Raw genomic sequence first — 54,723 nt, forward strand, 5'->3', positions numbered from 1 at the left:
TGACTTTTGGCACGCTGTTGAGTTCTCAAGGAACGGACGCTTCCTTTGTACTCACCCGAGACACTGTCTCCGGCTTTCCTCCGGGCGCTTTCCCTTCGGTCTTGCGTTTCCGACTCTATCAGACCGTTTCCGGCCCGATTCCCTGTCGGCGGGATTGTCGTCGGCTCCGGCTTTCGCCTGTCGGCCTTTCGACATTCACTACGCTAGCCCATTCCTTCACCGGCTCATAATCGAGTCGTGCGAGTCGAATTCAGGCATGCGAGCACGCCGGAGGTCGCCCCGCTGTGGGGAATCGTCGTAGTGGGTTGGCCGCTCTTCCGTTGGCAGGCGATCGCCTTGCCCGGGTCAGGCGGCTTGGAAGACATTACTCCCCGGCAGGCACCGCGTCAACTTCGGCGCCTGCGCGGCACATGAGCCCGGTACGGGCTCACCGTCGGGTCGTCGGCGATCCAGAAGCGCCAGGGGTGGACGCCGCCCTCGCCGGCGACTCCGGTGCGCGGACCGTTGCGTACCTGATCACGGGGTACGGCGGTGCCGGCCAGGATGCGCAGCGGGGTGTCCTGGGTGGCGCACGCGTCCGTGCCGTTGAGGGCGCGGTCGACGCCGAGGGCGGTGGCCAGGCGGGCCGGGCCCTTGGCCAGTTCCTTGTCGTTGCGGGCCGAGACCCGGCGGGTGCGGGCCAGTTCGGCGCCCTCGACGATCTCGCCGGCACGGAGCAGGACCCCGCTCGCCCGCCCCTCGGCACCGCAGACGATGTTCATGCAGAACCACATGCCGTAGGTGAAGTAGACGTACACGTGGCCGGGCGGGCCGAACATGACCTCGTTGCGGGGGGTGCGTCCCCGGTAGGCGTGGGAGCCCGGGTCGTTCTGGCCGTCGTACGCCTCGACCTCCGTCAGCCGCAGGGCGATCGGGCCGTCCGGCGTGGTACGCACGAGGACGCGGCCCAGCAGGTCGGGGGCCACGTCGAGGATGGGCCGGTCGAAGAAGTCCCTGGGCAGCGGCGTACGGTCGGGGCTCGTGATCATGCCGTCCGAGCGTAACGCAGGCGGGCGGTCCCCGCCGGGGTGCGGCGGGTGGAACCGGCCACCGGGGGATCGCGTTTGTAGGGATCGAGGGTTCACTCGAAAGCCTGGAGAGGGAGACACATGGCGTTCAAGAAGCTGCTCGCGAGCCTCGGGGCCGGCGGAGCGTCCGTCGAGACCGTGCTGAGCGAGGACAACGTCGTACCGGGGGGCGTCGTCCAGGGCGAGGTGCACATCCAGGGCGGCTCCGTCGACCAGCGGATCGAGGGACTGTCGGTCGGACTCCAGGCCAAGGTCGAGGTGGAGAGCGGCGACCAGGAGTACAAGCAGGACATCGAGTTCACGAAGGTGCGGCTCGGTGGCGCCTTCGAGCTGCGGGCGGGTGCCGCGCACACGGTGCCGTTCGGGCTGGAGGTGCCCTGGGAGACGCCGGTCACGATGATCGACGGGCAGGCGCTGCGCGGGATGCACATCGGGGTCACCACCGAACTGGCGATCGCGCGGGCGGTGGACTCCGGTGACCTGGACCCGGTCAACGTGCATCCGCTGCCGGCGCAGAAGGCGATCCTGGACGCGTTCATCCAGCTCGGTTTCCGTTTCAAGAACGCCGACATGGAGCGCGGTCACATCCGCGGCACCCGGCAGCGGCTGCCGTTCTACCAGGAGATCGAGTTCTACCCGCCACAGCAGTACCGGGGGCTGAACCAGGTCGAGCTGAGCTTCGTGGCCGACGGGCAGGCGATGGACGTCGTCCTGGAGATGGACAAGAAGGGCGGGCTGTTCAGCGAGGGCAGCGACACCTTCCGCTCCTTCACGGTGGGGCTGCACGACTTCCACGGCACCGACTGGGCCGGCTACCTCAACCAGTGGCTGTCCGAGGTCGGCAGCAGGCGCAACTGGTTCTAGACGATCTAGGCTCGGTCCGTACTGCACCCGTACTGCACCGACGATCAGGAGGTACCGAGGTGGCCGAGCAGAAGCGGCGCCCGCTCCCCCATGACTTCCACCCGCCCGTTCCGTCGTTCACGGTGACGAGCGAGGACGTCCGGGAGGGGGCGCCCCTCAAGGACGCCCAGGTCTACGCGGCCGGGAACACCTCGCCGCACCTGCGGTGGGAGGGTTTCCCCGCCGGGACCGAGAGTTTCGCCGTGACCTGCTACGACCCGGACGCCCCGACCGGCAGCGGATTCTGGCACTGGGTGGTGTTCGACATCCCCGCCTCGGTGACCGAGCTGCCGGCGGGTGCGGGCACCGGCGCCTTCCCGGGGCTGCCCGAGGGCGCCGTCCACGCGCGCAACGACTACGGCAGCCGCGACTTCGGCGGCGCCGCGCCGCCCGCCGGGGACGGTCCGCACCGGTACGTGTTCACGGTGTACGCCGTGGACCGGGAGAAGCTCGGCCCGGACGCGGAGGCGACGCCCGCCTTCGTCGGGTTCAACCTGCGGTTCCACGCGATCGCGCGGGCGCAGCTCGTCGGCGAGTACGAGGTGCCGGCGGGCGGCTGAGCAACCGGGCGTTCACGGAACGTTTGCCCGCCCCTGGTCTTGGAAGTGATCAGGGGCGGGCATTTTTGTTCCCGGGGCGTGGGGGCGCCCCTTGTGGGAGCACGGATATTGCGTTGTCCATCGCGGCGTGCCCGGCCAGAGTTGACCTCAGCCCGCCACGGGGTGGGCCGGTGCACACGGAAGGTGGGCTGGTATGCGGGACACGCTGGTACTCAACGCGAGCTTCGAGCCGCTGTCGACGGTGACGCTGCGTCGTGCCGTGGTCCTGGTCCTCCAGGACAAGGCCGTCGTGGAGCAGGCCCACCCCGAACTGCGGATGCGCGGAGCCGCCGTCGACATACCGGCGCCCCGGGTGATCAGGCTCTGCCACTACGTACGGGTGCCGTTCCGAAGACGCGCCCCGTGGTCCAGGCGGGGCGTGCTGGTGCGCGACCGGCACCGGTGCGCGTACTGCGGGCGGCGGGCGACGACCGTGGACCACGTGGTGCCGCGTTCGCACGGCGGGCAGGACACCTGGCTGAATACGGTGGCCTCCTGTTCGGAGGACAACCACCGCAAGGCCAACCGGACGCCGGAGCAGGCGGGGATGCCGCTGTTGCGGACGCCGTTCGAGCCGACACCGGCGGACGCGATGCTGCTGGCGCTGGGGCAGGACGACTTCGACGCGCTGCCGGGGTGGCTGGCGCGGTCGGCCGCGTAGGTCTCCGGCTCTCGCCGCCCGTACGGACGGGGGCGCACCTCCTGGTGGAGGTGCGCCCCCGTCCGCGTGTCGTACGTGTGTGTGCCGTACGTGCGTGTGTCGTACGGAATGCGTCGTGCCGTGCGCCGGGCGGGCGGTGTCGGCGGGGTCTGCCGGTCCGGGCCGGGCCGGTCAGTCGATGGACGGCTTCTCGCGGCGCTCCTGGGCCGGTACGCCGTTGCCCCCGGTGTTCGCCGCGCCGCCACCGCCCATGGGGCCGAAGTTGCCGATGGCTCCGGAGAGGCCCTTGAGGGCGTCGCCGATCTCGCTGGGGACGATCCAGAGCTTGTTGGCGTCGCCCTCGGCGATCTTCGGAAGCATCTGGAGGTACTGGTAGGAGAGCAGCTTCTGGTCCGGGTCGCCGGCGTGGATGGACTCGAAGACGGTGCGGATGGCCTGCGCCTCGCCCTCGGCGCGCAGGGCGGCGGCCTTGGACTCGCCCTCGGCGCGCAGGATCTGGGACTGCTTCTCGCCCTCGGCGCGCAGGATCTCGGACTGCCGGACGCCCTCGGCCTGGAGGATCGCGGCGCGCTTGTCGCGGTCGGCGCGCATCTGCTTCTCCATCGAGTCCTGGATGGAGGTGGGCGGCTCGATGGCCTTCAGCTCGACGCGGTTGACGCGGATGCCCCACTTGCCGGTGGCCTCGTCGAGGACGCCGCGCAGGGCCGCGTTGATCTCCTCGCGGGAGGTGAGGGTGCGCTCCAGGTCCATGCCGCCGATGATGTTGCGCAGGGTGGTGACGGTGAGCTGCTCGATGGCCTGGATGTAGCTGGCGACCTCGTAGGTGGCGGCGCGCGCGTCGGTCACCTGGTAGTAGATGACGGTGTCGATGTTGACGACCAGGTTGTCCTGGGTGATGACGGGCTGCGGCGGGAAGGGGACGACCTGCTCGCGCAGGTCGATGCGGTTGCGGATGGTGTCGATGAACGGGACGACGATGTTGAGTCCCGCGTTGAGGGTGCGCGTGTAGCGGCCGAAGCGTTCGACGATCGCCGCGCTGGCCTGCGGGATGACCTGGATGGTCTTGATCAGGGCGATGAAGACCAACACCACCAGGATGATCAGGACGATGATGACCGGTTGCATCGGTTCCCCGTACCCTTCTCCGCCTCGGAGCCGTCGGGAGGCCGCCTGTCGGGGGCCTCCGGTTTTCAGGATCTTGCTGGTCGAGTCTGACAGACCGTCGGGTGCCGTGGGGGCCGTTTTCGGCCTGGTTGTGCCGGGCGCGCGGTCACATGACGATCGCCGTGGCTCCTTCGATCTCGACGACGTCCACTTCCTGGCCCGCCTCGTAGGTGCGTCCGCTGTCGAGGGCGCGCGCCGACCAGATCTCCCCGGCGAGCTTGATGCGTCCGCCGGAGCCGTCGACCCGCTCCAGCACGACGGCCTGTCGTCCCTTCAGGGCGTCGATTCCCGAGGCCAGTTGCGGCCGTTGTGAGCGGTGCCGGCTGGCGATGGGCCGGACGACGGCGATGAGGGCGACGGACACGACGACGAAGACGAGGACTTGGACGACGAGGCCGGCACCGAACCCTGAGGCGATGGCGGCGGCGACGGCGCCGACGGCGAACATCCCGAATTCCGGCATCGCGGTCACGACGAGCGGGATTCCGAGCGCTGCCGCGACGACGAGCCACCACACCCATGCGTCGATGTCGTTCACACGGGTCATGGTAGGTGCGGACGGGTGACAGGGACAGGGTGCGGCGGGGTGCGGGGCGGGATCAGGACATCGGGAGTCCCTGGGCCGTCCAGCGGTCGCCGACCTGCTCGACGACGAGGGGCAGGCCGAAGCAGAGGGAGAGGTTGCGGGAGGTGAGTTCGAGTTCGAGCGGTCCGGCGGCGAGCACCTTGCCCTGGCGGATCATCAGGACGTGGGTGAAGCCCGGGGCGATCTCCTCGACGTGGTGGGTGACCATGATCATCGACGGGGCGATGGGGTCGCGGGCGAGGCGGCCGAGGCGGCGGACCAGGTCCTCGCGGCCTCCGAGGTCGAGACCGGCGGCCGGCTCGTCGAGGAGGAGCAACTCGGGGTCGGTCATCAGGGCGCGGGCGATGAGGGTGCGCTTGCGCTCGCCCTCGGAGAGGGTGCCGAACCTCCGGTCGAGGTACTCGGTCATGCCGAGGCGGTCAAGGAAGGCGCGGGCGCGCTGCTCGTCGATGTCCTCGTACTCCTCCTGCCAGCCCGCGGTCATGCCGTAGGCGGCGGTGAGCACGGTCTGCAGGACCGTCTGCCTCTTGGGCAGCTTGTCGGCCATGGCGATGCCGGCCATGCCGATGCGGGGGCGCAGTTCGAAGACGTCGGTGCCGGGCTTGCCGAGGGTCTCGCCGAGGATGGTGGCGGTGCCCTCGCTCGGGTAGAGGTAGCTCGACGCGAGGTTGAGCAGGGTGGTCTTGCCGGCGCCGTTCGGTCCGAGGATGACCCAGCGCTCGCCCTCCTTCACCGACCAGGAGACCTGGTCCACCAGAGCCCGGCCCTCCCGGACCACGGATACGTCCTGAAGCTCCAGAACATCGCTCATGAGCGCAGTGTCTCCCCTTAGCAGTGTGGCCGGTCTCGGCTGTCGCTTACGCCTGTGGCTCGGGCGCCACGCCGATGGGCGCAGCCCACTAGAAATCTACGCCACCGGCCGGGGCCGCCGTTCCCTCGGTCCGCTCCTAGGGTGGGGACATGCTCTCGGAACCGCGCTCAGGCCGACTGGCCGCCTGGGGAAATGCCCTTCTTGCCGGATTTGCCGCCCCGGACGACGCCGCGATGGCCGTGGTCGGGGAGGACGCGGTACACCGCGTGGCGGGGTTGCCGGGTGAACCCGCGCCCGTGGGGCTGACGCTGGCGCTCGGCCGGCTGCGGGCGCTGGGGGTGGCCGGGCTGCGGGTGGCGCTGCCGGCGCCGGGGCATCCGCTGGGGCTGAGCGGTCCGCCGGAGTTCAACGCGCGGGCCGTGGAGGCGGGCGAGGCGGTGGTCTGCCACGGGGCGGCGCTGGGGCTGGTGCCCCAGGTGTGGGAGGCCGGACCGGAGGGGGACGTGCACGCCGAGGTGGTCTGGCACTGCCTGCCGGTACGGGAGGCTCCGCCGGCGGACGTGCCTTCGCTCGGGGAGGCGGAGCGGGAGCTGGCGGAGGCGCTGCGGGAGGCGACGGAGGCGCTGACGCGGCTGGACGTGGCCGGGTCGGGTCCGGTGGCCGCGGCGGCGGTGGAGGCGTACCGGGCGCGGGCGGAGCGCGGGGGCGAGGTGCTGGCGCCGGGGTATCCGGCGCGGGCGGTACGGGTGCTGGAGCTGGCGCGGCGGGTGGGGGCGCTGGTGGCGGTGGCGGCGGAGAACGGGCACGGGGGCGCGGTGAGCGCGTCCGCGATGGCGGCGCGGGGCGAGGCGCTGCGTCCCGTGGAGCGGACGGCGCGGCGGGCGCAGGTCGCGGCGTACAACGCGTTCGTGGAGGAGAGGGAGCGGGGGGCGCGGTGACGGCGTGGCCCTCGGGGGTGGCCCGGGGTGCTCCGGGCGGGCAGGGCCGGCGGGGGCGCCCGCGCGTCGCGGGGGTGCGGGGCGGGGGTGCGGGGCGGTGCGTGCGCCGGGGGCGCTGGGCTGGGGGCCGGGCGGGGTCACCCGCGCCGGGGCGCTGTGCGGGCGTACGACCAGCGGGACCCGGGCGGGGCGCTGTAGGGCGGGACGGAGTGCCCCCGCCGGATACCGGAATACGTACGGGGCTGGGCACAGGGGGCCGAGGCGCCCCGTCACGTGCCGCGCCCCGGTCTCCCGGAGGGGCCGGGGGGCCGGGGCGCGGAGCGCCGGTGACCTGGGTCAGCCGTTGAGGCCCAGGTTGCCGAAGGCCGGGTTCAGCAGGCCGATGACGTTGACGCTGTCGCCCACGACGTTGACCGGGACGTGCACCGGCGCCTGGACGGCGTTGCCCGAGACCACGCCCGGCGAGCCGACGGCCTTGCCCTGCGCGGCGGCACCGTCGGTGGCCGAGGCCATGCCCGCGCCGGCGGCGATCAGCCCGCCGGCCACCATCGTCACGGCCGCGGCCTTCTTCAGGTTCTTCACTTGCAGACCCTCCTAGCGATCACCGCGGCAGTCACCGCGGCACGCACTGGTCAACGGCGGGGCCCGGGGAGGGGTGCGCCGTCCGGGTGACATTCCCACGACGGTATGAATCTCAGTCCGTAGGGGAACTCCGCGGAGCGCTCCGGCGTACGCCCCTGGCTCACCCCGTCGTGCGTCATGCGTCTCACTCCGCCATGCCGTGCCGTACGGCCCACAGGGCGGCCTGGGTGCGGTCCGCCAGGTCGAGCTTCATGAGGATGTTCGAGACGTGGGTCTTCACGGTCTTCTCGGAGAGGACCAGGGAGCGGGCGATCTCCCGGTTGGACCGGCCGTCCGCGATCAGGCCCAGCACCTCGCGCTCCCGGTCCGTGAGGGAGCCCGCCCGGCCCTGGCCGGAGCCGGTCTCCTCCTGGGAGAGCAGTGCCCCGGCGACCTCGGGCTGGAGCAGGATGTGCCCGGCGTGGACGGAGCGGATGGCGCCGGCCAGCGCCTCGGGGTCGACGTCCTTGTACACGTAGCCGGCCGCGCCCGCGCGCAGGGCCGGGACGACCGTGCGGCGCTCCGTGAAGCTGGTGACGATGAGCACGCGCGCGGGGTGGTCCAGCTCGCGGAGCCGGCGCAGCGCCTCGACGCCGTCCATGCCGGGCATCCGGATGTCCATGAGGATCACGTCGGGCCGCAGCTCGCGGGCGCGCTCGACGCCTTCCGCGCCGTCGGCGGCCTCGCCGACCACCTCGATGTCGTCCTGGACCTCCAGGAAGGTGCGCAGGCCCCGGCGGACCACCTGGTGGTCGTCGACGAGCAGCACCTTGATTGCCTCAGCCACCGGGGACCTCCATCTCGATCACGGTGCCCTCGCCGGGCCCGGACTCCACGGTCAGCCCGCCGCCGACCCCGTTCGCCCGGTCCCGCATCGAGACGAGGCCCAGGTGGCGGCCGGCGTGGCGCACCGCGTGCGGGTCGAAACCGCGCCCGTCGTCGGCGACCCGCAGGACGGCTCCCGGTCCGCGCCGCCGCAGGGTCACGTCGACGCGGTCGGCCGCGGCGTGCCGCAGGGCGTTGTGCAGGGCCTCCTGGGCGACGCGCAGCAGGGCCTCCTCCTGGGCGGCCGGCAGGGCCCTGACGCCGCGGGCGTCGAAGGTCACGCGCGCGGTGTGGGCGCGGTCGAGCACCTGGATCTGGGTGCGCAGGGTGGCGACGAGCCCGTCCTCGTCCAGGGCCGCGGGGCGCAGCTCGACGACGGCGGCGCGCAGCTCGTCGACGGCTTCGGCGGCGAGGACGGCGATCTGCTGGAGCTCGCCCTTGGCGCGGGCGGGGTCGCGGTCGACGAGGGTGGCGGCGGCCTGGGCGGTCAGGCGCAGCGAGAAGAGCTTCTGGCTGACCGCGTCGTGCAGCTCGTGGGCAAGGCGGGAGCGCTCCTCGGCGATGGTCAGCTCGCGGCTGCGCTCGTAGAGGCGGGCGTTGGTGAGGGCGATCGCGGCGTGCTGGGCGAGGATGCCGAGCAGTTCCTCGTCGTCCTCGGTGAAGCCGCAGCCGCCGCCGGGCCGGGGGTGGTTCTTGTTGGCGAGGAAGAGGGCGCCGATGACCTCGTCCCCGTCGCGGATGGGCAGGCCGAGGAAGTCGGCCAGGTCGGGGTGGGCCTCGGGCCAGCCCTCGAAGCGGGGGTCCTGGCGGACGTCGGCGAGGCGCTGCGGCCGGGCCTCGCTGAGCATGGCGGCGAGGATGCCGTGCTGGCGGGGCAGAGGGCCGATGGCCTTCCACTGGGCCTCGGTGACCCCGTCGACGACGAACTGGGCGAAGCCGCCGTGGTCGTCGGGGACGCCGAGGGCGGCGTACTGGGCGTCGAGCAGTTCGCGGGCCGAGGCGACGATCGTCCCGAGGACGTCGCGCACCTCCAGGTGCCTGCTCATGGCCAGCAGCGCGGAACTCACCGCGGCGAGGCCGGACCGGGGGCCGTGACTCATGACCTCACGGTACCGGCGGGGGGTGGGCCGCGGATCGGGCCGACGGGGGCCGCCGGGCCGTGCCGCGGACCTAGGCCGTTGGTCCCGCGCCCCCTCCTCCAGCACGCGCGAAGGGGGTCCCCGCCGTCGTGAGAAGACGTCCCCGCCGTCGTAAGAGGACGTCCGCCGTCGTGAGAAGACGTCCCCGCCGTCGTGCCGTAGAGACGCCCCCGCCCTCCGTAGAGACCTTCCCCGCCCTCCGTAGAGACGTCCCCGCCCTCTATATGAGGACGCTCCTTCCCTCTATGGACCCCCTATGGGAGAGGGCCTCCAGGAGGACGCCTCCGGGCCCGGGGAGTACGCCTGCGCCGGACGCCCGTTTCCCCTCACCCATCGCATTGCTCCAGCAACCGAGGGTGAGGTCCACATGGGCGGGATGTGAGCCCGCGCATAGGGTGCACGTCACGTACGAAGGGGAGTAGGAGGACGACTCGTCCGTTTTGAGCGGGGCGGATGGTCCAATCTGTCCTGATTCGCCCTTCCCTGATCCACTACCCGGGATCGTACGTCACACCTTTGCCACGGCATTTTGCGGCCGCTAAGAATGGCTCTCGTCGCTCAGCGCCGTGGGTTCTCCCCCGCGGCGTTTGCACCGGAATCACCCCCCTGTCCCCACCGGACGAGAGCGACCTCCGCGCTAACGAAGAGGTCTATCCCGCCATGTCGAAGAACATCCTCAACCGTGTCCGTGACCGTGCCGAGCAGGTTCGCAACCGTGCCGAGACGGTGCGCAACCGGGCCGAGACGGTCGTCCGCAACCGGGCCGAGAGCCTGAGCCTGAACCTCAGCCTGAACCGCACCCAGAAGATCGCGATCGCCGGTGTGGGTACGCTCAGCGCCGCCGCCGTCGCGTTCGCCGCGGTCCCGGCGAGCGGGCAGACGAGCACGAGCGAGGCCGCTCCCACGGCGAAGGTGGCGTACAGCAAGGAGCAGATCAAGGACGTCGAGGCCGGCATCACCGGTCAGCTCGCCGGCGCGAGCCAGAAGGCCGCCTCCGTCGAGGCGAAGCAGGAGGCCGCGAAGAAGTCCGCCGCGGCCGAGAAGAAGGCGTCCGCCGAGTCCGCCGCGAAGAAGCGCGCGGCCGGTAAGAGCACGACTCGCTCCGCCCCGCGCTCGCAGGTCCAGGAGGTCGCCGGCAAGAGCTACACCAACAACCTCGACGGCTGGATTCGTGAGTCCCTGGACATCATGAAGGCCAAGGGCATACCCGGCAGCTACCACGGCCTGCACAAGAACATCATCCGCGAGTCCTCCGGCAACCCGAAGGCCATCAACGACTGGGACATCAACGCCATCAACGGCATCCCGTCCAAGGGCCTGCTCCAGGTGATCCCGCCGACGTTCGCCGCGTACCACGTCAAGGGCACCTCCATGGACATCTACGACCCGGTCGCCAACATCACCGCCGCCGCCAACTACGCGGCCGACAAGTACGGCACGATCGACAACGTCAACAGCGCGTACTGAGGACGGCGCGGACCTCTCCCCGCTGACGTACGCGACCGTGCACCGAACGCCGAAGGGCGGCACCCTCCTGACGGGGTGCCGCCCTTCGGGGCCGTTCGGCCCAGGGTCACTTCCGCATGACCTCGGGTTCGTGGCGGCGCAGGAAGCGGGCCACGAAGAAGCCGCAGACCACCCCGAGGGCGATCAGCGCGGCCATGTCCAGGCCCCAGGCGCCCGCCGAGTGGTCCCACAGCGGGTCCGTGCCGGCGCCCGGCTCGGGCGGGCTGATCTTGTTGAAGTCCAGCGTGGCACCGGCCGCGGCCACCGCCCAGCGCGAGGGCATCAGGTACGAGAACTCGTTGACGCCGACCGTGCCGTGCAGCGTGAAGAGGCATCCGGTGAACACGACCTGAATGATCGCGAACATCACCAGCAGCGGCATGGTCTTCTCGGCCGTCTTCACCAGCGACGAGATGACCAGGCCGAACATCATCGAGGTGAAGCCCAGCGCCATGATCGGCAGGCACATCTCGACCAGCGTGGCGCCGCCCAGGATCAGTCCCTCGGAGGGCAGCTCACGGCTGGAGAAGCCGATCACGCCGACCATCAGGCCCTGGAACATGGTGATCATGCCGAGCACGAACACCTTCGACATCAGGTACGCGGAGCGTGACAGGCCCGTCGCGCGCTCCCGCTCGTAGATGACCCGTTCCTTGATCAGCTCGCGGACGGAGTTGGCCGCGCCGGCGAAGCAGGCGCCGACCGCGAGGATCAGCAGGACCGTGGTGGCGGTGCCGTTCGGGACGAGGCGGCCGGTCTGCGGGTTGACCGGGTTGGGCAGCAGTCCCCGGTCGGAGTTGATCAGCAGGCTCACCGCGCCGAGCACGGCGGGCAGGATCACCATCAGGCCGAGGAAGCCCTTGTCGGAGGCGATCACCGACACGTAGCGGCGCACCAGCGTGACGAACTGCGACATCCAGCCCTGCGGCTTCGGCGGCTTCATCGCCTGCATCGGCGCCACCGTGACCGGCTGCGGCGCGACGGCGTCGACCTCGGCGGCGTACATCTGGTAGTGCTGCGAGCCCTTCCAGCGGCCCGCCCAGTCGTAGTCGCGGTAGCTCTCGAAGGCGGAGAAGACGTCGGCCCAGGTCTCGTAGCCGAAGAAGTTCAGCGCCTCCTCGGGCGGGCCGAAGTAGGCGACCGCACCGCCCGGCGCCATGACCAGCAGCTTGTTGCAGAGCGCCAGCTCGGCCACCGAGTGCGTGACGACGAGGACCGTACGGCCGTCGTCGGCCAGCTCCCGCAGCAGCTTCATGACGTCGCGGTCCATGCCCGGGTCGAGGCCGGAGGTCGGCTCGTCCAGGAAGATCAGCGACGGCTTGGTGAGCAGCTCCAGGGCGACCGAGACGCGCTTGCGCTGGCCGCCGGAGAGCGACGTGACCTTCTTGTCCTTGTGGACGTCGAGCTTCAGCTCGCGCAGCACCTCGTCGATGCGGGCGTCGCGCTCGGCGGCCGTGGTGTCGGCGGGGAAGCGCAGCTTGGCCGCGTACTTCAGGGCCTTCTTGACCGTGAGTTCCTTGTGCAGGATGTCTTCCTGCGGAACCAGGCCGATGCGCTGGCGCAGCTCGGCGAACTGCTTGTACAGGTCCCGGTTGTCGTAGAGGACCTCGCCGCGGTCGGCGGGCCGGTAGCCGGTGAGTGCCTTGAGCAGGGTCGACTTGCCGGAGCCGGAGGGGCCGATGACGCCGATCAGCGACTTCTCGGGGGCGCCGAAGGAGACGTCCCGGAGGATCTGCTTGCCGCCGTCGACCGTGACCGTCAGGTGGCGGGCGGAGAAGGACACCTCGCCGGTGTCGACGAACTCCTCCAGCCGGTCGCCGACGATGCGGAACGTCGAGTGGCCGACGCCCACGATGTCGGGCGGGCCCAGCGTCTGGGTGCCGCCCTTGGGGATCGGCTGGCCGTTGACGTAGGTGCCGTTGTGCGAACCGAGGTCGCGGATCTCCATGCGGCCGTCGGGCGTCGCGCGGAACTCGGCGTGGTTGCGGGAGACCTGGAGGTCGGAGACGACCAGGTCGTTCTCCAGGGCACGGCCGATGCGCATGACCCGGCCCAGCGACAACTGGTGGAACGTGGTCGGGCTGCGGTCGCCGTACGCCGGTGCCCCCTGCGCCGCTCCCCCGTGCCCCTGCTGGTGCGGGACGTGCGGCGCGGTCTGCTGCCGCGGCGGCTCGTGCCCCGGCTGCTGCTGCGCCGGGGGCGTCGTCTGCGGCTGCGGCGTCCAGCCGTCGGCGCCCTGACCGGCGTACGGCTGCTGCGACGCTCCGCCCTGCGGGGTGCCGACCGGGGAGTGCGCGCCGGTCAGCGTGACGCGCGGACCGTCGGTCGCGTTGCCCAGGTTCACCACCGAGCCGTCGCCCAGCTCCGTGCTCTGGACGCGCTGCCCGTGCACGAAGGTGCCGTTGGTGCTGCCGTGGTCCTCGATGACCCAGGTCCGGCCGTCGAAGCGGACCGTGGCGTGCCGCCAGGAGACTCTCGCGTCGTCGAAGACGACCTCCCCCTGCGGATCGCGTCCGAGCGCGTAAGACCGGGACGGATCGAGCGTCCAGGTCCGTCCTTGAGATTCCAGTACGAGTTCCGGCACTCCACGCCCCACTGAGTTGTCCCCCGAATTTGCCCCCGTCGCGGGGAGTCTAGGGATGTCGAACATCGGTGGGCACTATTTCAGGCTCGGCCCCCTGACCGAAAGCCGGGCCTTGCGAAAACCGTACGGATGGTACTGGCGCGGGACCCGGCGGGGGCGGAACCGGGCGGGTGCGAGGAGGGTCCCAGGCAGGTGCGAGGCAGGTCCGGAGCGGGTCCGAGGCGGGTCCGAGGCAGGTCCGGGGCAGGTCCGAGGCAGGTCCGCGAGGCGGATGCCGGGGGCGGTGTTCGACACCCGGCGACGGCTTCCCGGGGGCCGGAGAGGCACCGGACGGGGACCGGACTGGCACCGGACTGGCACCGGACTGGGACCGGACGGGCCTGAGTGGACAGGGGACGGACCCGGGCGTCCCGGGCGTCCGCGCGGCCCCGGCCGGAGCCGCCCGCTCCGTGTCCGTCAGGCGGACCTCGCAGGCGGGAGGCACCGGGTGCCGGATACGGTGGGAACACCATGAGCGCTTCGCAGACCTCTGACGTTCCCACGCTTCTCGTCAAGATCTTCGGCAAGGACCGGCCCGGCATCACGGCCGGTCTGTTCGACACCCTCGCCGCCTACTCCGTCGACGTGGTCGACATCGAGCAGGTCGTCACCCGTGGCCGTATCGTGCTGTGCGCGCTCGTGACCGAGCCGCCCCAGGGGCTGGAAGGCGACCTCCGGGCGACCGTCCACAGTTGGGCGGAGTCACTGAAGCTCCAGGCCGAGATCATCTCCGGCATCGGCGACAACCGGCCCCGCGGCCTGGGCCGCTCCCTGGTCACCGTGCTCGGACACCCGCTCACCGCCGAGGCGGCGGCAGCCATAGCGGCCCGGATCACCGGGGCCTCCGGCAACATCGACCGCATCTTCCGCCTGGCGAAGTACCCCGTCACCGCCGTCGAGTTCGCCGTCTCCGGCGTGGAGACCGAGACGCTGCGCACCGCGCTGGCCACCGAGGCCGCGGCGCTCGGCGTGGACGTCGCGGTCGTCGGCGCCGGACTCCAGCGGCGGGCCCAGCGCCTGGTCGTGATGGACGTCGACTCCACCCTGATCCAGGACGAGGTGATCGAGCTCTTCGCCGCGCACGCCGGCTGCGAGGACAAGGTCGCCGAGGTGACGGCGGCGGCGATGCGCGGGGAGCTGGACTTCGAGCAGTCCCTGCACGCGCGCGTGGCGCTCCTCGAAGGGCTGGACGCCTCCGTGGTCGAGAAGGTGCGCGGCGAGGTGCGGCTGACGCCGGGCGCCCGCACCCTGATCCGCACGCTGAAGCGACTCGGCTACCAGGTCGGGGTGGTCTCCGGCGGGTTCACGCAGGTCACCGACGACCTGAAGGAACGGCTCGGACTGGACTTCGCGCAGGCCAACACCTTGGAGATCGTCGACGGGCGGCTGACCGGCCGGGTCACCGGCGAGATCGTCGACCGCGCGGGCAAGGCCCGGCTGCTGCGCCGCTTCGCCGCCGAGGCGGGGGTCCCGCTGTCGCAGACGGTGGCGATCGGTGACGGCGCCAACGACCTGGACATGCTGAACGCGGCCGGGCTCGGCGTCGCCTTCAACGCCAAGCCGGTGGTGCGCCAGGCCGCCTACACCGCGGTGAACGTGCCCTTCCTGGACACCGTGCTCTACCTGCTGGGCATCACCCGCGAGGAGGTCGAGGCGGCGGACACCGTCGACCCCGACCAGGGCTAGGGCCGCTGGGGGCGCGGGCCCGTGCGACCGCGGACCCGTGTGACCGCGGACTGTGTGACCGGCGGGTGACCAGCCCCGCGTGACCGGCAGGGTGACCGTTCCGTGTGACCGGCCGGCCCCGTGACCGGCAGTGACCGGCCCCATGACCGGCCGGTGTGATCGCCCCGTGACCGGCCCCGTCCGCTGTGCGTACGGCCGAGGGCCCGGTGCCGGGTGGTTTCTCCCCGGGCACCGGGCCCTCGGCGCGGCTGTGGACGGCCGGTGCTCAGTCGGTCGGCGTCCAGTAGTCGGCCAGCGTGGCCACGCCGGGCTCCACGGACTTCCAGGACCCGGTGAAGGTCAGCACCGCGAACGCCGCGGTCGGGAAGCCGCGCCGGTTCATGTGCTCACGGGCCTCGTCCTCGGCGTCGCCGGCCAGGATCTCGGCGAGCCCCTGCATCCCCGGGTTGTGCCCGATCACCAGCACGTTGCGCAGGTCGTCGGGGGTCTCGTTGAGCACGGCGATCAGCTCGCCGGGGGTGGCCTCGTAGATGCGCTCCTCGTAGACCGTTTTCGGCCGCCGCGGGAACTCGTGGACGGCGAGCTTCCAGGTCTCGCGCGTGCGGTGCGCGGTGGAGCACAGGGCCTGGTCGAAGGAGATGCCGGTGTCCGCCAGCCGGCGCCCGGCCTCCGCGGCCTCCTTGCGTCCCCGTTCGGCGAGCGGCCGCTCGTGGTCGCTCATCTGGGGCCAGTCGGCTTTCGCATGCCGGAAGAGTGTGATCCTGCGGGGTTCTGCGACGCTCATGCACCCCAGCTTCGCATGAAACAGGCCATGGGGCGCAGGGAGTTGACATGCGGGTTCACCGGACCGGGGCCGGTCGCGGCGCCCGGCCCGCCCGGGGTGCGGCGGGGGTCAGCGGAGGGTGAGGTGCCGGGCCCAGTCCAGGAAGTGGGCGAGGACCGGTTCGCCGGCGGCGGCTCGGGCCTGCGACGGGTTGAGCATCATCAGCAGCAGGACGAGGAAGGTGAGCACGGGCAGGGCCAGCGCCCACCAGGGCAGCCGTGTCCCGGCGCCGCCCCGGGCGGCCTGCCGGGGCCGGGGGTACAGAGGGGCCGACATGAGTGCCTCCGGTGTCTTCGGGCGTCCTGGCGCGTGCCGCGCGTACCGCTCTTCTCGCGGTACGTATCGACGCTACGGAACGCACGGGCCCCGGCCCATCCGGTGATCCACCCACTCGACCCTGAGCCTGGCCCCCTAGGGGATGGGGGGCCAGCCCTACCCCGGACCCCGAGGGAACGATTCACCCGCAGGCAGGGCCGGAGGCGGCAGGCCGGCCGTACGGTCCCCCGGAAGGTCAGGGGGAGACGATCGTGGCGATGATGCCGATGACCACGAAGATCGCAAGGAAGCCGCCGAAGACGAGCAGCATCTTCTTCTGGCCGTTCGGGGGGTTCGGATCGAGCATGCCGCCAGTCTCCCATCTCCCCCCGCGCGACCGGTCCGGGGGGCCGCCTTCACCGTGCGATGGGCGGGCGGGCCGGGTCAGCGGGTCGCCTCGTCCTCCACCGTACGGTTGCGGCCGGCCAGGACGCCGAAGAGCATCTGCGGCACCATCAACGCGGCCATCAGCGCGAGCGGCAGGCCCCAGCCGCCGCTGTGCTGGTAGAGGACGCCCACCAGGAGCGGGCCGGGGATGGAGATCAGGTAGCCGGTGCTCTGCGCGAACGCCGAGAGCTGGGCGACGCCCGCGCCGGTCCGGGCCCGCATGCCGACCATGGTCAGGGCCAGCGGGAAGGCGCAGTTGGCGACGCCGAGGAGCAGGGCCCAGGCCCACGCGCCGGCCGCCGGGGCCAGGTACATCCCGGTGTAGCCGGCGAGTCCGCACACGCCCAGCAGCACCACGATGGGGCCCTGGTGGGGCAGGCGCGAGGCCACCCTCGGGATGACGAAGGCCAGCGGCACGCCCATCACCATGATCACGGCGAGGAGCAGTCCGGCGGTGCCGGCGGGGACCCCCGCGTCCCGGTAGACCTGCGCCATCCAGCCCATGGTGATGTAGGCGGCGGTGGCCTGGAGGCCGAAGAAGCCGGCAAGCGCCCAGGCCGTGCCGCTGCGGGCGATCCGCAGCACCGGCACCTCGGCGGCCGGCCCCTCCCCGGCCTCTGGAGCGGGACGTACGGCGGAGGGCTCGCGGGCGGAGCGCGCCGCGGAGGGCTCGGGGGCGGACTCCGGCCGGGCGGAGCCGCCGCCGCGTTCCCGGACGAAGGGCAGCCAGGGCAGGACGGCGGCCACGCCGAGGACCGCCCACACCGCGAGGCCGGGGCGCCAGCCGCCGCCCATCCAGCCGGTCAGCGGCACGGTGACCGCGGCGGCGGCCGAGGTGCCGCAGGCCAGGGCCATCGAGTACAGGCCGGTCATGGTGCCGACGCGGTCGGGGAAGTAACGCTTGACGATGACCGGCATCAGGACGTTGCTGACCGCGATGCCCATCAGCGCGAGGGCGGTGGCCGCCAGGAAACCGGCGGTGCCGCCGGCGTAGGGCCGGATCGCCAGACCGGCGGCGATGGCGGCCATGCCGAGGCAGACCACCGCGCCGGGTCCGAAGCGGCGGGCCAGCCGCGGGGCGGCGACACCGAAGACGGCGAAGCACAGCGCGGGCACGGAGGTGAGCAGTCCGGCCACGCTGCCGCTCATGCCGAGCCCGACGCGGACCTCCTCCAGGAGGGCGCCGAGGCTGGTGATGGCCGGACGCAGGTTGAGCGCGGCCAGCACGATGCCGACGATGAGCAGCCGGGTCGTCCAGCGCGTCCACGCGGGTGCGGCGCTCCCCGCCGGGCCGCTGGGCCCGTCGGGTACCCGGGCACCGGGCTCGGCCGGGGTGCCGGCGGTGGTGGAGTGCAGCGTCCGGGTTTCCTCACTGGCCATGGGACCCATCATAGAATCATGGGATGATTGGTTGTCCACTGCGCTCAGGCGCCGTCCGGACCCGTTGCGAAGATCCGTTGCGCAGACCCGTTGCGAAGAACCGTTGCGAAGGTGAGTCATGACTCTGGCCCATCCCCGTCGTGCCGCCCTGTCCGAGCAGGTCATCGCGATGCTGCGGCAGCAGATCGCCTCCGGCGAGTGGCCCGTCGGCTCCCGCATCCCGACCGAGCCGGAGCTGGTCGGGCAACTGGGTGTGGCACGGAACACGGTCCGGGAAGCGGTCCGCGCGCTCGCCCACAACGGCCTCCTGGACATCCGGCAGGGCTCCGGCACGTACGTCGCGGCCACCAGCGAACTGGCGGGCGTGATGCACCGCCGGTTCGCGGACGCCGACCCCCGGCACGTCGCCGAACTGCGCTCGACGCTGGAGTCGGCCGCCGCCCGGCTCGCCGCCCGGCGGCGCACCGAGAAGGACCTCAGGCAGCTCGACGCGCTGATGGTGAGCCGCGAGGAGGCGTGGAGGTCGGGTGACACCGAGGCGTTCGTGACGGCGGACGCGACCTTCCACCTGGCCGTGGTGGCCGCGTCCCACAACGACGTGCTGACCGCGCTGTACGCGGACCTCGGCGAGGTGATGCGGCAGTGGCTGCGGGACGACATCGGCGAGGAGATGACGCCGGAGACCCACATGGACCACACGCGGCTGGTCGAGGCGATCCGCTCGGGGGACGCGGGGACGGCGGAGACGGAGGCGGCGGGGTACCCGTTCGTGTGCCGGCCGGGGCGGGTCAGCGCGCCGGTTCGTGAGTGATCCAGGCGGATTCGACCTCCTTCCAGCAGCGTCCGGTGAGTTTGACGGTGCGGCTGGGGGCGGCCTCCGCCGGGGTGCCGTCGGTGTCGACGTCCCACCAGCGGGCGCACTCGACGTGGAGCGAGACGCGGTCCGGCACGGGGTACGGGTTGTGGCAGTAGGCGGTGACCTGGGACCCGTCGACACGGACCCGGCACTCGGCGCCGGACGGGCGCGTCGGGGCCGGGGACGTCCGGGAGCCGTCCCGCTCGGGGTGCGCGGGGGTCACGGGGTGTACGGAGGTCATGCGGTGTACGGAGGTCATGCGGTGTACGCGGGTCACGGGGGCGGCGGCGTGCACGGGGTGCGACAGGACCGCGAGGCAGACGACGGCGAGGGCCGCTGAGGCCGGGCGGTGGGGAAAGCCGCACAAGGGGACCTCCTCGGCCAGGCTGGGGAGGGGGGAAGCGCGCGGGGGGAGTCCGGACTCCAGCCTGCGCCGGGCACGCCCCGCCCGCCCGGCCGGCTGCGCCGCTCGGGTGAACGCCCAGGCCCCGCGCGGCCCGGGGGCGGCCCGGAGGCGGTCTCGTAGCGGCCCCGGACGGCCTCGGACGGCCTCGGGCGCATGGAGGGGAACGCCGAGGGCCCGCGTCCCGGTCGGACGCGGGCCCCAAAGGCGGGTCGGTCAGGCGCCGATGGCGTGCAGACCGCCGTCGACGTGGACGATCTCGCCCGTCGTCTTCGGGAACCAGTCGCTCAGCAGGGCGACGATGCCGCGGCCGGCCGGCTCCGGGTCCTTCAGGTCCCACTCCAGGGGGGAGCGGGTGTCCCAGACGGAGGCCAGCTCGCTGAAGCCCGGGATGGACTTGGCGGCCATGGAGCCGAGCGGGCCGGCGGAGACGAGGTTGCAGCGGATGTTCTGCTTGCCGAGGTCGCGGGCCATGTAGCGGCTGGTGGCCTCCAGGGCGGCCTTGGCCGGGCCCATCCAGTCGTACTGCGGCCAGGCGAACTGGGCGTCGAAGGTGAGGCCGACGACCGAGCCGCCGTTCTGCATCAGCGGCAGGCAGGCCATGGTCAGCGACTTCAGGGAGTACGCCGAGACGTGCATGGCCGTGGCGACCGACTCGAAGGGCGTGTTCAGGAAGTTGCCGCCGAGCGCGTCCTGTGGCGCGAAGCCGATGGAGTGCACGACGCCGTCGAGGCCGCCCAGCTCCTCGCCGACCACGTCGGCCAGGCGTGCGAGGTGCTCGTCGTTGGTGACGTCCAGCTCGATGACCTTGGTGGGCTTGGGCAGCTTCTTGGCGATGCGCTCGGTCAGCGTGGGCCGCGGGAAGGCGGTAAGGATGATCTCGGCGCCCTGCTCCTGGGCCAGCTTGGCCGTGTGGAAGGCGATGGAGGCCTCCGTCAGCACACCGGTGATCAGGATGCGCTTGCCTTCGAGAATTCCGCTCATGGTGATCAGTGACCCATTCCCAGTCCGCCGTCAACGGGGATGACGGCTCCAGTGATGTACGAGGCGTCGTCCGAGGCGAGGAACCGCACCGTCGCGGCGATCTCCTCCGGCTGCGCGTACCGGCCGAGCGGCACCTGCGAGACGATGCCCGCGCGCTGCTCGTCGGTGAGGACCTTGGTCATGTCGGTGTCGACGAAGCCGGGCGCGACGACGTTGAAGGTGATGTTGCGCGAGCCCAGCTCACGGGCGAGGGAGCGCGCGAAGCCGACCAGGGCGGCCTTGGAGGCGGCGTAGTTCGCCTGCCCCGCGGAGCCGAGCAGCCCGACGACCGAGGAGATGAGGACGACGCGGCCCTTCTTGGCGCGCAGCATGGCGCGGTTGGCGCGCTTGACGACGCGGAAGGTGCCGGTGAGGTTGGTGTCGACGACGGAGGTGAAGTCCTCCTCGGACATGCGCATCAGGAGCTGGTCCTTGGTGACGCCGGCGTTGGCGATCAGCACCTCGACGGGACCGTGCGCTTCCTCGATCTCCTTGTAGGCACGCTCCACCTGCTCGCTGTCGGTGATGTCGCACCTGACGGCGAGGCAGCCCAGTTCCTTGAGGACGGCCGGCGGCTCCCCCGAGCGGTACGTGATCGCAACCTTGTCGCCGGCGTCGGCGAACGCGCGGGCGATGGCGAGGCCGATGCCCCGGTTGCCTCCGGTGACGAGAACCGAGCGGCTCATCGGATCACCCTTTCCCTAGCTGGTACTCCGCCCGAGCACCCGGATGACCAGTGGCGACGACAGGCGGCTTCCTCGAAAACCTATCGGTCCCCGCCCCGTCCCGGAGAATCGGGCACCCACAGTGGCACACCGGACAGACTGTCGGGTCCCTACAGAAGGGGCCCTCGGACCGCGCACTCGGCCCATACGATTTTGCCCGGACCCGTCCGGCCGGTCACGCCCCAGCGGTCGGCGACGGCCTCGACGAGGAGGAGACCTCTTCCGCCGTCGGCCACCTCGGGGTGGCCCGCCGGTTCGGGGGGTTCCGGGTGCGCCGGGTGGGTGTCGGACACCTCGACGCGGACGACTCCCACCGTCCGGTCGTACGTGAGCCGCAACTCGAAGTCGCGCCCCGGGACGCGGCCGTGGAGAACCGCGTTGGCAGCGAGTTCGGCCACGACGAGGGTGACGGTGTCGGAGACCGGGCTGCCGTAGGGCAGGTGCCACAGGTCGAGCCGGTGAGTGGCGAGTCTGCGGGCGAGACGCGCGCCCCGGCGCGTGGCGGAGAACCGCTGGGCGAACACACTTACGGTAACGGCCTCTTGGGCCCGTGGTGCTGGCATGCGCCCAGCGTTCCGGCACGCCACCCGCCCCCGACAGGGACGACGCCCATACAAGCGCGGCTGTATCGGTGCACACTCTGGACTGGGTGGGTAACTCCCCGTGACCATGGGCGGTTCGGGCGGGGTTGGGTGAGGCGTGAGAACGCGAACACGGGAGGCACGCGGCGATGAGGGTGGACCACGGCGGAGGCGGCGGCACCAACGGCACGGAGACGGAGCTCTCCGACAGTCTCAAGACCTTCGGTGCGGTCCTCAAGGCGCTGCGCGAGGAATCACGCCTGACCCAGGAGGAGTTCGCGCTGCGGGTGCGGTACTCGGCCGCGTACGTCGCCAAGATCGAGCAGGGGAAGCGGTTCCCTCCGGCGGACCTGCCCGCACGGGCGGAGGAAGTCCTCGGACCGGTCGCGCTCAAGGTCCTCACGGCAGCGGCGAAGAGCCTGACGCGGAGGGCGGTATTGGCGTCCTGGTTTCGGCAGTGGGCTGAGATCGAGGAGGATGCGGTCTCTCTGTACGCGTACGAGTGCCGGGCGATTCCAGGGCTGCTGCAACCTGAGACATACATCCGGGCAATCTTCGACCGACGGCTGCCGCCTGCGTCCGAGGAGCAGATCGAACGTGAGGTCGCGTCTCGGCTGGACAGGCAACAGCTCGTCTCCGCCAACCAGAACACCGCGTTCAGCTTCGTCATCGAAGAGAGCGTCGTAGCCCGGCGCATGGGAGGGCGCGATGTCACGAGGCGAGTCATCGATCGTCTTCTCGAGATGAGCGCGCGGCGCAACGTCGAGATCCAGATCATGGCCACCGTCCAGGAGGATCACTGCGGCATCGATGGTCAGATGTACCTCGCGGAGACAACTGGTCATCAGTGGCTCGGCTACACCGAGGGCCAGCGGTCAAGCAGCCTGATCTCCGCTCCCGAGGATGTAAGTGTGCTGCTCCAGCGCTACGGCAAGCTCCGTTCCCAAGCCCTGGACTGTCGGGCTACCGTGATGCTGCTGGAACAGATGCGAGGAGCGCTATGACTACCGTCTACGAGCTGAGCTGGTTCAAGAGCAGCTACAGCGGCAGCGAGAACGACAACTGCGTCGAGGTCGCCGTGCGCCCCGAGGTCGTCCACGTCCGCGACTCCAAGGACAAGCGCATCCGCCCACTCGCCGTCACGCCGACCGCCTGGACGGCGTTCACGGCACTCGCGGCCGACTCGTCCCCGGACGACTGAGTCCACGTCGTAGGACGCTCACAGGCCGACCCTGAGTCGTATGGCCACCGTGGACCCGCCGAGGGAGATGCAAGGAGCGCTATGAGCACCGAACCGGCCTGGTTCAAGAGCAGCTACAGCGGAAGTGGCGGCGGCAACTGCGTCGAGGTCGCCGTGCGCCCCGAGGTCGTCCACGTCCGCGACTCCAAGGACAAGCGCATCCGCCCACTCGCCGTCACGCCGACCGCCTGGACGGCGTTCACTGCACTCGCGGGCAACTCGTCCCCGAACGACTGAGTCCACGTCGTAGGGACGCTCACGGGCGGGCACGGGGTCGGTCCCGTGCCCGCCCGTCGGTCCGCGCACGCCGGGCCGTCCGTCGCCGTCCTCGCGGCTTCCGTGAGCCCGATGGGTGAGACGTGGTTCACTGCCTTCGACGGTCGTCCCAGGCCCCCGAAGGGATCTCCCCCGTGCCGCACAGCATCGACGAAGCCTTCACGGCACTCCCCCTGCGCGCCCTCGCCGACGCCGCCCTCGCGCGGGCGCGTTCGCTCGGCGCGTCGCACGCGGACTTCCGGCTGGAGCGGGTGCGCAGCGCCTCCTGGCGGCTGAGGGACGCCAGGCCCGCCGGGTCCTCCGACAGCACCGACCTGGGATACGCGGTGCGGGTCGTGCACGAGGGCGCGTGGGGCTTCGCCGCGGGCGTGGACCTCACCCTGGACGCCGCCGCCAAGGTCGCCTCGCAGGCGGTGGCGATGGCGCGGCTCTCCGCCCGGGTCATCAAGGCGGCCGGGCCGGACGCCGCCCCCGCCACGCCGCACGGGCGGTGGGGGTACGTGGAGCTGGCCGACGAGCCGGTGCACGCCGACCGGACGTGGGTCTCCTCGTACGAGACCGATCCCTTCGACGTGCCGGGCGAGGAGAAGGCGGGGCTGCTGGCCGAGTTCAGCGGGCGGCTGCTCGCCGCGGACGGGGTGGACCACGTGGACGCCTCGCTGCTCACCGTGCGCGAGAACAAGTTCTACGCGGACACCGCGGGGACGGTGACCACGCAGCAGCGGGTCCGGCTGCATCCGGTGCTGACGGCCGTGTCGGTGGACGGGGCCGGCGGCGAGTTCGACTCGATGCGCACCCTCGCGCCCCCGGTCGGGCGGGGCTGGGAGTACCTCACCGGCACCGGCTGGGACTGGGACGCGGAGCTGGCGGAGCTGCCGGAGCTGCTGGCCGAGAAGATGCGGGCGCCGAGCGTCGAGGCCGGGCGGTACGACCTGGTCGTCGACCCGTCCAACCTGTGGCTGACCATCCACGAGTCGGTCGGCCACGCCACCGAGCTGGACCGCGCCCTCGGCTACGAGGCGGCGTACGCGGGCACCTCCTTCGCCACCTTCGACCAACTGGGCGCCCTGCGCTACGGCTCGGAGTTGATGAACGTCACCGGCGACCGCACCGCCGAACACGGACTGGCGACCGTCGGCTACGACGACGAGGGCGTCGAGGCGCAGTCCTGGGACCTGGTGCGCGACGGCACGCTCGTGGGCTACCAGCTCGACCGGCGGATCGCCCGCCTGACCGGGTTCGAGCGGTCCAACGGGTGCGCCTTCGCCGACTCCCCCGCGCACGTGCCGGTGCAGCGCATGGCCAACGTCTCGCTGCTGCCCGATCCGGGCGGGCTGTCCACCGAGGACCTGATCGGGGGCGTGGAGCGGGGCATCTACGTGGTCGGGGACCGCTCGTGGTCCATCGACATGCAGCGGTACAACTTCCAGTTCACCGGGCAGCGGTTCTTCCGGATCGAGAACGGGCGGCTGGCCGGCCAGGTGCGGGACGTGGCGTACCAGGCGAGCACCACCGACTTCTGGGGTTCCCTGGCGGCCGTCGGCGGTCCGCAGACCTATGTCCTGGGCGGCGCCTTCAACTGCGGCAAGGCCCAGCCGGGGCAGGTGGCGGCGGTGTCGCACGGCTGCCCGTCCGCCCTCTTCAAGGGCGTCACCATTCTGAACACCACGCAGGAGGCCGGCCGATGAGCGCGCGTACCGACAAGCCGCACGAGGTCGTCGAACGGGCGCTGGACCTCTCCCGGGCCGACGGGTGCGTCGTCCTCGCCGAGGAGCACTCCACCGCCAACCTGCGCTGGGCGGGCAACGCGCTCACCACCAACGGCGTCACGCGCGGGCGCACGCTCACGGTCGTCGCCACCGTCGACGGCCGGGAGGGCACCGCGTCCGGCGTGGTGTCGCGGTCCGCCGTGACCGCCGACGACCTGGAGCCGCTGGTGCGGGCCGCGGAGGAGGCCGCGCGGAGCGCCGGGCCCGCGGAGGACGCGGGTCCGCTGGTCCGGGACGTGCCGGTGTCCGCGGAGTTCACGCAGGGGCCGGCGGAGACGTCGTCGGCGGTGTTCGCGGAGTTCGCGCCGGCCCTCGGGGAGGCGTTCGCCCGCGCGCGGGCGGGCGGGCGCGAGCTGTACGGTTTCGCCCACCACGAGGTGTCCTCGACGTACCTGGGGACGTCGACGGGGCTGCGGCTGCGGCACGACCAGCCGAACGGGACGCTGGAGGTGAACGCCAAGTCGCCGGACCGGACCCGGTCGGCGTGGGCGGGCCGCGCCACCCGGGACTTCCGGGACGTCGACCCGGTCGCGCTCGACGCGGAGCTGGGCGTGCGCCTGGGCTGGGCGTCCCGGCGGGTGGAGCTGCCCGCGGGGCGCTACGAGACGCTGTTGCCGCCGACCGCCGTCGCCGACCTGCTGATCTACCAGATGTGGTCGTCCTCGGGCCGGGACGCGGCCGAGGGGCGCACCGTGTTCTCCCGGCCGGGCGGCGGCACGCGCGTGGGCGACCGGATCGCCGCCCTGCCGCTGACGCTGCGCGGCGACCCGCGGGAGCCGGGGCTGGAGAGCGCGCCCTTCGTGATCGCGCACTCCTCGGGCGGCGACCAGTCGGTCTTCGACAACGGGCTGCCGCTGGAGGCGACCGACTGGGTCCGCGACGGCGAGCTGGCCCATCTGTCGACGACCCGGCACGGGGCGGAGCTGACCGGGCTGCCGGTGCGCCCGCCGGTCGGGAACCTGGTGCTGGAGGGCGGCGACGACCGGTCGCTGGAGGAGATGGTCGCGGGGACCCGGCGCGGGCTGCTGCTGACCTGCCTGTGGTACATCCGTGAGGTGGACCCGGCGACGCTGCTGCTGACCGGGCTCACCCGGGACGGCGTCTACCTCGTCGAGGACGGCGAGGTGACGGGGGAGGTCAACAACTTCCGGTTCAACGAGTCGCCGGTGGACCTGCTGGGCCGGGCCACGGAGGCGGGGCGCACCGGCAGGACGCTGCCGCGGGAGTGGGCGGACTGGTTCACGCGGGCCGCGATGCCCCCGCTGCGGGTGCCCGACTTCAACATGAGCTCGGTCAGCCGGGGCGTATAACCTCGTAGGCACTGACCCAGGCCGTCCCCCGGACGGCCGCATGGGCACCGATTCGCAGTAGCGGCATCACCGAGGAGACGCGAGAACCGTGACGGACATCGTCGACGAGCTGAAGTGGCGCGGGCTGTTCGCCCAGTCCACCGACGAGGACGCCTTGCGCAAGGCGCTCGCGGACGGTCCCGTGACGTTCTATTGCGGTTTCGACCCGACCGCCCCCTCGTTGCACGTGGGGCACCTGGTGCAGGTGCTCACGGTGCGGCGGCTCCAGCAGGCCGGTCACCGGCCGCTGGCGCTGGTCGGCGGGGCGACGGGGCAGATCGGGGACCCGCGTCCGACGGCGGAGCGCACGCTGAACTCGCCGGAGACCGTGGCCGGCTGGGTGGAGCGGCTGCGCGGGCAGATCGAGCCGTTCCTGTCCTTCGAGGGCGAGAACGCGGCCGTGATGGTCAACAACCTCGACTGGACGCAGAACCTGTCCGCGATCGAGTTCCTGCGGGACATCGGCAAGCACTTCCGGGTCAACAAGATGCTGACCAAGGACTCCGTCGCCCGCCGGCTGGAGTCGTCCGAGGGCATCAGCTACACGGAGTTCAGCTACCAGCTCCTCCAGGCCATGGACTTCCTCCAGCTCTACCGGAGGTACGGCTGCGTGCTCCAGCAGGGCGGCAGCGACCAGTGGGGCAACCTCACGGCCGGCCTGGACCTGCTGCACCGGCTGGAGCCGGACGCCACCACGCACGCGTACGCGACGCCGCTGATGACGAAGGCGGACGGCACGAAGTTCGGCAAGACCGAGGGCGGCGCCGTCTGGCTCGACCCGGAGATGACGACGCCGTACGCCTTCTACCAGTTCTGGCTGAACGTGGACGACCGGGACATCTCGCGGTACATGCGCATCCTGTCCTTCCGGTCCCGCGCGGAGCTGGAGGAGCTGGAGAAGCAGACCGAGGAGCGTCCGCAGGCGCGGGCGGCGCAGCGGGCGCTGGCGGAGGAGCTGACCACGCTGGTGCACGGCGCGGAGCAGACGGCCGCCGTGATCGGCGCCTCGCGGGCGCTGTTCGGGCAGGGCGATCTCGCCGCGCTGGACGAGCGGACGCTGACGGCGGCCCTCTCCGAGCTGCCGCGCGCGCGGGTGGCGGAGTTCGCCCCGGTCGTGGACCTGTTCGCCGAGGTCGGCCTGGTGGCCAGCAAGTCCGCCGCGCGGCGCACCGTCAAGGAGGGCGGCGCGTACGTGAACAACGTGAAGGTGGCCGCCGAGGACGCGGTGCCCGGTCCGGATGACCTGCTGCACGGGCGGTGGCTCGTGCTGCGCCGCGGCAAGCGGAACCTGGCCGCGGTGGAGGTCGCCGCGGGCTGAGACACGCCGGAGGGGCGGTTCCGGTGCTCTCGGGCTCCGGGACCGCCCCTTCGGCGTGTCGCGTCGGTGTACCGGCGTGTCACCGCGGTCGCGTGTCCGTGCGCACGGCGTGTCGGCGGGGGCTCAGGCCCGTTCGCGGCGTCGCCTGCCGCGTACCGCCATGTAGAGCGCGTCGCCGACGGCGACGATGATGATGGCCGCCACGAGCTGGAACAGGTGCCGCCACCAGTCGATGCCGGAGGTGGCCGCCACACCGGCCGCTCGGGCGACCGCGTTGCCGACGATGGCGCCGAGCATGCCGAAGATGGTGATCAGCCACAGGGGGCTGTGCTGCTTCCCCGGAATGATCGCCTTGGCGATCAGGCCCAGCACGAAACCGACGATGATCGCCCACAACCAGCCCATGTCTGCCTCCTCATTTGGCTCACTCGGCTTGGCTCATTCGGCTCGGAGCACTACGGGAAGTCTCCGGTCGTACCGCGAACGGCGCATGCCGGGTACGGCCGGACGGGGTACGGCGCCACGGTGCCCGGCGTACGCGGGGCGGGCGGGCCGGGGCGACCCGGTCTCGTCGGCGCGGGAGGCGCGGCGTACCGTGGGGAGGGTCCGGGACCGGGACCCCGAGCGGTCGCGGACGGCAGCGGGGCGGGGAAGGACCGATGCGGGCGGTTGGTGGAATGTGATGCGGAAGCGGAATGGCGGCGGCGCCGAGGTGTTCCGGATCACCGGAGCCCGAGCGGGCCTCCAGGAGGATGTCCGCGCGCGGCAGCGCCGATATGTGATCTCCATGTCGATCAGGACGGTTTCGGTCATCCTCGCCGCGTGCCTGTGGGGTGTGGAACGGTACGTCGCGATCGTGGCCCTGGTGTTCGGCGCGGTCCTGCCGTACATCGCGGTGGTGATCGCCAACGCCGGGCGGGAGAACGCGCCGGGGCTGCCGTCGACGTTCGTGACCGCGCCCACGCGCACGATGATCACCACTCCCGAGTCCGGCGAGGACGGGGCGGAATCCGACGCGGAGGACGGGGCGAAGGCCCCCACCGCCGGGGCGGCACACGAGCCGCACGGCCGTCCGTGACGGTCCGGCCCGGCGGGGCGGGCGTCGATTCCACGCCAGCGCCGCGGGCGGCTCAGATCAATCGTGTTGTTCCGGTGCCGGGCGGCGGGGGACCCGTGACATACTTCGTAGGCGCTCCGCATCCCCCGTCGGAGCGACGGACCGACGCCGGGCAGCTCCCCCCGTGGCTGCTCGGCGTCGCCTTTTCCGCGGCCGGGTGCCGCGCCCGTTCCGGGGGCTGTGAGACGAACCCGTGAGTGACGAGACGCTTCCGATCTGTTCCGCCAAGGGCTGCCGTGCGACGGCCGTGTGGGTGCTGGCCTGGAACAACCCCAAGATCCATACGCCCGAGCGGCGCAAGACGTGGGTCGCGTGCGAGGAGCACCGCGAGCACCTGTCCCAGTTCCTCGGGATGCGCGGTTTCCTGAAGGACGTCGTGGCCTTCGAGGAGTGGCGGTCCGCCGAGGGCGCGTAACCCTCCGTGAGGCGGCCCCCGCGGCACAGGGGCCGCTGCGGGGCCCGGGGTCAGCCGCCGATCGCGGACATCGGCCGGTCGGGCTGGACGAAGGACGGGTCGTCGAGGCCCGCGCCGGCCTTCTTGCCCCACATCGCCTGCCGCCACAGCCGGGCGATCTCCTCGTCGGGCGCCTCCGAGCGCAGGGCCGCGCGCAGGTCGGTCTCCTCGCGGGCGAAGAGGCAGGTGCGCACCTGGCCGTCGGCGGTCAGGCGGGTGCGGTCGCAGGCCGAGCAGAACGGGCGGGTGACGGAGGCGATGACGCCGACGGTGTGCGGGCCGCCGTCCACGATCCAGCGCTCGGCGGGGGCCGAGCCGCGCTCCTCGGCGCCCTCGGGGGCCAGCGCGAAGCGGGTGCGCAGCGCGGCGAGGATGTCGCCGGCGGTGACCATGCCCTCGCGCTTCCAGCCGTGCTGGGCGTCGAGGGGCATCTGCTCGATGAAGCGCAGCTCGTAGCCGTGCTCGATGGCCCAGGCGAGCAGGTCGGGGGCCTCGTCGGCGTTGAGGCCGGGCATGAGGACCGTGTTGACCTTGACGGGGGTCAGTCCGGCCTCGCGGGCGGCGCGCAGCCCCTCCAGGACGTCCTTGTGCCGGTCCCGGCGGGTGAGTGCCTTGAAGACGTCGGGGCGCAGGGTGTCCAGGGAGACGTTGACCCGGTCCAGTCCGGCGTCCTTGAGGGCCCGCGCGATACGGCCGAGACCTATGCCGTTGGTGGTCAGGGAGGTCTGGGGGCGCGGTTCCAGGGCGGCGACGCGGGCGACGATGCCGGGCAGTCCGGGGCGGAGCAGGGGCTCTCCGCCGGTGAAGCGGACCTCCTCGACGCCGAGCGAGGTGACCGCTATGCCGACGAGGCGGACGATCTCGTCGTCGGTGAGCAGGTCCGGCTTGGCGAGCCACTGGAGCCCTTCCTCGGGCATGCAGTAGGTGCAGCGCAGGTTGCAGCGGTCGGTGAGCGAGACCCTCAGGTCGGTGGCCACGCGTCCGTAGGTGTCGATGAGCATGGGCCCCCTCCCTCGGCATGGGACGGCGGAGCGCTCCTTGTCTCCTCCGACATCTGTGAGCCTACGTGACCCTCGCGGGGCCGGTGGATCGGCCGTTGCCGGGGCACCGGAAGCGGCCGCGTCGTGGACACCTCCAGGGTGCCCGCGACGCGGCCGCGACGCTCGTGCGGCGGTCGGCTCAGTGCGCGCCGGTGCCGGTCAGGGAGCGGACCTCCAGCTCGGCGTACTTGGCGGCGTCGGGCTCCTCCTTGGACAGGAGGGTGCCGAGCCAGCCCATGAGGAAGCCGAACGGGATGGAGATCAGGCCCGGGTTCTTCAGCGGGAACCAGGCGAAGTCCGCGTCGGGGAACATCGCGGTGGGGTCGCCGGAGACCACGGGCGAGAAGAGCACCAGTCCGACGGCGACGACGAGGCCGCCGTAGATCGACCACAGGGCGCCCTGGGTGGTGAACCGCTTCCAGAAGAGGCTGTAGAGGATGGTCGGCAGGTTGGCCGAGGCGGCGACCGCGAAGGCCAGCGCGACCAGGCCGGCCACGTTCAGGTCGCGGGCGAGGGTGCCGAGGCCGATGGAGACGACGCCGATGAAGACGGTCGCCCAGCGGGCGGCGCGGACCTCCTCGCGGCCGGTGGCCTGCCCCTTGCGGATGACGTTGGCGTAGATGTCGTGGGCGAAGGAGGAGGACGAGGCGAGGGTGAGTCCGGCGACCACGGCGAGGATCGTGGCGAAGGCGACCGCGGAGATGGTGGCGAGCAGGATCGCGCCCCAGGCCGAGTCGACGCCGCCGATGTGCAGGGCGAGCAGGGGCGCCGCGGTGTTGCCGGACGGGTTGGACGCCTTGATCTCGTCCTGGGAGATGAGCGCGGCGGCTCCGAAACCGAGCGCGATGGTCATCAGGTAGAAGGCGCCGATGATGCCGATGGCCCAGTTCACGGACTTCCGGGCGGCCTTGGCGTTGGGCACCGTGTAGAAGCGGATCAGGATGTGCGGCAGGCCGGCGGTGCCGAGCACCAGCGCGATGCCGAGGGAGATGAAGTCCAGCTTGGTGGTGCCGGTCGCCCCGTACTGGAGGCCGGGCTCCAGGAAGGCGGCGCCCTTGCCGCTGTTCTCGGCGGCCTGGCCGAGCAGGTCGGAGACGTTGAAGTTGAACTTGAGCAGCACCAGGAAGGTGATGAGGATCGTGCCGCCGATGAGGAGGACGGCCTTGACCATCTGGACCCAGGTGGTGCCCTTCATGCCGCCGATGGAGACGTACACGATCATCAGGACGCCGACCAGGGCGACGATGAGGACCTTGCCCGCGTCGGAGGTGATGCCGAGGAGCAGGGAGACGAGGACGCCCGCGCCGGCCATCTGGGCCAGCAGGTAGAAGATCGAGACGACGATGGTGGAGGTGCCGGCGGCGGTGCGCACGGGCCGCTGGCGCATCCGGTAGGCGAGGACGTCGCCCATGGTGTAGCGGCCGGAGTTGCGCAGCGGCTCGGCCACCAGGAGCAGGGCGACGAGCCAGGCGACCAGGAAGCCGATCGAGTACAGGAAGCCGTCGTAGCCGAAGATGGCGATGGCGCCGGCGATTCCGAGGAAGGACGCGGCGGACATGTAGTCGCCGGAGACGGCGAGTCCGTTCTGCAGGGCGCTGAACTGCCGTCCGCCCGCGTAGAAGTCGGCGGCGTCCTTGGTCTGGCGGCCCGCCCAGATGGTGATGCCGAGCGTCGCAAGGACGAACAGCGCGAACAGGGTGATGATCAGCGGCCGGTGCTCGCCGGCCTCGTTCACGGCGAGGACCGTGTGCTGTGCGGTGCTCATGCGTCGCCCTCCATCCGGGACTTGATGGCCTCGGCCTTGGGGTCGAGCTGCGCGGCGGCGTGCCGCGAGTACCACCAGGCGATGAGGAAGGTCGTGACGAACTGGGCGAGGCCGAAGACGAGCGCGACGTTGATGTTGCCGAAGAGTCTGGTGCCCATGAAGCCGCCGGCGTAGTTCGACAGCAGCACGTAGAGCAGGTACCAGAGGACGAAGGCGATCGTCAGCGGGAAGGCGAAGGAGCGGAAGGAACGGCGCAGTTCACCGAAGTCCGCACTGTTCTGCACCTCGGAGAACTCCTCGGCGGAGGGAAGTCGGTGTTCCTCTTTCGAGGGGGGCGGTGCGTCGGTGGCCACGGAGTCTCCTCGTACGACGGTCATGACGGCTTGTACCTCGTTCGGAGGCCGGGGCGGCTCGTGCCCCGGCTTCCCTGTCCAACGACACGGCGCCCCTCGGGGACCGGTTCAACACCCGTCCGACTTTCCCAACTCGGTTGCGGGAAGTCATTGCTGGCCAGCGACTTCGGGAGATAGCTTCGCTCTGCACCACTTCCGTCATGTACCTGCCCGACGCCACCTGTGTCCGGGCCGGTTCTCTTTCCGGATGATGTGGAGACCCCATGGTTCATCTGCGTTCCAGACGCCGGCTTGCCCTCGCCGTGCCCGTCGCGCTCTCCCTGACCGTGTCGCTCGGCTTCCTGCCCGCGACCGCGTCGGCGGCCCCGGACGGACGGGCCGCCGCGCGGACCGCCGCGGACGCGCCGGCCCTGGCGTACGTCGTCAACACGAAGACGGACCGCGCCACGCTCACCTCCGTGCGGCGCGCGATCACCCGGGCCGGCGGCACGGTGGTCGAGACGCACGAGAAGATCGGCGTGTTCGTCGTGCACGCCTCCGACCCGGGGTTCGCCTCGGCGATGCGCTCGGTGCGCGGCGTGCAGTCGGCGGGCGCCACCCGCACCGCGCCGCTGGCCCCCGCGGGCACCACCGAGGAGGGCTCGGTGGAGATGCTCTCCGCCGAGCAGGCCGAGCGGACGGCGCGCGCCTCCGCCGCCCGGGGGGCCGGGGAGCCCCTGGAGGCGGACCAGTGGGACCTGCGCGCGATAGGCGCCGACAAGGCCGCGAAGATCAACCCGGGCAGTCCCAAGGTCACCGTCGCCGTGATCGACACCGGCGTCGACGACACCCACCCGGACCTCGCCCCGAACTTCTCCGCCCGCCAGTCCGCCAACTGCGTGGGCGGCACGGCGGACACCAGTCCGGGCGCCTGGCGCCCGTACACCTCCGGCGACTACCACGGCACGCACGTCGCCGGGGAGATAGCCGCGGCCCGCAACGGGATAGGCGTCGCCGGGGTCGCCCCCGGTGTCAAGGTCGCCGGCATCAAGGTGAGCGACCCGGACAACGGCCTCTTCTACGCGGAGAACGTCGTCTGCGCCTTCGTGTTCGCCGCCGACCACGGCGTGCAGATCACCAACAACAGCTATTACGTGGACCCGTGGATGTACAACTGCATGGACGACCCCGACCAGCGGGCGATCGTCGACGCGGTGAACCGGGCCCAGCTCTACGCCCAGCGCAAGGGCACCCTGCACTTCGCCTCGGCGGGCAACTCCAACCACGACCTGGCCTCGCGCGCCATCGTGGACGGCTCCAGCCCCAACGACACCACGCCGGTGCCGCGCACCATCGACCCGCGCACCTGCCTCGACCTGCCCACCCAGCTCCCGGGCGTCGTGACGGTGAGCGCGACGGGCGTGCAGAACCTCAAGTCGTACTACTCGTCCTACGGCAAGAACGTCATCGACGTCGCCGCGCCCGGCGGTGACCGGCTCTACCAGATTCCCGACACGCCGTCGAAGGACGGCCGCGTCCTGTCGACGATGCCGAACAACCAGTACGCCTACCTCCAGGGCACCTCGATGGCCTCGCCGCACGCCGCGGGCGTCGCCGCGCTGCTCAAGTCGAAGCACCCGCGCGCCACTCCGGCCCAGTTGCGGGCGCTGCTGAAGGCACAGGCCGTCAACCCGGGCTGCCCGGCCTCCTACGACCAGAACGGCGACGGCACGCCGGACGCCCTCTGCGAGGGCGGCAAGCGGGTCAACGGCTTCTACGGCCACGGCATCGTCGACGCGCTGCGCGCGGTGAAGTGACCGGCGCCCGCCGCGCGCCCCTCCCCCGCCCCTCGCGTGCCGCCGGTGCCACGCGCACCTTCCGCACCCTCCGTACCTTCCGGCCGCCGCACACCGGCCGTCCGAACGAACTGGAGTCATCGCCCATGACCGTGACCACCCCGCGCCACCGCCGCGCCATCGCCATCCCGGCCGGCATGGCCCTCGCCACCGCCCTGGCCTTCCTGCCCAACGTGCAGGCCGCCGCCGCGGAACCGGCCCCGACCGCCGTCACCGCGGACGCCGACGCGTACAGCTACGTCGTCAACGTCAAGTCCGGCACGGCCCCCTCGGCTCAGGTGAAGAAGGCGATAGCCAAGGCGGGCGGCACGATCGTCACGTCGTACGACCGGATCGGCGTGGTCGTCGTCCACTCCACCGCCCCGGACTTCGCCGCGTCGGTGCGCAGGACGCCCGGTGTCCACTCGGCCGGCGCCACCCGCACCGCCCCGCTGCCCTCGGCCGCCACCACCGACGTGGGCACGCCCAAGGTGCTCACCCTGGAGGAGGTCGCCGCCGCCGAGGCCGCCGTCCAGGCCGACGGCAAGGACCCGCTGGAGTCCCTCCAGTGGGACCTGCCCGCCATCAAGGCCGACAAGGCGCACCAGAAGTCGCTGGGCAGCAGCAAGGTGACGGTCGCCGTGATCGACACCGGCGTCGACGACACCCACCCCGACCTCGCGCCCAACTTCGACCGCCGCGCCTCGGTCAACTGCGTCGCGGGCAAGCCCGACACCAGCGAGGGCGCCTGGCGTCCGGGCGCCGGCGAGAGCCCGCACGGCACCCACGTGGCCGGCGAGATCGCCGCCGCCAAGAACGGCATCGGCATGACCGGGGTGGCGCCGGGTGTGAAGGTCGCCGGCATCAAGGTGTCCAACCCGGACGGCTACTTCTACGCCGAGGCCGTGGTGTGCGGCTTCATGTGGGCGGCCGACCACGGCGTCGACGTGACCAACAACAGCTACTACGTGGACCCGTGGTACTTCAACTGCACCGACGACGCCGACCAGAAGGCGCTCGTCGAGGCCGTCACCCGGGCCACCCGCTACGCGGAGAAGAAGGGCGCGGTGAACGTCGCCGCGGCCGGCAACGAGAACTACGACCTGGCCTCCAAGCGCCTCTCCGACTCGTCCTCCCCCAACGACGGCACCCCCGGCGACCGGGTGATCGACACCTCGAAGTGCTACGACATCCCGACCCAGCTCCCGGGTGTCGTCACGGTCGCCTCGACCGGCGCCAAGGGCATCAAGTCGTCCTTCTCCAACCACGGTCTGGGCGTCATCGACATCGCCGCGCCCGGCGGCGACTCGACGGCCTACCAGACGCCCGCCCCGCCGGCCACCAGCGGCCTCATCCTGGGCACCCTGCCCGGCGGCTCCTGGGGCTACATGGCGGGCACCTCCATGGCCGCGCCGCACGTCGCGGGCGTCGCCGCGCTGATCAAGTCGAAGCACCCGTACGCCCCGCCGGCCCTGGTCAAGGCCCTGCTGTACGCGCAGGCCGACCCGATGCCGTGCACCAAGCCGTACGACATCAACGGCGACGGCAAGGTGGACGCGGTGTGCCAGGGCACCAAGAACCTCAACGGGTTCTACGGCTGGGGCATGGCGGACGCGCTGGACGCCGTCACCCGCTAGGCACCCCCCGCGGGCCGGGCCGGCCGGTCGCCCGCGGGCCTGCCGGCCCGGCCCGCATAGTTCTCCCATGGAAGACATCGCGTACGTGTGGTCCGCGCTGGGCGGCGACCCGGCCCTGACGTCCCGCGTGTCGGCCGTCGAGCGCCCCGGCGCGCTCGACGCCCGGCTTCCGGTACGACGGACGGCGCGGGCCTGCGTCGCCGCCTGCGCGCTGGCCGCCGCCGAACTGGCGGCGGCACGGGCCGGCTCGGGACCGGTCCCGGCGGTACGGGTGGACGACGGGGCCGTCGCCGCCGCCTTCACCGGCGAACGGCTGCTGCGCGTCGACGGCCGGGAACCGGTGGCGTTCGCGCCGCTGTCGCGGCTGTGGCGGACGGCGGACGGATGGCTGCGCACCCACGCCAACTACCCGCACCACCGGGAGCGGTTGCTGCGCGTGCTGGAGGTGGACCCGGACCCGGACGCGGTGGCCTCCGCGCTCGCCGGACGGTCCGCGCCCGACGTCGAGGAGGCCGTGTCCGCGGCCGGCGGACTCGCGGTCGCCCTGCGCACCCCGGACCGGTGGGCGGCGTCCGCGCAGGGCGCGGCGGTGGCCCGCCTTCCTCTGGTCGAGCGCGGCACGCCGGACCCGGCCCCCGCGCCCGTCACCCCGCCGGGCTCGTCCCCGTCACTGCCGGCCGCCGGGGTACGCGTCCTGGACCTCACCCGGGTCCTCGCCGGACCGGTCGCCACCCGCACCCTCGCCCTGCTCGGCGCGGACGTGCTGCGCCTGGAACCGCCCGGCCTGCCGGAACTCGCCGACCTGCACGCCGAGACCGGCTTCGGGAAGCGGTCGGCGGTGCTGGACCTCGGCGCCGACCGGGACGTCTTCGAGGAGCTGCTCGCCTCGGCGGACGTCGTCGTCACCGGGTACCGGCCCGGCGCCCTCGACCGGTTCGGGCTCTCGCCCCGGGCACTGGCGGAGCGCCGGCCCGGTCTGGTCGTGGCGCGGCTGACGGCCTGGGGGCCGGAGGGGCCGTGGGCCGGGCGGCGCGGTTTCGACAGCCTGGTGCAGGTGGCCACCGGGATCGCCCACGTCGAGGGCGCCGCCGGGCGGCCGGGGGCGCTGCCGGCGCAGGCCCTGGACCACGGCTCGGGCTACCTGCTGGCGGCGGGTGTGCTGCGGGCGCTGACCGAGCGGATGCGCGAGGGCGGGAGCCGGACGGTGCGCGTGTCGCTGGCGCGGACGGCGGCCTGGCTGCTGGGCGGCGACCCGGCGGGCGGCACGGAGGGCAGTACCGAGGACGGGGGCGCGCGCCGGTCCGAGGGCGGCGCGTACACCGGGCCGGAGCGGTGGCTCGCCGAGCGGGACAGCCGGCTCGGGCGGCTGCGGTACGCCCTGCCCGCGGTCTCCTTCACGGGCGGCCCGACGGACTGGCCCCGGCCACCGGGCCCGGCGGGGGCGGACACGGCGGGGTGGGGGTAGGGGGTTGTCGGGGGCGGTGGCGGGTGTCGGGGGCGTGGGGGGCCTCGGTGGGGGGTGTCGGGGTCGTGGGGGGCGGCCTCGGTGGGGCCGTCAGGGTCGTAAGGCGGCGCGGCCTCGGTGGTCGCGGTGGGTGGGGCGTAACGGGGTAGCGGGCGGGGCCGGACGGGCTCATGTGGCGGGCGGGGGCCGGGACATGGGCAGGGACGGCGGCCGGAAACCGTCGCCATGGGCGGAATGATGGACCGCCCCGTGTTTTCCTGGGCTTGCCCGGTTCTGGGAGAGCTGGTGAAGATCTCGGGGTGACCTTGACAAGACCCACGTCCCCGTCGGCCCGCTCCGCTCGCCATGCCCGGCCCTCCTCCTCCGGCGCCGGCCGGGCCGTCGCGCTCCTCGTCCTCGTGGCGCTCGGCGCGCTCATACCCGTGCTCGGTCCCGCCCCCGCGCTGAGCGGCACCGGGGAGTCCACCGCCCCCGGCACCGGGGGCATAGCCCTGCTGCGGACGGTGCTCTTCGCCGCGCTGGCCGTACCCGTCGGCGAACTGTTCATCGACCGCATGGCCCGCGTCCTGCCGGGCGCTCCGCCGGACCGGCCCCGGAGTTGGTCCGTCCCCGCGGCGGCGGCCGGCCTCGTCGCCGCGCTGGGCCTCGCCTCCGTCGTCGCCACCGGCAACCTGGTCCCGGGCGGCATCGCCGAGATCGACGTGGGCGGCCTCTACGCCTCCCGCGACGGCCGGCTCGCGCTGCTGGAGATCAACGCGTTCCTCGCGGCCGGGCTCTGCGCCCTCTCCGGCCGGCCCCGCACCCAGGTCTGGCCGCTGGCCGTCGTGGTGGTCGCCGAGGCGCTGCGCGCGCACCCCACCACCGAGCAGACGCCGCTGATCGGCTCCGGCCTGACCGTCGTCCACCTGGTCTGCGCCTCGCTGTGGGTCGGCGGACTGGTCCACGCCCTGCGGACGATGCGGCGGTGGCGCGACTCGCCGGCCGGCGCCGCGCTGCTCGGCCGCTACGCGCGCGTGGCGGCGGTGCTGCTCGCCGGTGTCACGGCGACGGGCCTGTGCAGTTCGCTGCGCCGGATGCCCGCCGGCACGATCCTGGAGCAGTTGACGGAGACGGCCTACGGGCGCGTGCTGCTCGCCAAGGTGATCCTCATGGTGGCGGTCGCCGCGCTCGCCCTGTGGGCCCGGGTCCGGCTGAGCCGCGCCGAGGACCCCCTGACCGCCTCCTCCCCCGCCCGCGCCGAGGTCGTCCTCCTGGGTCTGGTGGTGGCCGTATCAGGGCTCCTGACGGCGCTTCCGCTGCCGATCCGGTGGTGACGGGGGCCGGTACGGCGCCGGTCCGCCCGATGCCGTGCGGGGGCGCGTCCCGGCCGGCACGCCCCAGCCCGGCGGCGCCGCGCCGCCGGTGACACGCCGTGGGCGACGCTCCCGTGCCGCACGGCACCGCCCCGGCGTGTCCCCCGACACGCCGAGCACCCCCGCACCGGACCCCACGGCGGCACGTGAACGGCACGGGCGTGCCGGCCCCGTCGCCCCGTCGCCCGGGAGCCGTCAAGGGCGCTTGCCGCGTCCTCGCACACCCGCCGCCCCTCCCCCGCGCCCGAACGGCCGGACGGACCGGGTCACAACGCCGGTGCCCAGGCGGGAAACTGACGGGGCGGCGCGGCGGACCGCTGCCGGAGGGGACCTGCGGGGCCCGCCTGCCGGAGAGGGCCCGTATCCTCATTGACCATGCTCGAAGACCGTACGACCGCAGCCTCCTCGGCCACGCCGTGGCCGGCCGCGTATCCGCAGGGGTACGCGGTCGTCGACGTGGAGACCACCGGCCTGGCCCGCGACGACCGCATCATCTCGGCCGCCGTCTACCGGCTGGACGCGCGCGGTGAGGTCGAGGACCACTGGTACACGCTGGTCAACCCCCAGCGCGACCCCGGCCCGGTGTGGATACACGGGCTCACCAGTGACGTGCTCGGCGACGCGCCCCTCTTCGGGGACGTCGCCGGGGAGTTCGCGGAGCGGCTCGACGGCCGGGTCCTGGTCGCGCACAACGCGGTCTTCGACTGGCAGATGATCGCCCGGGAGTACGCCCGCGCCCGCAGCGAGCCGCCCGTGCGCCAGCGGCTGTGCACCATCGCGCTCTCCAAGGAGCTGGGCCTGCCGCTGCCCAACCACAAGCTGGAGTCGCTCGCCGCCCACTTCGGCGTCGTCCAGCAGCGCGCGCACCACGCCCTCGACGACGCCCGGGTGCTGGCGGAGGCGTTCCGGCCGAGCCTGCTGGCCGCGGCGGTGAGCGGGGTACGGCTGCCGCTGCACGAGTGCCGGCCGCTGACGGAGTGGTCGGACCGGCCCTCCCCGCGCATCGGCCGGCAGGGCGGCTACGGCGGGTCCGCGCAGAGCGGCTGGCGCCCCTCACGCAAGCGGCCGGCCTGCCCGTACCCCAACCCGGGCCGGTACGAACCAGGCAAACCTCTCAAGCAGGGCATGCGGGTGGCCTTTTCGGGTGACACGTCCGTCGAGCGGGAGCTGCTGGAGGACCGGGCGGTGGACGCCGGGCTGCACATCGCCACCAGCCTCTCCCGGCTGACCAGCCTCCTCGTCACCAACGACCCGGACTCGGGCACGTCCAAGACGGTCAAGGCCCGGCAGTTCGGCACCCCGGTGGTGGACGAGGCCGCCTTCGGACAGCTCCTGGCCGACGTCGAGCCCGCCGGCGGGTAGCCGTACGGACGGGTGATTCCCGGCGACCCGCCCCGCGACCGCTCGCCCGCGCCGGGGCGACGGCGCACCCTGTCACCCATGGCGACATGTGAGGTCTGCGGAAACACCTACGGAATGACCTTCGAGGTCCACGCCCAGGGATCGGTGCACGTCTTCGACTGCTTCTCCTGCGCGATCCACCGGATGGCCCCGGTCTGCGAGCACTGCCGGGTGCAGATCATCGGCCAGGGCGTCGAGGCCGACGGCCACTTCTACTGCGGCGCCCACTGCGCCCGCGCCGAGGGGAGGGTGGGCATCGTCGACAGGGTGTGACCCGTGCGCGGGGCCGGCCGGGCGGACTTCCCCCGGCCCCGCCGCCGGACCCTCCGCGAAGGAGGGGGACGCCCGCGTTGTACCGTTCGTGGCGTGTACCGCTTCCTGTTGTCCCGCCAGTGGGTGATCCTCACCCTCGTGGCGCTCGCGCTCATCCCGACGATGATCGAGCTGGGCTTCTGGCAGCTACACCGCCACGAGCACAAGGTCACGCTGAACGAGGCGATCGCGCGGTCCCTGGCGGCGGAGCCCGTCCCGGCGGAGTCCCTGACCTCGCCGGGGGCGAAGATCCCGGCCGAGCACCGCTACCGCCGCGTGACGGCGACGGGCCGCTTCGACACCGCCGACGAGGTGGTCGTGCGGCGCCGCACCAACGCGGACGACAAGATCGGCTACCACGTCCTCACCCCCTTCGTCCTGGACGACGGCAAGGTGCTCGTGGTCAACCGGGGCTGGGTCCCGGCGGACGGCCCGAGCCAGTTCGCGTTCCCCGAGGTCCCCGCGCCGCCCGAGGGCGAGATCACCGTCACCGGCCGGCTGATGCCCGACGAGACCACCGCGTCCAGCGGCATCAAGAACGTCGACGGCCTGCCGGACCGCCAGGTCATGCTGATCAACAGCGCCCACGAGGCCGAGCGCCTCGGCAGGCAGGTCCTCGGCGGCTACGTCGAACTCACCTCGCCCGAGCCCGAGGGCCGCACCCCGCAGCAGATCACCGCCCCGAACCACGGCGACATCGGCCCCCACATGGCGTACGCCATCCAGTGGTGGCTGTTCTGCGCGGGCGTCCCGGTCGGCTGGGTCGTCCTGGTCCGCCGCGAGGTCCGGGACCGCTCGGCCGCCGCCGCCCGGGAGACCTCCGGCGCGGCGCCCGAGACGGCCGGGGTCTGACCCCGCCGGCCCGGCCGCCCAGCGGCCCCGCTCTCCCGTACCGCCCTCGCCCCAGCCGGGCGCGAGGAGGCAGGATAGGGCCATGGATCTTGGACTGAAGGACCGGGTGTACGTCGTCACGGGGGCCACCCGCGGCCTGGGCAACGCCGTCGCGCGCGAGCTGGTCGCCGACGGGGCGAAGGTGGTCATGACGGGGCGGGACGAGGAGAGCGCCGCGCGGGCGGCGTCCGCCCTGGGTCCGGGGGCCGTCGGCGTGGCCGCGGACAACGCCGACCCCGCCACCGCCGAACGGCTGATCACGGCCGCGCGGGAGCGCTTCGGGCGTTTCGACGGCGTACTGATCAGCGTGGGCGGGCCGCCGCCCGGGTTCGTCGCCGACACCACGGACGAGCAGTGGCAGACGGCGTTCGAGTCGGTGTTCCTCGGCGCGGTGCGGCTGGCCCGCACGGCGGCGGCCGGGCTGGAGGACGGCGGCGTCATCGGCTTCGTGCTCTCCGGTTCGGTGTACGAGCCCCTCCCCGGCCTGACCATCTCCAACGGGCTCCGGCCGGGGCTCGCGGGCTTCGCCAAGTCCCTCGCCGACGAGCTGGGCCCGCGCGGCATCCGGGTCGTGGGCGTGCTCCCGGGCCGCATCGACACCGACCGGGTACGCGAGCTGGACGCCCTGTCCGCCGATCCGGAGGCGACCAGGGCGGCGGCCGAGTCCCGCATCCCGCTGCGCCGCTACGGCGCCCCGGAGGAGTTCGGCCGCACGGCGGCGTTCCTGCTGTCGCCGGCCGCCTCGTACCTGACCGGGGTGATGGTCCCGGTGGACGGCGGCGTCCGCCACGGCTTCTAGCCGGCCGGAACGGGCATTCAGCGGGTCCCCGCCGGTCCCGGTGGTCCGGTACGGACCTGGTCGGACCTCAGCCGACCTCGGCGGGCCCCTCCGGTCCAGGCCCCGCAAGGGCCCCGGCGGAGGCCCGGCTCGGCTTGGCCGACCGCCCGGCGGTCCGGGCGGTCTCAGTTCACCCGTTCGGCGCCGTGCTTGACGCCCCGCAGACGTACCTCCGCCGGGAGGGAGTCGAGGCCCGCCGAGTCGCGGGCATGTGCGAGCGGGCCGGTGGTGAGGTCGTCCAGCGCGGTCCCCGGGTCCACGTGCGGGGCCAGCAGCAGCCGGAGCCGGGCGCGCGGGGCGCCGCGCCGGCCGAGGAGACGGGCGCGGGCCCGCTCCACCCCGTCGACGCGGCCGGCCTCCTCGGCGAGCCCGTCCTCCAGGGCCCGGCCGCGGACCACGGCGCCCTCGCCGTCGCCCGAGTCGATCAGGACCTCCGCGAGCCGGCGGCGGCGCAGCACCGACACCAGCCACCACAGGGCGAGCAGCAGCAGGAGGGCGAGGGCGGCGATGACCACCGGCCACCACCAGCCGGCGTCCCGCCACCGGGTCCGCTCGGCGTCGCTGAGCAGTACGTCGTGCGGGCCCTGGTGCACCCACCAGGACGGCGGCGACACGTCGTAGCCGACGGCGAGCACGGAGCCGCCGAGGGCGATCAGGATCAGGCCGACGAGGGCCAGCAGCACCCGGTTGACGGTTCTGAGCACCGCCCTCACCCCTTCCGTCCCGGCCGCGCGACCCGTACCGCCACGGCGGGCGTGCGGGCCAGTCCCAGTCCCCGGGCCGCGTCGTCGAGGACGCCGGCCAGATCGCCGCGCACCTCGTCCACCTCCCTGAAGTGCGACACCGCCCGCACCTTCGCCTTGCGGCGTCGCACCCGCACCCGTGCCGACTGCACCCCGGGAACCTCCACGGCCCGGTCGCGCAGCACGGTCTCGGCGGCCCGCCGGTCCAGTACGGCGCGGACGTCCGGATGGGTGCGCCGCATCGGCAGCAGCGCCCGCAGTCCCGGGGTGAGAGCGAGGGCGAGCAGCCACAGTCCGAGGGCGGCGGCGACGCCCGCGCCGATCAGCACCCAGATGTCGTCCAGGTGCCGGTGGGCGAGCTGGTCGGCCAGCTCCCGGCGCCAGTACATCCCCCGCCGGCCGGCGCGGACGGAGACGATGTCGTAGAGGAAGAGGCCCGCGAGGCCCAGCAGGACCAGGGCGACGAGGCCGGCGGGGAAGCGGCGGGCCGACCAGAGGCGTCCGGCCCGGCCGCCGCCGTCGGCGGGGGGCGGCGCGGGCTCGGGGCCCTCCTTCTCCAGGACGGGCATCGAGCGGGTGGCACCCTCGTGCTCGGGCTCGTGCTCGTGGCGTTCGCTCATCGCGTCCTCCGCTGGGCCCCGCCGTACCGCACCGGCGGGTGCAGCCGTTCCACCTGGACGGCGACCTCCGGCACCGCCATCCCCACGTAGCCGCTCACCCGCTGGACGACCTGGTGCCGGACCCGTCCGCAGCGGGCGCCGAGGTCGCTCGGGTAGTCCAGTTCGAGGTGGACGCGGATGCGGGCGGTGTCGTGGTGGACGACGACGGTGGCATGCGGGCGTTCCGCGTCGGGCGGGAGCGGGCCGACCGCCTCCCGCGCCGCCTGGGCGGCGATCTTGGCGACGACCCGGTCGGCGATCCGGGTGGCGCCGCGCTCGCCCGGCGGCACGGCGGACGGGCTCTCGGCCTGGTCACCGGCCCCACTGCTCACGCCGGTCACCGGCGCCGGTCGTCGCGGCTGCGGAAGAAGTCGCCGAGTTCCATGTCCCCTTCCAGGAACCGCCCGGCGATGAAGCCGACGGCGCCCAGGGCAGCCACCAGCAGAAAGGCGCCGAACCCGCCGAAGTACCCGGCGAACCCCAGTGCCATGCCGGCGATCATGCCGACCACGGCCATGCTCATGGTGTGCTCCCCTCAGGTCCGCGCCCGGTCACTGGATGCGCGGCTCCGGTTCCTCGTCCTCCTCGTCGGGCAGCTTCACGTCGCTGACCGCGATGTTGACCTCGACGACTTCGAGACCGGTCATCCGCTCAACCGCCGCCACCACGTTCTCCCGCACGTCGCGGGCGACGTCGGAGATCGACACGCCGTATTCGATGACGATCTCCAGATCGAGGGCGGTCTGCTTCTCGCCGACCTCGGCCTTCACCCCGCGCGTCACGGACTTGGCGCCGCCGGGGACCTTCTCCCGCACGGCTCCGAAGGTCCGCGACAGTCCGCTGCCCATGGCGTGCACGCCGTCGACATCGCGTGCGGCCATTCCGGTGATCTTCTCCACCACTCCGTCGGCGATGGTGGTCCGGCCCCGGGTGCCGGGGTCGCCGCCGCCGCGCCGACCGACCTGCTTGGCCGCGCTCTCGGCCATCGTCTCGCTCATGGTCGTACGTCCCTTCGGTCGTCCTCCTGTGACCACCGTAAGCAGGGTTCCCCGATCCCGCGCCGCGGATACGGCAGGGTGGAGGAATGACGACGGCGCAACGGTGGACGCGGACGGTACGGGAGCAGTTGGGGCACGGCAGGTTCCTGCCCCTGGGAGGTCCGCTCGACGGTGTGTGGATCACCGAACGGGCGGCGCGGGGCGTGCTGCTGGCGGCGGCCGGGGAGGTGCCCGGCGCGCGGCCGGGGACGCTGCGCGTGGGGCCGGCCGAGGAGGGGGACGTGCGAGAGCCGGTCGTCCCGGCGCCGCCGAGCGGGCTGCCGCCCGGTCCGCTGCGGGTGACGGCCGACTTCGCGGCGACGGCGGCGCGTCCGCTGCCGGAGACGGCGGACCGGCTGCGCCAGGCGCTGGCCGCGGCGGCCGGTCGGTTCGGGCTGGCGGTGACGGAGGTGGACCTGCGGGCGACGGACCTGCTGGACCCGTCGGACGAAGGGCGGCCCGGGGAGCCTGGGGAGCCCGGGGAGGGCGTCGGAAGCGGGCGAGGCGGAGCGCCGGGGGACGGGCGGGCGGGCGCGGGAAGCGGGGAGGCGGGGGCGGCGGACGGGCGGCCGGAGAACACCGGATCGGACGCGTCCGTACGGGCGACGGGCGGGCCGGCGCGGGGCCCGCGGACACCGGGGACCGATGGCCCCGCCTCCCCGGGGAGCGCGGACGTCCCGGCAACGGACGAGGAACGGGTGGCCGGGGTCGTGCTCGGCGTGGCCGGGGTGGACCGGCTGACGGGTACGCTCGGCCGCGCCGTGCACCTCTCCGAGTCCGCGCCGGGGCCGGCGGCCCTGGCACGGCGGCACGTCCGGGTGGAGTTGGCGGTCGGCGCGGATCACCCGCCGCTGGAGGTGGCCCTGCGGGTGCGCGCCGCGGTGTCGGACGCGCTGCCGGACCACCCGACGGTGGCCGTACTGGTGACGGCGGTCGGCTGAGCACGCCGGGGCGCCCGCCGACCGCCCGCTCCTGACGAGCCGGTGACCGGATGCCCGTCACTCGCCGAGGACCGGGCCCCTCGGATCAGGCACCGCCCGCCACCACCGCCCGCCACCTGCCCAGCACCGACGGCACGCCGATCAGGCACCGGTCACGCACCCAGTACCGGCGGCCCTGGGATCAGGCACCGGTCACCCGCCCAGTACCGGCGGCCCTCGGACCAGGCACCGGTCACTCGCCGAGGACCGACGGCCCCTCGGATCAAGCGCCGGCCCTCACCCAGCCAGCACCAGCGACACACGGATCAGGCGCCCATAACGCACCCGGGACCGACGGCCCCTCGGATCGGCCACCCGTCACGCACCCGGGACCGACGCCCCCGTCGGGCCGCGTCACTCGCCGAGGCCCGCCAGGTCGCGTAGGCGGCGGGCCTGGGCGGCGCGCTCGGCGGCCCGCTGGGCGTCGTAGTCCCGGTCACGGGCGCCCTGGAGCAGCGCCTTGGTCTCGACGACGGCGTCGCGCGGCGCGGACAGCACCGCCGCGGCGAGGTCCTGGACGGCGCCGTCGAGCTGGTCGGCGGGCACGGCGACGTTGGCCAGGCCCGTGGTGACGGCCTCCTCGGCCGGGACGAAGCGCCCCGTGAGGCAGATCTCCAGCGCGCGGGCGTACCCGACGAGGCCCACCAGGGGGTGGGTGCCCGTGAGGTCCGGCACCAGGCCGAGGCTGGTCTCGCGCATGGCGAACTGCGCGTCCTCGGCGACGACCCGCAGGTCGCAGGCGAGGGCGAGCTGGAAACCGGCCCCGATGGCGTGCCCCTGGACGGCGGCGATCGACACGATGTCGCTCCGCCGCCACCAGGTGAACGCCCCCTGGTACAGGGCGATGGTCGCGTCCAGCTCGGCGTCGGCCTCGCGCGCGAGGCTGAGGAACGACAGCTCGCCGTCGAAGCCCTCCGGCGTGAACGCCTTCCGGTCGAGCCCCGCCGAGAAGGACTTCCCCTCGGCGCGCAGCACGACGATCCGGACGGAACCCGGCAGCAGCCGGCCGGCCTCGATCAGCGCCCGCCACAGGGCGGGGCCCTGCACGTTGCGCTTGGCCGGGTTGGTCAGCGTCACCGTGGCGATGGCGTCGTCGACGGTGAGCCGCACGCCGTCCCGGTCGAGAACGGGACCGTGATCGTGGGCGGGCGTGGCCATGGGGCGCCTCCGAGGGGTGCGGTCGTCGTCCCTGCCGGGCGCGTGTTCCGCGCGACGGCAGAGCTAAGTGACTGCACAGTAACCACCCGGTCGGCCGGAAGACCGACCGGGTGGCCACCATCGGAGCCATGGGGCCGCCCGGGGCGGTCAGGCCGATGGGGCCTTCTTGCCCCGGGTCGCCCCGCCACGCCCTCGCAGCGTGACGCCCGACTCGCTGAGCATGCGGTGCACGAAGCCATACGAGCGGCCGGTTTCCTCGGCCAACGCCCGGATGCTCGCACCGGCGTCGTACTTCTTCTTCAGGTCTGCCGCGAGCTTGTCGCGCGCGGCGCCGGTCACCCGGCTGCCCTTCTTCAGAGTCTCGGCCACCCGTGCCTCCTCATGGGAAGTGCGCTCTGGTCTCCTCATGATCACCCCTCCAGGGCTGCATGGCCACCCATTCGGCAAGGTCGGTGAGACCGGGATGTGACGACAGGAGTGCATCCGCACATACGGAACCCCGAATTCCACAGGATCGTGGGCGTACCGCCGAACGGGTTCCCGCACGAAGTTCCTGGTCAGAACGGCGTCACGGCCGGGCCTCCGGAAAGGGAGGGCCCGGCCGTGATGTGGGTGTAGGACACACCTCTTGATGAGGAGATCTCACTCAGATGGTGGATCACGGATCGGCCGAATGATCCATACCCAGTGGATCATCCATTCGATCAAGCAAGGGCGACGAGGTCCGCGTAGTCCGCGCCCCACAGGTCCTCGACGCCGTCCGGCAGCAGGATGATCCGCTCCGGCTGGAGCGCCTCGACGGCGCCCTCGTCGTGGGTGACGAGGACGACCGCGCCCTTGTAGGTGCGCAGCGCGCCGAGGATCTCCTCCCGGCTGGCCGGGTCGAGGTTGTTGGTGGGCTCGTCGAGCAGGAGCACGTTGGCCGAGGAGACGACGAGGGTGGCGAGGGCGAGACGGGTCTTCTCGCCGCCGGAGAGCACCCTGGCCGGCTTGTCCACGTCGTCCCCGGAGAAGAGGAACGAGCCGAGCACCTTGCGGACCTCGACGAGGTCCATGTCGGGCGCGGCGGAGCGCATGTTCTCCAGGACGGTGCGCTCGGGGTCGAGGGTCTCGTGCTCCTGGGCGTAGTAGCCGAGCTTGAGTCCGTGGCCCTCGACGACCTGGCCGGTGTCGGGCTTCTCCACGCCGCCGAGGAGCCTCAGCAGCGTGGTCTTGCCGGCGCCGTTGAGGCCGAGGATGACCACGCGGGAGCCCTTGTCGATGGCCAGGTCGACGTCGGTGAAGATCTCCAGCGAGCCGTACGACTTGGACAGGCCCTCGGCGGTCAGCGGGGTCTTGCCGCAGGACGCGGGCTCGGGGAAGCGGAGCTTGGCGACCTTGTCGGACTGGCGCACCGCGTCCAGGCCGCTGAGCAGCCGGTCGGCGCGGCGGGCCATGTTCTGCGCGGCGACGGTCTTGGTGGCCTTGGCGCGCATCTTGTCGGCCTGGGCGTTGAGCGCGGCGGCCTTCTTCTCGGCGTTGGCGCGCTCGCGCTTGCGGCGCTTCTCGTCGGCCTCGCGCTGCTGCTGGTAGAGCTTCCAGCCCATGTTGTAGACGTCGATGGCGGCGCGGTTGGCGTCCAGGTAGAAGACCTTGTTGACGACCGTCTCGACCAGGTCGACGTCGTGGGAGATGACGATGAAGCCGCCGCGGTAGCTCTTGAGGTAGTCGCGCAGCCAGACGATCGAGTCGGCGTCCAGGTGGTTCGTCGGCTCGTCCAGGAGCAGGGTGTCGGCGTCCGAGAAGAGGATGCGGGCCAGCTCGATGCGGCGGCGCTGGCCGCCGGAGAGGGTGTGCAGGGGCTGGGCGAGGACCCGGTCGGGGAGGTTGAGCGCGGCGGCGATGGTGGCGGCCTCGGCCTCGGCGGCGTACCCGCCCTTGGTGAGGAACTCGGTCTCCTGGCGCTCGTACTGCCGCAGGGCCTTCTCGCGGGTGGCGCCGCGGCCGGTGGCGATGCGCTCCTCGTTCTCGCGCATCTTGCGGATCAGCACGTCCAGTCCGCGGGCGGAGAGGACGCGGTCGCGGGCGAGCACGTCGAGGTCGCCGGTGCGCGGGTCCTGCGGGAGGTAGCCGACGTCGCCGGAGCGGGTGACGGTGCCGCCGGCGGGCTGGCCCTCGCCGGCGAGGACCTTGGTGAGGGTGGTCTTGCCGGCGCCGTTGCGGCCGACCAGGCCGATGCGGTCGCCCTTGGCGACGCGGAAGGTGGCGCTCTCGATGAGGATGCGGGCACCGGCGCGCAGCTCGATGCCGGAGGCGGAGATCACGGACAGACTCCAGGGCGGATATGAGGGGCGGGATGGGCGGTCGAGGACGGGTCCCGCCGGCTAATGCGCGAGGAGAATGGCCATGGGGCCAGTCTAACGGGGCCGTGCAAGCGGTTTTGCTCGGTCGTGGCGTGCGCTGCGCGCCGCGGGTCCGCCGGACGGCGGGGTGCGGGGCGTGGGCGCGGGGCGTTGTCGGTGGTGGGTGCGAGACTGTCGTCACACGGGATTCCGGCCGTTTCGGCGTCCCGCGCCCCGACCCCGACGCGCAGGGAGTGATCGGCATGGCAGACAAGGACAGCGGGCGCCCGAGCGTCTTCCCGACACTGCTGTACGCGGACGCCAAGGCGGCGATCCGGCAGCTCACCCAGGCTTTCGGCTTCACCGAACTGGCCGTGTACGAGGGGGAGGACGGGTCGGTGGCCCACGCCGAGCTGGTGCAGGGCCGGGGCGCGGTGATGCTCGGTTCGAAGGGCACGGGCGGCCGGTTCGACGAGGCGATGCGCAACGCGGGCCCGACGGGGGTGTACATCGTGGTGGACGACGTCGACGCGCACCACCGGCGGGCCGCCGAGCACGGCGCGGAGATCCTGATGCCGCCCACCGACCAGGAGTACGGCTCGCGGGACTACATGGCCCGCGATCTGGAGGGCAACGTGTGGAGCTTCGGCACCTACTCCCCCGCGCTGCCGGGCTGAGGGTCCTGCCGGGCGGGCGGCCGTGCGCCGCGCGCCCGGGGCGCGGTCAGTTGCCTCCCGTGTGCACCTGGAAGGCGGCGCGGCGCACCGCTTTGGCGAGCGCCGGGTCGGGGTGGGCGGCGGCCAGCGCGACCAGCACCTGGACGGTACGGGGGTGGCCGACGGCGCGGACCTCGTCGAGCAGGGCCGGGACGGTGGGCTGCACCGCGGCCTCCAGGTGGCGCACGAGCAGCGGGGCCTCGCCGTGGTCGGCGACGGCGGCGGCGGTGTCGACCCACAGCCAGGTCGCCTCCTGCCGGGTGAGGACGTGGTGGGCGTCCTCGGGGTCGTCGCCGTCGTGCTCGGCCAGCCACAGCAGGGCGTACGGCCGCAGCGTGGGCTCGTCGAGCACGGAGCGGACGTCGGGCTCGGCGGGGGCGCCGACCACGCGCAGCGCGTCGAAGGCGAGACCCCGCAGCAGGGCGTCCTCGCCCCGGGCGGCGGCGAGCAGCTCGGTGACGGCGCTGCCGACGGGGCGGGCGGCCAGCCAGGCCCGGTATTCGGCGCGGGCGGCGTTGGGGCGGAGCTGGGCGCAGCCGCGCAGCATGTCCTCGGCGCCCTGCTCGATGTTGCCGGCGGGGCTCTGCGCGGCGACGCAGATCTGCTCCAGCTTGACCCAGACCGCCCAGCTCCCCAGCGGGGTGAGCGTGGCCTGTCCGTCGCCGCAGGTGAGGGCGCCGACGGAGGCGAGGGCGTGCAGGGCCCAGTCGAGGAGGGGGTCGAGCGGGGTGTCGGGGCCGGGGGGCTGCGGGGCCGGCGGCTCCTCCTCGGGGGTGCGGGGGGCCGGGGGGCCGGGTTCGAGCCGGGGTCCGTAGGGCACCTCGCAGCGCTCGGTGCGCAGTTCGGTGACGCGCTGCTCCAGCAGGTCCAGGAGCTGCGTGACGGGGACGGGTCCGGCGGAGAGCTGGAGGAAGGAGAGCACCTGGGGCATCGCGGAGACCACCTCGGCGACGGCGGAGGGCTCCTGTCCCGGGGGTTCGGGGTGGGCGAGGGACCAGGCGTCGAAGAGGGCGACCCAGCCGCGCAGCACGGCGCTGTCGTCGCGGTCCCAGGCGCGCAGCCGCCAGCCGGGGCGGGCGGTGTCGCCGTGCACCTCGACGAGGCCGGCGAGGCGGGCGGTGTCCCAGTCGGCGCGGACCCGGTCCACCGTCAGGCCCAGTTCGAGGGCGGCGTGTTCGGCGGTCGCGTCGGAGAGGGTGGCCTTGCCGTCGGTGGTGGCGCTGCCCCGGCCGGGGCCGAGGGCCGTGTCGGCCCAGCGGGCGACCCGGGCCGCACCGGCCAGGCCGGAGCGAGCCATCCCGGCCAGCTCCGAGCGGGCCGGGGTGCCTTCCGGGGGGCGCGGCGCGGAGCGGTGTGGGCGGCGCTGGGTCATCGCTCTGGGGGCGGCGGCCAGGGGTCGCGGGCGGACGAGTCGGAGCCTGGAGTCGCGCGGGATACGGGACGTCACGGGTGCAGTCTTCCGTTTGACGGTCCGAAAACCCAAACGGAACGCCCCGCCCGGTTCCGGGGAGGCCGGGGCGCGCGTCCGCGAGGGCGCTCCTCGCTCGGATCAGGCCAGTGGTACGCCCCGAAACGGAACGGGCCCGCCGGGGGCCGGAGCGGCGGCCCGGCCGGGTCAGACCAGGGGGGTGAGGAAGCGGCGCACGGCCTCTTCGTAGGGCTCGGGGGCGGCGTTCCACATGGCCGCGTGCGGGGCGGAGCGGACGGTGTGGAGGGAGACCAGGCGGGGGTGGGTTTCGGCCAGCCGGCGGGAGGGTCCCCAGGGGGCCACCTCGTCGCCCGGACCGTGGAAGATCAGGGTGGGGACGGCGGGGCGGTACAGGCCGGCCTCGTGGCGGTCCCGGTCGGCGTGGAGCCCGGCGCGGCCCTGGGCGGCGCGGACGGCGAGCGGCAGCAGCGGGGCGGGGGTGTGGCGGGCGGCGGCGAGGGAGCGCAGGGTCGCCTCCCAGCTCAGCACCGGGGAGTCGAGGATCAGGCCGGCGACGCGGTCGCGCAGGTCGGAGAGGGCGGCGGCGCGCAGGGCCATGGTGGCGCCGGTGGACCAGCCGAGCAGCACCACCTGGCGGGCGCCGTGGTCGACGGCGTAGCGGACGGCGGCGTCCACGTCGCGCCACTCGGTCTCACCGAAGTGCTGGAGTCCGTCCGGGGAGCGCGGGGCGCCGACGTCGCCCCGGTAGGCGAGGGCGAGCACGGGCAGGTGGCGGCGGTGCAGGGCGGCCATGAGGTTGAGGGCGTGCTCGCGGGTGGCGCCGAGTCCGTGCACGGCGATGAGCCAGATGGTGCGGGCCCCGGGCAGGAACCAGGCGGGGAGCGGGCCGAGTTCGCCGGGCACCTGGACGTCGGTGTGGTCGAGGCCGAGGGCGGTGCGCGGGGTGCCGACGTACAGGTTGGGGGTGAACCAGACGTGGTCGCCGGCGGTGAGGGTGCCGTGGGTGACGCCTTCCAGGCGGCGGACGACGGTGTCGGCGCGGTGCCGGGTGCCGCTCAGGACCCCTCCGACGACCGCGTGGGTGCCGTCGCCGGCGAGTCCGTATCGGCCGGGGCGGAGCGCGGCCAGGTCCCGGGTGAGGGTGATCCGGCCGGCGGCGGTGCCGTGCACGGTGAGCCGGGGTTCGGTGGGCAGCGGCCGGCCGGGGGACGCCTTGAGCGCCGCGTCGCTGGCGAACCGGCCGGCGGCGACGCTCGCTGCGCCGGCCGCCAGGGCTGCGGTGAGGGCGGCGGCCGTGGCTGTGACTGTGCGCATGGGGCCAGTCTCCCGGTGGAGTCGGAGGGCGGCCAGTGGACGGACGGCGGGGGGTGACGCGGGTCGGCCCCGGCCGTCGGGGCGTCCGGGGCGCCGGTGTCGCCACCGGTGCCCGGGAAGGTGTGGGGTAGGCCCGCCCGGGGGGGTGCGGCGGGGCCCGGTGGGGGTGGCCCTCCCGGGCGCCCCCGGTCACCGTTGGCCGTACCCCCGCAGGCGTCTCGCGGCGTCGGCGAGCTGGGCCTCGGTCAGGAGGGCGGGGGTGCGGCCGGGGAGGGCGGAGGCCGTGAGCCAGAGGCGGCACATCCACTCCAACTGGGCGGTGCGGTCGTACGCCTCGTCGAGGTCGGCGCCGTGGGTGATCGTGCCGTGGTTGCCCAGCAGGCAGCCGGAGCGGCCGTCGAGGGCGGCGAGCATCACGCGGGCCAGTTCGCCGGTGCCGTAGGGGGCGTAGGGGGCGACGCGGACGGGGCCGCCGAGCGCGGCGGCCATGTAGTGGACCGGGGGGAGTTCGGTGACGAGGGTGGAGACCGCGGTGGCGTGCAGGGCGTGGGTGTGGACGACGGCGCGGGCGTCGGTGGTGCGGTAGACGGCCAGGTGGAGGGGGAGTTCGCTGGTGGGGACCAGCGTGCCGAGGACCTGGCGTCCGTCGAGGTCGACGCCGGTCACGTCCTCGGGGGTGAGCCGGTCGTAGGGAACGCCGGAGGGGGTGACGAGCACGGTGTCACCGACCCGGACCGAGACGTTCCCCGAGGTGCCGACGACCAGTCCGTCGGCGACCGTGCGCCGGGCGGTGGTGACAAGTGTCTCCCACGCTTGAGGTGTAGTCACCCGATCGGGTCTGTTCTCCGTCATGTCCGGTCCCCCTTTCCGGGCGCCGGGAGCCTCCCGGCGCGTCGCCGCGCCGATCCTGCCAGGGACGTCTCCGGAGCGCAGCGGGGCGGGTACGGAGCGCCAGCACCGCCGGGAGCGGACGTCCCCGTTTCCGGTCACCATGAGGCCCGATCACGTTCATCTTCCGTTCACCCGGGTTACCTACGTTCGACGCGCCAATGACCTCGAACGATTGCCTGGGTAAATGGAAAGCTTCTCGCTGATCCTCGCGATTGTGGTGGTAACCGCACTCGCGTTCGATTTCACGAACGGTTTCCACGACACCGCGAACGCGATGGCAACAACCATTTCGACCGGTGCGCTCAAGCCCAAGGTCGCGGTGGCCATGTCCGCCGTACTGAACCTCGTGGGCGCCTTCCTCTCCGTGGAGGTCGCCAACACGATCTCCAAGGGTCTCGTCGACGAGACCGGCATCCGGCCCGAGGTCATCTTCGCCGCCCTGGTCGGCGCGATCCTCTGGAACCTGCTGACCTGGCTGGTCGGACTCCCCTCCAGCTCCTCGCACGCCCTGATGGGCGGTCTGATCGGTGCCGCGGTCGCCTCCGCCGGCGTCGGCGCCGTCCACGGCGGGGTGCTCCTGACCAAGGTGCTGCTGCCCGCCGTCGCCGCCCCGGTCGTGGCCGGCGTCGCGGCGCTGGTCGGCACCCGGCTCACCTACCGCCTCGGCCGCAAGGCCGACGGCCGCGCCGCCGAGAAGGGCTACCGCGCCGGTCAGATCGCCTCGGCCGGCCTGGTCTCGCTGGCCCACGGCACCAACGACGCCCAGAAGACGATGGGCATCATCACCCTCGCCCTGATCGCCGGCGGTGCCCTCGCCCCCGCCTCCGACCCGCCCCTGTGGGTCATCCTCTCCGCGGGCCTGGCGATCGCGCTCGGCACCTACCTCGGCGGCTGGCGCATCATCCGCACCATGGGCCGGGGCCTGACCGACCTCCAGCCGCAGCAGGGCTTCGCCGCCCAGACCAGTGCCGCCACGGTCATCCTCGCCTCCTCGCACCTCGGCTTCTCCCTCTCCACCACGCACTCCGTCTCCGGCGCCGTGATGGGCTCGGGCATCGGCCGCAAGGGCGGCGTGGTCCGCTGGTCGACCGCGACCCGGATGTTCGTCGCCTGGGGACTGACGCTGCCGGCCGCCGCCTTCGTCGGCGCGCTCGCCGAGTGGGTCACCAAGCTCGGCGACTGGGGCACGGCCCTCGTCGCGGTCTTCCTGGTGGTCTCCAGCGCCGCGATCTGGAAGGTCTCCCGCCGCGAGGTGGTCGACCACACCAACGTCAACGGCGACGACGAGCCGGCCGCCACGCCGCAGCCCGAGCCGGAGCCGGCCGGTGTGGTGACCGCGGCGATGGCCGCCGTGACCCCGCCGCCCGCCCTGGGCGAGGAGCTGAAGGTCACCGTCCCGGCCCCGGTCCCCGTGGTGACCGCGAGCGCGCCCGACGCGCCGCCGACGCCGGCCGCCACCCCC

The 54,723-nt window shown here is 73.0% G+C and carries 57 protein-coding genes (1 of these 57 only partly in view); 26 read left to right on the top strand and 31 right to left on the bottom strand.

The window, feature by feature from the left end; genetic code table 11:
• Positions 1-386: 386 nt before the first annotated feature.
• The gene (locus J5Y05_RS27765; RefSeq protein ID WP_210875959.1) at positions 387-1,028 is read right to left on the bottom strand and encodes a DNA-3-methyladenine glycosylase; all 642 of its coding nucleotides are present in this window, start codon (positions 1,026-1,028) and stop codon (positions 387-389) included.
• A 120-nt stretch (positions 1,029-1,148) separates the two neighbouring features.
• Here J5Y05_RS27765 and J5Y05_RS27770 point away from each other — a divergent pair, with 120 nt between their 5' ends.
• The 3 genes from J5Y05_RS27770 to J5Y05_RS27780 all read left to right on the top strand — a co-directional run bounded on the left by J5Y05_RS27770 (position 1,149) and on the right by J5Y05_RS27780 (position 3,230).
• The gene (locus J5Y05_RS27770; RefSeq protein ID WP_210875960.1) at positions 1,149-1,931 is read left to right on the top strand and encodes a sporulation protein; all 783 of its coding nucleotides are present in this window, start codon (positions 1,149-1,151) and stop codon (positions 1,929-1,931) included.
• 59 nt (positions 1,932-1,990) lie between these two features.
• Positions 1,991-2,530, top strand: a complete 540-nt coding sequence (locus tag J5Y05_RS27775; RefSeq protein ID WP_210875962.1) for a YbhB/YbcL family Raf kinase inhibitor-like protein — start codon at positions 1,991-1,993, stop codon at positions 2,528-2,530.
• A 193-nt stretch (positions 2,531-2,723) separates the two neighbouring features.
• Positions 2,724-3,230 (top strand): HNH endonuclease, encoded by a 507-nt coding sequence (locus J5Y05_RS27780; RefSeq protein ID WP_210875964.1) that lies wholly within the window; start codon positions 2,724-2,726, stop codon positions 3,228-3,230.
• Between the two features lie 171 nt (positions 3,231-3,401).
• Here J5Y05_RS27780 and J5Y05_RS27785 read toward each other — a convergent pair whose 3' ends face one another.
• The 3 genes from J5Y05_RS27785 to J5Y05_RS27795 form a co-directional block, all read right to left on the bottom strand.
• Positions 3,402-4,355 (bottom strand): SPFH domain-containing protein, encoded by a 954-nt coding sequence (locus J5Y05_RS27785; protein WP_210875965.1) that lies wholly within the window; start codon positions 4,353-4,355, stop codon positions 3,402-3,404.
• Positions 4,356-4,500: 145 nt separating this feature from the next.
• The gene (locus J5Y05_RS27790) at positions 4,501-4,932 is read right to left on the bottom strand and encodes an NfeD family protein (protein WP_210875967.1); all 432 of its coding nucleotides are present in this window, start codon (positions 4,930-4,932) and stop codon (positions 4,501-4,503) included.
• 61 nt (positions 4,933-4,993) lie between these two features.
• Positions 4,994-5,791, bottom strand: a complete 798-nt coding sequence (locus J5Y05_RS27795) for an ABC transporter ATP-binding protein (RefSeq protein ID WP_210875969.1) — start codon at positions 5,789-5,791, stop codon at positions 4,994-4,996.
• 149 nt (positions 5,792-5,940) lie between these two features.
• On the opposite strand from J5Y05_RS27795, the gene J5Y05_RS27800 reads away from it, so the two are divergent.
• Entirely contained in the window at positions 5,941-6,729 is a 789-nt protein-coding gene (locus J5Y05_RS27800) for an Rv1486c family protein (RefSeq protein WP_210875971.1), read from the top strand.
• A 336-nt stretch (positions 6,730-7,065) separates the two neighbouring features.
• On the opposite strand, the gene chpE is transcribed toward J5Y05_RS27800, so the two are convergent.
• The 3 genes from chpE to J5Y05_RS27815 all read right to left on the bottom strand — a co-directional run bounded on the left by chpE (position 7,066) and on the right by J5Y05_RS27815 (position 9,275).
• A complete protein-coding gene (chpE, locus tag J5Y05_RS27805) occupies positions 7,066-7,311 on the bottom strand; it encodes a chaplin ChpE (RefSeq protein WP_210875974.1) in 246 nt (81 codons plus the stop codon).
• A 184-nt stretch (positions 7,312-7,495) separates the two neighbouring features.
• Positions 7,496-8,137 (bottom strand): response regulator, encoded by a 642-nt coding sequence (locus J5Y05_RS27810; protein WP_210875975.1) that lies wholly within the window; start codon positions 8,135-8,137, stop codon positions 7,496-7,498.
• A complete protein-coding gene (locus J5Y05_RS27815) occupies positions 8,130-9,275 on the bottom strand; it encodes a GAF domain-containing sensor histidine kinase (protein ID WP_210875977.1) in 1,146 nt (381 codons plus the stop codon). Before J5Y05_RS27815 ends, J5Y05_RS27810 begins: the two co-directional genes overlap by 8 nt.
• Positions 9,276-9,974: 699 nt before the next feature.
• Between J5Y05_RS27815 and J5Y05_RS27820 the strand changes: the two genes are divergently transcribed.
• Entirely contained in the window at positions 9,975-10,781 is an 807-nt protein-coding gene (locus J5Y05_RS27820; RefSeq protein ID WP_210875979.1) for a transglycosylase SLT domain-containing protein, read from the top strand.
• A 106-nt stretch (positions 10,782-10,887) separates the two neighbouring features.
• Here J5Y05_RS27820 and J5Y05_RS27825 read toward each other — a convergent pair whose 3' ends face one another.
• Complete coding sequence (locus tag J5Y05_RS27825) at positions 10,888-13,404, bottom strand: FHA domain-containing protein (RefSeq protein WP_210875981.1); 2,517 nt, start codon at positions 13,402-13,404, stop codon at positions 10,888-10,890.
• A 510-nt stretch (positions 13,405-13,914) separates the two neighbouring features.
• Here J5Y05_RS27825 and serB point away from each other — a divergent pair.
• The gene (gene serB / locus J5Y05_RS27830; RefSeq protein WP_210875983.1) at positions 13,915-15,129 is read left to right on the top strand and encodes a phosphoserine phosphatase SerB; all 1,215 of its coding nucleotides are present in this window, start codon (positions 13,915-13,917) and stop codon (positions 15,127-15,129) included.
• Positions 15,130-15,394: 265 nt separating this feature from the next.
• Here the strand turns inward: serB and J5Y05_RS27835 are convergent, their stop codons facing one another.
• The 4 genes from J5Y05_RS27835 to J5Y05_RS27845 all read right to left on the bottom strand — a co-directional run bounded on the left by J5Y05_RS27835 (position 15,395) and on the right by J5Y05_RS27845 (position 18,046).
• The gene (locus J5Y05_RS27835) at positions 15,395-15,913 is read right to left on the bottom strand and encodes a SixA phosphatase family protein (RefSeq protein WP_210875985.1); all 519 of its coding nucleotides are present in this window, start codon (positions 15,911-15,913) and stop codon (positions 15,395-15,397) included.
• 108 nt (positions 15,914-16,021) lie between these two features.
• Positions 16,022-16,228: a hypothetical protein gene (locus J5Y05_RS27840; RefSeq protein ID WP_210875987.1), complete on the bottom strand. Its 207-nt coding sequence runs from the start codon at positions 16,226-16,228 to the stop codon at positions 16,022-16,024.
• Between the two features lie 235 nt (positions 16,229-16,463).
• Entirely contained in the window at positions 16,464-16,574 is a 111-nt protein-coding gene (locus J5Y05_RS32345; protein WP_281730829.1) for an SGM_5486 family transporter-associated protein, read from the bottom strand.
• A 77-nt stretch (positions 16,575-16,651) separates the two neighbouring features.
• A complete protein-coding gene (locus J5Y05_RS27845) occupies positions 16,652-18,046 on the bottom strand; it encodes a CynX/NimT family MFS transporter (protein ID WP_210875989.1) in 1,395 nt (464 codons plus the stop codon).
• A 106-nt stretch (positions 18,047-18,152) separates the two neighbouring features.
• Between J5Y05_RS27845 and J5Y05_RS27850 the strand changes: the two genes are divergently transcribed.
• Positions 18,153-18,845, top strand: coding sequence for a FadR/GntR family transcriptional regulator (locus tag J5Y05_RS27850; protein ID WP_210875991.1), 693 nt, complete (start codon positions 18,153-18,155; stop codon positions 18,843-18,845).
• Here the strand turns inward: J5Y05_RS27850 and J5Y05_RS27855 are convergent.
• The 4 genes from J5Y05_RS27855 to J5Y05_RS27870 all read right to left on the bottom strand — a co-directional run bounded on the left by J5Y05_RS27855 (position 18,823) and on the right by J5Y05_RS27870 (position 21,565).
• Positions 18,823-19,257, bottom strand: coding sequence for a hypothetical protein (locus J5Y05_RS27855; protein WP_210875993.1), 435 nt, complete (start codon positions 19,255-19,257; stop codon positions 18,823-18,825). The genes J5Y05_RS27850 and J5Y05_RS27855 overlap by 23 nt on opposite strands.
• A 252-nt stretch (positions 19,258-19,509) precedes the next feature.
• Positions 19,510-20,277, bottom strand: a complete 768-nt coding sequence (fabI, locus tag J5Y05_RS27860; protein WP_210875994.1) for an enoyl-ACP reductase FabI — start codon at positions 20,275-20,277, stop codon at positions 19,510-19,512.
• Between the two features lie 5 nt (positions 20,278-20,282).
• Positions 20,283-21,002 carry a 3-oxoacyl-[acyl-carrier-protein] reductase gene (gene fabG, locus J5Y05_RS27865; protein WP_210875996.1) on the bottom strand — a complete coding sequence of 240 codons (720 nt, stop codon included), beginning with the start codon at positions 21,000-21,002 and terminating at the stop codon, positions 20,283-20,285.
• Positions 21,003-21,151: 149 nt separating this feature from the next.
• Positions 21,152-21,565, bottom strand: a complete 414-nt coding sequence (locus J5Y05_RS27870) for an ATP-binding protein (protein ID WP_307854124.1) — start codon at positions 21,563-21,565, stop codon at positions 21,152-21,154.
• Positions 21,566-21,771: 206 nt separating this feature from the next.
• Between J5Y05_RS27870 and J5Y05_RS27875 the strand changes: the two genes are divergently transcribed.
• From J5Y05_RS27875 to tyrS, 6 genes are all read left to right on the top strand, one after another.
• Complete coding sequence (locus J5Y05_RS27875; RefSeq protein WP_210875999.1) at positions 21,772-22,626, top strand: helix-turn-helix domain-containing protein; 855 nt, start codon at positions 21,772-21,774, stop codon at positions 22,624-22,626.
• Positions 22,623-22,823 carry a DUF397 domain-containing protein gene (locus J5Y05_RS27880; protein ID WP_210876001.1) on the top strand — a complete coding sequence of 67 codons (201 nt, stop codon included), beginning with the start codon at positions 22,623-22,625 and terminating at the stop codon, positions 22,821-22,823. Before J5Y05_RS27875 ends, J5Y05_RS27880 begins: the two co-directional genes overlap by 4 nt.
• 81 nt (positions 22,824-22,904) lie before the next feature.
• Positions 22,905-23,099 carry a DUF397 domain-containing protein gene (locus J5Y05_RS27885; protein WP_210876003.1) on the top strand — a complete coding sequence of 65 codons (195 nt, stop codon included), beginning with the start codon at positions 22,905-22,907 and terminating at the stop codon, positions 23,097-23,099.
• A gap of 173 nt (positions 23,100-23,272) precedes the next feature.
• Positions 23,273-24,826, top strand: a complete 1,554-nt coding sequence (locus J5Y05_RS27890) for a TldD/PmbA family protein (protein ID WP_210876005.1) — start codon at positions 23,273-23,275, stop codon at positions 24,824-24,826.
• Positions 24,823-26,217: a metallopeptidase TldD-related protein gene (locus tag J5Y05_RS27895; RefSeq protein WP_210876007.1), complete on the top strand. Its 1,395-nt coding sequence runs from the start codon at positions 24,823-24,825 to the stop codon at positions 26,215-26,217. Before J5Y05_RS27890 ends, J5Y05_RS27895 begins: the two co-directional genes overlap by 4 nt.
• A gap of 88 nt (positions 26,218-26,305) precedes the next feature.
• Entirely contained in the window at positions 26,306-27,574 is a 1,269-nt protein-coding gene (tyrS, locus tag J5Y05_RS27900) for a tyrosine--tRNA ligase (protein ID WP_210876009.1), read from the top strand.
• Positions 27,575-27,697: 123 nt separating this feature from the next.
• Here the strand turns inward: tyrS and J5Y05_RS27905 are convergent, their stop codons facing one another.
• A complete protein-coding gene (locus J5Y05_RS27905) occupies positions 27,698-27,979 on the bottom strand; it encodes a GlsB/YeaQ/YmgE family stress response membrane protein (RefSeq protein WP_210876010.1) in 282 nt (93 codons plus the stop codon).
• A 277-nt stretch (positions 27,980-28,256) separates the two neighbouring features.
• On the opposite strand from J5Y05_RS27905, the gene J5Y05_RS27910 reads away from it, so the two are divergent.
• Entirely contained in the window at positions 28,257-28,652 is a 396-nt protein-coding gene (locus tag J5Y05_RS27910) for a DUF3099 domain-containing protein (protein ID WP_210876012.1), read from the top strand.
• Positions 28,653-28,884: 232 nt separating this feature from the next.
• Positions 28,885-29,106: a hypothetical protein gene (locus tag J5Y05_RS27915; RefSeq protein WP_210876014.1), complete on the top strand. Its 222-nt coding sequence runs from the start codon at positions 28,885-28,887 to the stop codon at positions 29,104-29,106.
• A gap of 50 nt (positions 29,107-29,156) precedes the next feature.
• Here J5Y05_RS27915 and moaA read toward each other — a convergent pair whose 3' ends face one another.
• From moaA to J5Y05_RS27930, 3 genes are all read right to left on the bottom strand, one after another.
• A complete protein-coding gene (gene moaA / locus J5Y05_RS27920; RefSeq protein ID WP_210876016.1) occupies positions 29,157-30,146 on the bottom strand; it encodes a GTP 3',8-cyclase MoaA in 990 nt (329 codons plus the stop codon).
• A gap of 178 nt (positions 30,147-30,324) precedes the next feature.
• Positions 30,325-31,950 (bottom strand): monocarboxylic acid transporter, encoded by a 1,626-nt coding sequence (locus J5Y05_RS27925; protein WP_210876018.1) that lies wholly within the window; start codon positions 31,948-31,950, stop codon positions 30,325-30,327.
• The gene (locus J5Y05_RS27930; RefSeq protein ID WP_210876020.1) at positions 31,947-32,303 is read right to left on the bottom strand and encodes a DUF485 domain-containing protein; all 357 of its coding nucleotides are present in this window, start codon (positions 32,301-32,303) and stop codon (positions 31,947-31,949) included. The genes J5Y05_RS27925 and J5Y05_RS27930 overlap by 4 nt, the downstream gene beginning before the upstream one ends.
• A 263-nt stretch (positions 32,304-32,566) precedes the next feature.
• Between J5Y05_RS27930 and J5Y05_RS27935 the strand changes: the two genes are divergently transcribed.
• The 8 genes from J5Y05_RS27935 (at position 32,567) to J5Y05_RS27970 (ending at position 41,974) form a co-directional block, all read left to right on the top strand.
• Positions 32,567-34,099: a S8 family peptidase gene (locus tag J5Y05_RS27935; RefSeq protein WP_210876022.1), complete on the top strand. Its 1,533-nt coding sequence runs from the start codon at positions 32,567-32,569 to the stop codon at positions 34,097-34,099.
• Between the two features lie 125 nt (positions 34,100-34,224).
• Positions 34,225-35,754, top strand: a complete 1,530-nt coding sequence (locus J5Y05_RS27940; protein ID WP_210876024.1) for a S8 family peptidase — start codon at positions 34,225-34,227, stop codon at positions 35,752-35,754.
• 67 nt (positions 35,755-35,821) lie between these two features.
• Complete coding sequence (locus J5Y05_RS27945) at positions 35,822-37,219, top strand: CoA transferase (protein ID WP_210876026.1); 1,398 nt, start codon at positions 35,822-35,824, stop codon at positions 37,217-37,219.
• A gap of 299 nt (positions 37,220-37,518) precedes the next feature.
• Positions 37,519-38,532, top strand: a complete 1,014-nt coding sequence (locus J5Y05_RS27950; protein WP_210876028.1) for a CopD family protein — start codon at positions 37,519-37,521, stop codon at positions 38,530-38,532.
• A 414-nt stretch (positions 38,533-38,946) separates the two neighbouring features.
• Positions 38,947-39,933, top strand: a complete 987-nt coding sequence (locus J5Y05_RS27955; protein WP_210876030.1) for a DEDDh family exonuclease — start codon at positions 38,947-38,949, stop codon at positions 39,931-39,933.
• 78 nt (positions 39,934-40,011) lie between these two features.
• On the top strand, positions 40,012-40,245 hold the full coding sequence (locus J5Y05_RS27960) for a metallothionein (RefSeq protein WP_210876031.1): 234 nt from the start codon (positions 40,012-40,014) through the stop codon (positions 40,243-40,245).
• 93 nt (positions 40,246-40,338) lie between these two features.
• Positions 40,339-41,136 (top strand): SURF1 family cytochrome oxidase biogenesis protein, encoded by a 798-nt coding sequence (locus tag J5Y05_RS27965; protein ID WP_210876033.1) that lies wholly within the window; start codon positions 40,339-40,341, stop codon positions 41,134-41,136.
• An 82-nt stretch (positions 41,137-41,218) separates the two neighbouring features.
• Positions 41,219-41,974 carry an SDR family oxidoreductase gene (locus tag J5Y05_RS27970; RefSeq protein ID WP_210876035.1) on the top strand — a complete coding sequence of 252 codons (756 nt, stop codon included), beginning with the start codon at positions 41,219-41,221 and terminating at the stop codon, positions 41,972-41,974.
• Positions 41,975-42,138: 164 nt separating this feature from the next.
• Here the strand turns inward: J5Y05_RS27970 and amaP are convergent, their stop codons facing one another.
• Genes amaP through J5Y05_RS27995 form a run of 5 tightly spaced genes read right to left on the bottom strand, consistent with a single transcriptional unit; the run spans position 42,139 to position 44,413 of the window.
• The gene (gene amaP / locus J5Y05_RS27975) at positions 42,139-42,726 is read right to left on the bottom strand and encodes an alkaline shock response membrane anchor protein AmaP (RefSeq protein WP_210876037.1); all 588 of its coding nucleotides are present in this window, start codon (positions 42,724-42,726) and stop codon (positions 42,139-42,141) included.
• Positions 42,723-43,376, bottom strand: a complete 654-nt coding sequence (locus J5Y05_RS27980) for a DUF6286 domain-containing protein (protein WP_210876039.1) — start codon at positions 43,374-43,376, stop codon at positions 42,723-42,725. The genes amaP and J5Y05_RS27980 overlap by 4 nt, the downstream gene beginning before the upstream one ends.
• Complete coding sequence (locus J5Y05_RS27985) at positions 43,373-43,756, bottom strand: Asp23/Gls24 family envelope stress response protein (RefSeq protein WP_210876041.1); 384 nt, start codon at positions 43,754-43,756, stop codon at positions 43,373-43,375. Before J5Y05_RS27985 ends, J5Y05_RS27980 begins: the two co-directional genes overlap by 4 nt.
• A complete protein-coding gene (locus J5Y05_RS27990) occupies positions 43,753-43,938 on the bottom strand; it encodes a hypothetical protein (protein ID WP_210876043.1) in 186 nt (61 codons plus the stop codon). Before J5Y05_RS27990 ends, J5Y05_RS27985 begins: the two co-directional genes overlap by 4 nt.
• A gap of 28 nt (positions 43,939-43,966) precedes the next feature.
• Complete coding sequence (locus tag J5Y05_RS27995; protein WP_210876044.1) at positions 43,967-44,413, bottom strand: Asp23/Gls24 family envelope stress response protein; 447 nt, start codon at positions 44,411-44,413, stop codon at positions 43,967-43,969.
• A gap of 86 nt (positions 44,414-44,499) precedes the next feature.
• Here J5Y05_RS27995 and J5Y05_RS28000 point away from each other — a divergent pair, with 86 nt between their 5' ends.
• The gene (locus J5Y05_RS28000) at positions 44,500-45,393 is read left to right on the top strand and encodes a nucleopolyhedrovirus P10 family protein (RefSeq protein WP_210876046.1); all 894 of its coding nucleotides are present in this window, start codon (positions 44,500-44,502) and stop codon (positions 45,391-45,393) included.
• A gap of 393 nt (positions 45,394-45,786) precedes the next feature.
• Here J5Y05_RS28000 and J5Y05_RS28005 read toward each other — a convergent pair whose 3' ends face one another.
• The 3 genes from J5Y05_RS28005 to J5Y05_RS28015 form a co-directional block, all read right to left on the bottom strand.
• Complete coding sequence (locus tag J5Y05_RS28005) at positions 45,787-46,590, bottom strand: enoyl-CoA hydratase/isomerase family protein (protein WP_210876048.1); 804 nt, start codon at positions 46,588-46,590, stop codon at positions 45,787-45,789.
• Positions 46,591-46,737: 147 nt separating this feature from the next.
• Positions 46,738-46,959, bottom strand: a complete 222-nt coding sequence (locus tag J5Y05_RS28010; protein ID WP_029385158.1) for a helix-turn-helix domain-containing protein — start codon at positions 46,957-46,959, stop codon at positions 46,738-46,740.
• Positions 46,960-47,294: 335 nt separating this feature from the next.
• Positions 47,295-48,893: an ABC-F family ATP-binding cassette domain-containing protein gene (locus J5Y05_RS28015; protein ID WP_210876050.1), complete on the bottom strand. Its 1,599-nt coding sequence runs from the start codon at positions 48,891-48,893 to the stop codon at positions 47,295-47,297.
• Between the two features lie 281 nt (positions 48,894-49,174).
• On the opposite strand from J5Y05_RS28015, the gene J5Y05_RS28020 reads away from it, so the two are divergent.
• The gene (locus J5Y05_RS28020) at positions 49,175-49,588 is read left to right on the top strand and encodes a VOC family protein (protein WP_210876052.1); all 414 of its coding nucleotides are present in this window, start codon (positions 49,175-49,177) and stop codon (positions 49,586-49,588) included.
• Between the two features lie 46 nt (positions 49,589-49,634).
• Here J5Y05_RS28020 and J5Y05_RS28025 read toward each other — a convergent pair whose 3' ends face one another.
• The 3 genes from J5Y05_RS28025 to J5Y05_RS28035 all read right to left on the bottom strand — a co-directional run bounded on the left by J5Y05_RS28025 (position 49,635) and on the right by J5Y05_RS28035 (position 53,222).
• Positions 49,635-51,074, bottom strand: a complete 1,440-nt coding sequence (locus tag J5Y05_RS28025) for a hypothetical protein (protein WP_210876053.1) — start codon at positions 51,072-51,074, stop codon at positions 49,635-49,637.
• A gap of 168 nt (positions 51,075-51,242) precedes the next feature.
• The gene (locus J5Y05_RS28030) at positions 51,243-52,370 is read right to left on the bottom strand and encodes an alpha/beta hydrolase (RefSeq protein ID WP_210876055.1); all 1,128 of its coding nucleotides are present in this window, start codon (positions 52,368-52,370) and stop codon (positions 51,243-51,245) included.
• A 189-nt stretch (positions 52,371-52,559) separates the two neighbouring features.
• Positions 52,560-53,222 carry a class II aldolase/adducin family protein gene (locus J5Y05_RS28035; RefSeq protein ID WP_210876057.1) on the bottom strand — a complete coding sequence of 221 codons (663 nt, stop codon included), beginning with the start codon at positions 53,220-53,222 and terminating at the stop codon, positions 52,560-52,562.
• Between the two features lie 223 nt (positions 53,223-53,445).
• Here J5Y05_RS28035 and J5Y05_RS28040 point away from each other — a divergent pair, with 223 nt between their 5' ends.
• A protein-coding gene (locus tag J5Y05_RS28040) for an inorganic phosphate transporter (RefSeq protein WP_210876059.1) crosses the window boundary here: on the top strand, positions 53,446-54,723 show its 5' portion. The gene runs 6 nt beyond the window's last position; 1,278 of the gene's 1,284 nt are visible here — the first part of the coding sequence; the start codon lies at positions 53,446-53,448; the stop codon falls past the right edge of the window.

The sequence above is a fragment of the Streptomyces tagetis genome (assembly GCF_018069565.1).
GTDB classification, from domain to species: Bacteria; Actinomycetota; Actinomycetes; order Streptomycetales; family Streptomycetaceae; genus Streptomyces; species Streptomyces tagetis.

What these genes read in the sequence shown, in the direction of transcription:
- fabI (WP_210875994.1), bottom strand. Translation starts at nt 20,277, where the DNA reads ATGAGCGGAATTCTCGAAGGCAAGCGCATCCTGATCACCGGTGTGCTG.
- J5Y05_RS27885 (WP_210876003.1), top strand. Translation starts at nt 22,905, where the DNA reads ATGAGCACCGAACCGGCCTGGTTCAAGAGCAGCTACAGCGGAAGTGGC.
- J5Y05_RS27875 (WP_210875999.1), top strand. Translation starts at nt 21,772, where the DNA reads ATGAGGGTGGACCACGGCGGAGGCGGCGGCACCAACGGCACGGAGACG.
- J5Y05_RS27835 (WP_210875985.1), bottom strand. Translation starts at nt 15,913, where the DNA reads ATGAGCGTCGCAGAACCCCGCAGGATCACACTCTTCCGGCATGCGAAA.
- J5Y05_RS27880 (WP_210876001.1), top strand. Translation starts at nt 22,623, where the DNA reads ATGACTACCGTCTACGAGCTGAGCTGGTTCAAGAGCAGCTACAGCGGC.
- J5Y05_RS28030 (WP_210876055.1), bottom strand. Translation starts at nt 52,370, where the DNA reads ATGCGCACAGTCACAGCCACGGCCGCCGCCCTCACCGCAGCCCTGGCG.
- J5Y05_RS27850 (WP_210875991.1), top strand. Translation starts at nt 18,153, where the DNA reads ATGACTCTGGCCCATCCCCGTCGTGCCGCCCTGTCCGAGCAGGTCATC.
- J5Y05_RS27765 (WP_210875959.1), bottom strand. Translation starts at nt 1,028, where the DNA reads ATGATCACGAGCCCCGACCGTACGCCGCTGCCCAGGGACTTCTTCGAC.
- J5Y05_RS27970 (WP_210876035.1), top strand. Translation starts at nt 41,219, where the DNA reads ATGGATCTTGGACTGAAGGACCGGGTGTACGTCGTCACGGGGGCCACC.
- J5Y05_RS27840 (WP_210875987.1), bottom strand. Translation starts at nt 16,228, where the DNA reads ATGTCGGCCCCTCTGTACCCCCGGCCCCGGCAGGCCGCCCGGGGCGGC.
- moaA (WP_210876016.1), bottom strand. Translation starts at nt 30,146, where the DNA reads ATGCTCATCGACACCTACGGACGCGTGGCCACCGACCTGAGGGTCTCG.
- J5Y05_RS28000 (WP_210876046.1), top strand. Translation starts at nt 44,500, where the DNA reads ATGACGACGGCGCAACGGTGGACGCGGACGGTACGGGAGCAGTTGGGG.
- J5Y05_RS27990 (WP_210876043.1), bottom strand. Translation starts at nt 43,938, where the DNA reads ATGAGCATGGCCGTGGTCGGCATGATCGCCGGCATGGCACTGGGGTTC.
- J5Y05_RS27895 (WP_210876007.1), top strand. Translation starts at nt 24,823, where the DNA reads ATGAGCGCGCGTACCGACAAGCCGCACGAGGTCGTCGAACGGGCGCTG.
- J5Y05_RS27800 (WP_210875971.1), top strand. Translation starts at nt 5,941, where the DNA reads ATGCTCTCGGAACCGCGCTCAGGCCGACTGGCCGCCTGGGGAAATGCC.
- J5Y05_RS27795 (WP_210875969.1), bottom strand. Translation starts at nt 5,791, where the DNA reads ATGAGCGATGTTCTGGAGCTTCAGGACGTATCCGTGGTCCGGGAGGGC.
- serB (WP_210875983.1), top strand. Translation starts at nt 13,915, where the DNA reads ATGAGCGCTTCGCAGACCTCTGACGTTCCCACGCTTCTCGTCAAGATC.
- J5Y05_RS27925 (WP_210876018.1), bottom strand. Translation starts at nt 31,950, where the DNA reads ATGAGCACCGCACAGCACACGGTCCTCGCCGTGAACGAGGCCGGCGAG.
- J5Y05_RS27995 (WP_210876044.1), bottom strand. Translation starts at nt 44,413, where the DNA reads ATGAGCGAGACGATGGCCGAGAGCGCGGCCAAGCAGGTCGGTCGGCGC.
- J5Y05_RS27945 (WP_210876026.1), top strand. Translation starts at nt 35,822, where the DNA reads ATGGAAGACATCGCGTACGTGTGGTCCGCGCTGGGCGGCGACCCGGCC.
- J5Y05_RS27845 (WP_210875989.1), bottom strand. Translation starts at nt 18,046, where the DNA reads ATGATGGGTCCCATGGCCAGTGAGGAAACCCGGACGCTGCACTCCACC.
- J5Y05_RS28005 (WP_210876048.1), bottom strand. Translation starts at nt 46,590, where the DNA reads ATGGCCACGCCCGCCCACGATCACGGTCCCGTTCTCGACCGGGACGGC.
- J5Y05_RS27815 (WP_210875977.1), bottom strand. Translation starts at nt 9,275, where the DNA reads ATGAGTCACGGCCCCCGGTCCGGCCTCGCCGCGGTGAGTTCCGCGCTG.
- J5Y05_RS28035 (WP_210876057.1), bottom strand. Translation starts at nt 53,222, where the DNA reads ATGACGGAGAACAGACCCGATCGGGTGACTACACCTCAAGCGTGGGAG.
- J5Y05_RS27980 (WP_210876039.1), bottom strand. Translation starts at nt 43,376, where the DNA reads ATGAGCGAACGCCACGAGCACGAGCCCGAGCACGAGGGTGCCACCCGC.
- J5Y05_RS28020 (WP_210876052.1), top strand. Translation starts at nt 49,175, where the DNA reads ATGGCAGACAAGGACAGCGGGCGCCCGAGCGTCTTCCCGACACTGCTG.
- J5Y05_RS27935 (WP_210876022.1), top strand. Translation starts at nt 32,567, where the DNA reads ATGGTTCATCTGCGTTCCAGACGCCGGCTTGCCCTCGCCGTGCCCGTC.
- J5Y05_RS32345 (WP_281730829.1), bottom strand. Translation starts at nt 16,574, where the DNA reads ATGCTCGATCCGAACCCCCCGAACGGCCAGAAGAAGATGCTGCTCGTC.
- J5Y05_RS27780 (WP_210875964.1), top strand. Translation starts at nt 2,724, where the DNA reads ATGCGGGACACGCTGGTACTCAACGCGAGCTTCGAGCCGCTGTCGACG.
- J5Y05_RS27955 (WP_210876030.1), top strand. Translation starts at nt 38,947, where the DNA reads ATGCTCGAAGACCGTACGACCGCAGCCTCCTCGGCCACGCCGTGGCCG.
- J5Y05_RS27960 (WP_210876031.1), top strand. Translation starts at nt 40,012, where the DNA reads ATGGCGACATGTGAGGTCTGCGGAAACACCTACGGAATGACCTTCGAG.
- J5Y05_RS27905 (WP_210876010.1), bottom strand. Translation starts at nt 27,979, where the DNA reads ATGGGCTGGTTGTGGGCGATCATCGTCGGTTTCGTGCTGGGCCTGATC.
- J5Y05_RS27770 (WP_210875960.1), top strand. Translation starts at nt 1,149, where the DNA reads ATGGCGTTCAAGAAGCTGCTCGCGAGCCTCGGGGCCGGCGGAGCGTCC.
- J5Y05_RS27785 (WP_210875965.1), bottom strand. Translation starts at nt 4,355, where the DNA reads ATGCAACCGGTCATCATCGTCCTGATCATCCTGGTGGTGTTGGTCTTC.
- J5Y05_RS27910 (WP_210876012.1), top strand. Translation starts at nt 28,257, where the DNA reads ATGCGGAAGCGGAATGGCGGCGGCGCCGAGGTGTTCCGGATCACCGGA.
- J5Y05_RS27820 (WP_210875979.1), top strand. Translation starts at nt 9,975, where the DNA reads ATGTCGAAGAACATCCTCAACCGTGTCCGTGACCGTGCCGAGCAGGTT.
- fabG (WP_210875996.1), bottom strand. Translation starts at nt 21,002, where the DNA reads ATGAGCCGCTCGGTTCTCGTCACCGGAGGCAACCGGGGCATCGGCCTC.
- J5Y05_RS27940 (WP_210876024.1), top strand. Translation starts at nt 34,225, where the DNA reads ATGACCGTGACCACCCCGCGCCACCGCCGCGCCATCGCCATCCCGGCC.